The organism is Flavobacterium zhoui, from assembly GCF_042787235.1.
GTDB classification, from domain to species: Bacteria; Bacteroidota; Bacteroidia; order Flavobacteriales; family Flavobacteriaceae; genus Flavobacterium; species Flavobacterium zhoui.
On sequence record NZ_JBHZPY010000009.1, the window covers coordinates 115,344 to 161,087 of the forward strand.

The window sequence follows — 45,744 nt, forward strand, 5'->3', positions numbered from 1 at the left end:
CGTTGATTTTTCACACTGAATCCTGAATTGTGTAAAAACATTTGGAATCGATTGAATTTCAAATGGAATGTCTTCGGGATGAAATAAGAACTGATTGTAAATAGCTTTGAAAGATACCGAATGCGCAACTTTACCTTTTATGTTTTCTAAAACTTCCATTTCCTCTTTTGTCCATTCTTTTTGAAAGTAAATAGAATTGATTTCATTTTTTGCAACAATTTCCGATATAACATCTTCTGGTTTTTGATGATAAACCAAAAGCGAAATATTCAACTTTTCCAGATTTTGTTTCAATTTGCTTACTGATTCAATGAGGAACTTAGCCCGGAATTTTTCTGTTTTTTTAAAGCCGAAATTCATTTTTTCAAAATGCCGTGGATCAAAACAATAAACCGCTAAAACGCTATCATTTTGTCGTATCGCATTTGTTAAAGATTCATTATCATGAACTCTCAAATCATTTCTGAACCAAACTAACCCTTTTTGTTTCTTTTGCATTTTTCGCTACAATATTTGACTTCCTCCCAAACCTTTTCCCATTTTTTCCGCCAACTAAAAGGCCGCTTGCAAACAAGACATATTTTTGAAGGCAGATTTTCCTTTTTCACTATTTGTATTTTTCATATTCATTGACCACAATTGTCGCTTTTAAATCAAACATCAAATTGTATAATCCAAAAAAGGTTCTGTTCATATAAATGAAATGTTTAGACCCGCGATTGCCGTTCATTTTGCGCAGGTTGGTGTCTTTTGAAAATCGTTCTCCTAATTTTGCAATGCTTTTAAAAAAACTTTCATCAGAGAAATCGAACGTTTCCTCTTGAAACGGTTTTGTAAATAACGAAAGTAAATCATGGAACATTTCAGTGAAATAAGTGACTTCTTCTGGGGAATCATCTTTTCTAAGAATCTCTAATTCAAATAATTTTCCATTGAATATTTTGGGACTATTAATGACTTCTTTGTCAATCAGCTCAAAATAAGGAGTGTAAAAGTCATTTGGAATCTGCTTCATGCACCCAAAATCCAATGCTACCAATTGATTTTCTTTGTTTACCAAAAAGTTACCAGGATGGGGATCCGCATGGACTTTTTTCAGAATGTGAATCTGATACATATAAAAATCCCATAACGCCTGACCAATTTGATTCGCAGTTTCTTGATTGGTATTCGTTTTAGTAAATTCTGAAAGGTGAATTCCTGTCATCCAATCCATCGTGATAATCTTCTCAGATGAATAATCAGAATAATATTCTGGAAAAACTAAATTTTCTATTTTTTTGCAGGCCTTAACTACTTCTTGGCTTTGTTCTAGTTCCAATAGATAATTGGTTTCCTCAATCAGTTTGTCCTCGACTTCTTTGAAATATTTATCGGAATCTTTTCCTTGCAGATTAAACATTCTGATCGCAATAGGTTTCACCATCGACAAATCAGAAGAAATACTATTGGCAACGCCGGGATACTGAATTTTTACAGCTAGTTTTTTACCGTTTTTCACAGCCATATGAACCTGACCAATACTTGCCGCATTGACAGAATTGGCATTGAATTCATCAAAAATTTCGTAAGGCGTTTTCCCAAAATTAGTTTTAAATGTTTTTAGAACTAATGGTGCAGATAGAGGGGGTACTGAAAACTGTGACAATGAGAATTTCTCCACATAAGCCTGTGGTAAAAAGCTTTTGTCCATACTGAGCATTTGGGCTACTTTTAAAGCGCTTCCTTTGAGACTTTTCAATCCATCATAGATGTCTTCTGCATTATTTTCATTGAGTTTATCGCGGGTCAAATCAGAATTAACTATTTTTTCGCCATAATATTTGAGGTAGTTAACGCCAACTTTCGCCCCGGTTTGTACTAGTTTTGTTGCTCTTTCAATTTTTGATGTTGGAATATAATCTATCGTTTTCATTATTTGTTGTATATTTTTTCTTTGAAAATAAATTTTCCAAAATCGATTAAACTTTCTAAGGGTGCTATATTCATTAATTCAAACGTTGCTTTAACTGATTTTTCGATATATATATCCGTTTTTTCAAAAGAAGGAGAGGAATCGTCTAACCAAAATTTTAATGTCAGTAAAAGTTGTACCCATGAAGTTTCCTGTATTGCTTTCTCCTGAAAATTTTGAAGCTTCTCTTGTTGAACTCGGTAATCATCAGAAATGATGTCATTAATGTATTTTTTGAAACTGCTTCTCAGACCAGATAACTGTGCTAATTTTTTTAATTGATTGTTGTTTTCATTCAAAACCATAACTACGTAACTTTTGTTAGCGGTTAAAATCTCGAAAAAAGTAAAGTAAAAGCTAAGCATCTTACTTTTCATATCGTAGTTTTCGTAGTCAGGGTTCTTATTCAGTAATTCAACTGTTTTGTCTAAAAATATTTTAAAAATTTCTTTTTCTATACTTTCGATAGTTCCAAAAAAAGAATAAAACTCCGTTTCACTGAAGTTGTTTAATTTTGTGAAATGATAAACAGATTTTGGTTTTTCACTATTCTCAAGTACATAATCCATGTACATAGAAACTATTTTCTCTTTTGTCAATATTGATTTTTTAGCAGCCATTTTTTTCGAATTTGTAATTAGAGTATAAAGGTACAAAATGTTTAACTAAATAATTATAATGTTAAACAAAATTTAATATATATTTTAGATTCCTCATAAATGATTAGCTTTACAGTATGATAAAAAGAAATGTATTAATAAGCGGCGGATCCGGATTTATAGGTAGACATTTAACTAGTTTGCTTATCGAAAAGGGATATAGTGTTTCCATTTTAAGCAGAAGTAAAAAACAGAATACTGCAGAAATTTCTTATTACAAATGGGATGTCGCCACCCAATATATTGAAGAGGATGCTGTTCTAAAAGCAGATTTTATAATACATCTGGCGGGGGAGAATATTGCGGATAAAAGATGGACAAAAAAAAGAAAGGATGAAATTCGGAATAGTCGTGAACAATCAACACAGCTTCTCTATTCCGTTCTGAAGAAAAATAATAAGATACTTGAAGCCTTTGTTTCTGCATCAGCAATAGGGATTTATGGAGCAATAAACGGAAAGAAGATTTGTACAGAGGAAACACCTCATGCTAATGATTTTCTTGGGTTTACCTGTTACAAATGGGAAGAATCTATCGATTTTATTGAATATTTGCGCATACGTACTGTTAAAATCCGCACTGGCTTAGTATTGGGTAAAGAGGATGGTTTTCTAAAAAAATTGTTACCTGTTTTTAAGTGGAGATTGGGAGCTGCTTTAGGCTCAGGCAAGCAATATATGCCGTGGATTCACATTGATGACTTATGTGATATGTATTATCAAGCCATTATTAATCCACATATGGTAGGTCCTTATAATGCGGCGGTCAATGACAATACCAACAATTTAATTTTCTCTACGACCTTAGCAAAAGTTCTTGGATATTCTCTTTGGTTGCCCAATGTTCCTGCTTTTTTAATAAAATTGGCAACGGGAGAAATGTCGAAAATTGTTTTGACAGGAAGAAGAGTTTCATCTGAAAAAATCGAAAGCACAGGCTTTACATTTAAATTCAAAAATTTGGAAGAAGCGCTTAAAGATTGTTTAACAAAATAAAATTATTGTAAAACACAAGTGATTTGTGTGTTGACGTTTTTCGCTATTTTACTGCGTACTATAAAAGGAATTTCAATACCGAAATCATCTGTGTTTAAAGGAAAAGTGGAAACAAGTTGAATTCCTTCACCTACTTTTTTGATGGTTCCGTAGATTATAATTTTTTTTGATTTACCATGAATGGTCATCTTTCCATTTATCATATATTCTTTAGAGTCTGAATCAATATTTTTCAGGTCAAATTTTTCAATTATACCTTTGAATATTGCTTTAGGATAACGGTCACTTTCTAAATAATTTTTATTGAAATGTTCTTGCATCAAACTTCTTTCAAACAGAAATTTTTTGATATAAACCATACAAGTTATTGCACCTGTTTTTGTAACCAAAATACAGGCAGTTTTTTGATTTATGGCCTTTACTTCTTCAAAAAAGGGTACAGATGCTTCAAAAATTATAATCCCTCTGTCAGTGCCCATTTTTTCTTGTGCAGAAGCGGTATAGGTGATAATAATCAGGAAAAGGAGCGTAATTTTTTTCATGATCGTTTATGAATTAAACTACTTAAAGTTACAAAAAAAATGAATTAAAAACTAATCAAATGAGCAGAGAATGTTAGCTTGAAGCCTCATTTTTATTAAAATAAATCGCTTTATATTCCTTTATTTGGTTCCTTACTATTTACTCTTTTTTAACTCCAGCTGAACATTATATTTTTTTATATTTGTCAGGCTTTCTTCGGAGCTGTAATCAAAGACTTCCTCGTGATAATCTCTCTCCTTTTTTAAAGCTATTTGCTTCAGAGAATTATAGAATCGTCTTACTTCATTAAGATTGGAAAGAATTAAACCGGGAACAGCTACACTTTTGCCTTCTTTGTTTTTGGCAACCATTGTGAAATAAGAGGAATTGCAATGTTTTATTTTTCCGGTTTGAATGTTTTCGGCTTCTACTCGAATACCAATAATCATAGAACTGTTGCCTACATAATTCACGCATGCTTTCATAGTTACCAGCTCACCCACTTCAATAGGTTTTAAGAAATTTACCGTGTCTACAGAAGCTGTTACACAGTAATTTCCTGAAAATTTTGAAGCACAGGCAAATGCGATTTGGTCCAATAAGGATAAAATATAGCCCCCGTGAATTTTACCGCTAAAATTGGTGTGTGACGGCAGCATCAATTCTGAAATGCTAATATTTGAGGAAGCCACTGTTTTAAAAGTAGTATTCATACTAGCTTATTTACTTATGTAAGGAGAATTCTCTTTTTTAACATCAATGATGAAGTATTTTGTATCTCCCCACCAAGGAAAAGTTTTATAGCGCTCAACATAGGATAATTTTACATATTGACCTTCCAGTTCCTTCAAATCAGAAACTACTTTTTTGTCTTTATCCATTACCGAAAAAGAAAAGATTTGAGCACCTGAGAGTCCCTGGCTCAATTCACCTTCCCAAGTTTTGAATGCAACTCCTTTATGGCTAAATTTAATTAATTGCCCGGATCGAACTCCTTCGCTATAGGTTGCATAGTATAAAAAAGTAAAATAACATACGATCGAAAATAAAATAACACCTGCAATAATTCCTAATATTTTTCTCATATCCTATTTAGTTTAATAATTGGTTTTCGTCTTTTTCAGCTCTGTTCAATATGCTTTCCGGTAGCGCTTTTTTCGCTTTGGCTCCCATTTTTTTCAATTTCTCCACGCTTACGATTAAGTTTCCTTTTCCTTCAACGAGTTTATTCATGGCTCCGCTGTATTCTGTTTTACTTTCGTCGATCTTCTTTCCAATTTTGATTAAATCACCTACAAAACCTTCAAATTTATCATACAGTGCTCCAGCCTGACGAGCAATTTCGAGCGCGTTTTCCTGTTGTTTTTGGTTGGTCCACATACTGTCAATTGTTCGCAAAGTAGCTAATAAGGTAGCAGGCGTAACAATAACGATATTTTTCTCGAATGCTTTGTTGTATAAAGTAGTGTCTTCGTTTAATGCCATTGCAAAAGCGGGTTCGATAGGGATAAAAAGCAGTACGAAATCAGGGCTTTCTATTTGATAAAGATCCTGGTAATTTTTGTTGCCAAGTTGTTCTACGTGACGTTTGATAGAGTTTACATGTTCTTTTAGAAAACTAATTTTCACATCATCATCTTCCTCATTGATGTATTTTTCATAAGCAGTCAAAGAAACTTTAGAATCGACAATCATCTTTTTGCCGTCAGGCAAATTGATTACGACGTCAGGGAAAACACGATTTCCATCCTCAGTAGTAAAGGCTTGTTGCACTTCGTACTCGCGTCCTTTTTCTAAACCTGATTTTTCTAAAACACGTTCCAAAACTAATTCGCCCCAATTTCCCTGCATCTTACTGTCTCCTTTTAAAGCTTTAGTCAGGTTAATGGTTTCCTTGCTCATTTGGATATTCATTTCGCGTAATCCTAAAATTTGTTGGCGCAAAGCGGCATGATAATCAATACTTTCTTTATGCGTGTCTTCGACTTTCTTTTCGAACAAGTGAATTTTATCTTGCAAAGGGGTCAAGATGTTTTTCATATTTTCCTTGTTCTGCTCCGTGAATTTATTGGACTTTTCTTCTAATATTTTGTTAGCGAGATTTTCAAATTCTTTAGTGAATTTTTCCTGTAGTTTTTCAACTTCCTCTTTTTGTTCCTTGTTGCGTTCCCAAAGATTCTCAAAATCAACTTCTTTTTTCGAAAGCTGAATGGCCAGACTGTCTTTTTCGTTACGAATGGTTTCTTTCTCGGCAATAGTATTTTCTAGTTGTTTCTCGAAAGCTGTTTTGTCAATAGAGATTTGTTCTTTCTGCTGATTGAATTGGGAATTTAAAGCGATTAATTTCTCCTCGAGACTTACTTTTTCCGACTGGAATCGGGCAGAGAAAATAAGTTTGCCAATGAAAACACCAATGGCGAGCGCGATTATAAAAATCAATAGAAACGGAAACATATTTGACATAGAAGTATTTTTGTTTAAAAAGTAAAAGTAAGGAATAATATCAATTATAGGATTTAAAAAAGAGGAAAGCGATTTTCATATTCTTAAACAGCCAATTCACAACGAAAAATCGACCTTTCGATTTTGTTGCAACGATTTTTCGTTGTGAATTGCTTTCAAAATTGTATTTTAGCTTATAATTCCCAACTTAAATTGATAAATTATGAACCAAGAAAATGTTGTGAATTGCTTTCAAAATTGTATTTTAGCTTATAATTCCCAACAATGAAATATCAGTTAATTTGGTAGCGCATGTTGTGAATTGCTTTCAAAATTGTATTTTAGCTTATAATTCCCAACCGGGGCGTATAATGATAATTCAAAGTTGATGTTGTGAATTGCTTTCAAAATTGTATTTTAGCTTATAATTCCCAACCCTCATTTGCGTAGCAATTAGGGTTTTGTTGTTGTGAATTGCTTTCAAAATTGTATTTTAGCTTATAATTCCCAACTATAAGAGGCGCTAGGAAAACTGGGAAATAGTTGTGAATTGCTTTCAAAATTGTATTTTAGCTTATAATTCCCAACCGGACTTAATAGATTTATCTGCATCTTAAGTTGTGAATTGCTTTCAAAATTGTATTTTAGCTTATAATTCCCAACAAAAAACCAATATTTAAAGAAGAAGATAGAGTTGTGAATTGCTTTCAAAATTGTATTTTAGCTTATAATTCCCAACTCAGAATGTCTACAGTTGAAAGTCCTGCCAGTTGTGAATTGCTTTCAAAATTGTATTTTAGCTTATAATTCCCAACGTAGGGGAAAAAGTAACTGTTTCAGTATCTGTTGTGAATTGCTTTCAAAATTGTATTTTAGCTTATAATTCCCAACTTCGATCCATTGTTGCGATTCCATCAATTCGTTGTGAATTGCTTTCAAAATTGTATTTTAGCTTATAATTCCCAACATAGGAACTATCTTAAATGCCCTAGTCCATGTTGTGAATTGCTTTCAAAATTGTATTTTAGCTTATAATTCCCAACTGAGGCTTTGGAAATCGAGATCGGTCGTCTGTTGTGAATTGCTTTCAAAATTGTATTTTAGCTTATAATTCCCAACACGTGACTGATTTATTAGAAGATAACTCTAGTTGTGAATTGCTTTCAAAATTGTATTTTAGCTTATAATTCCCAACCTACCGCAATATAATCGTTTGATATGTTGGTAGTTATAAGCTTATTTTGAAATTAAAAAAAGGTGGTTTTTATGTGTTGTAATAGAAGATGTTAGCTTTTTTCTAATCCTGTATGACTAAAATAATTCTAATTGTTGTGAAGGTTTGTCTGTTTCTATCAATTTTTTTCCATAAAAAAGTTCCATCATCCCAAATTGTTTGTCGGTTATTTGCATAACGCCAATTTTACCGTGTTCGGGTAAGTTGTTTTTTATTCTTTTGGTGTGTACTTCGGCATTTTCCCTGCTGGCACAAAAGCGCATATAGATCGAAAATTGAAACATAGAAAAGCCATCGTCTAATAATTTCTTACGAAATGTACTGGCTATTTTGCGCTCTTTGCGTGTTTCGGTGGGCAGATCAAAAAATACTAATATCCACAAACTTCTATATTGGTTTAAACGGGTGTAATGTTCGTCATACATAAACAGGGTATAAAATTTTCCTTGTCGTTCCCTCAAAACATTCGTGTAAAGAATGTGTTGTTCTACTCATGGCTACCATCAACGGACTATTTTTTCCGTCAATAAAAACATCTATACTGGCAATATTCAATAATTGCTTCTTAATGTCAATGGTCAATTCTTCAAAACTATCTTCAGTTTCCATGATGTGACATACAATCAAATCAACATACGGGCGATAGGGTTCCATAATATCATCGGCAAGACAATAGGCATTGTATTTATTGCGATGAAAAATGCCTAAAGTGGGCAGCATTCCAGAACTAACTATAGCTCGTGCCGTAATAGCTCGTAGGATGGCATAGCCATAATTCAATAAATTATTGGGTGGAATTCCTTTTTGTCCTCGGGTAAAATTTTCTATTTGGATGAGATTTTGCCAATAATATACTGCCGCTCTTGATTCGTGATTGAGTGCATCACCGGAAGTTACTTCCTTTGCCCAGAGCTCCATTTTACGCATTGGGATTCCTTTTTCTTTCAATATTCCCGCTTGATTCATAATTTTGGAACTAATGGTTTGTTGCCACAAATTCTTTTTGAGTGGGGCAGATGCATTAATTTGGTTTTTGAACCGTTCAGATTGTTCTGTATGACCGTTCAAAGGCATCAACAAACCAATAGGTAAATGGTATTGGTCACAATTGATTAATGCTACATTGTTATAAATTAGTTTTTCTAACAAACCATTGGTAATCGTGATTTGTTGGTTTTCCAATACGATAACCCCAATATCTTCTATAGCCACAGTTTTGGTCTCTTGTTCCTTATCAGGATAAGAGATTACAATTTGCTCGTTTTTGGTGCTCAAATAAGCAGGATTACCGAAGAAAAGGGTGCGTTTTATCATTTTTTTGATTTACAAATTTAGGATCAATTTCTTTAAAAAATGCTTAGAAAAATTTTTTGGCTAAAGCCTTTCAAATTCAATTTTTTTGTTGATTGGGCTAAAGCTCAATCCTATTGATTTTGGAATTATTATATATTGAATGTGCTATAGTCTAATTCTATTGAATGCTGCAACTTTTGAATTTGCCTTCAGTTTTTTGAATTGCCTCCAGCTTTAGATGGAGGGAAAAAAATGATAATAATGTAAATGGCTTTAGCCAAATTCTATTCTTTTTGAAATTTATATTTAGCAATAAATTCGTTGTATTCTTCTCGAAATGTTTGTTTACTATGATGTTCTTCTTGGTTTCTAATGTAATTTCTAACTTTATCAAGCATAGATTCCGAAACAGAAACAGCAAAATATTCATCTTGCCATTCAAATTTTTCTAAACACAATTTGTTTTTGTTAATCCAAAACGAAGATTCCCCTTTTATGAGTTGCATTATTTTTTGAATACTTTGATCAGCTCCTAAAGAAATCAAACAATGACAATGATCTGAATATCCATTAACATAATCAACAAAAATCCCTTTCTCTTGGGCATTTTCTTTAATATGATGCCAAACTTTTTGTCTTAATTCTTTGCTGTCCAAAAAAGGAATTCTGTTTTTTGTACTCCAAACAAAATGGATGTAGGTTTTGATATAAGGCATAATTTATTTTTTAAATTGCTTATAATTTTTTAATTTTTCTGTTTTGTTAATTGTCTCTAGTTTTTGAATTGCCTCCAGCCTTAGCTGGAGGGGATTCATATATTTTGATTTGAATAGGCTTTAGCCAAAATATTTTTGGCTAAAGCCTATTTATTTATTCGTAATTTTTTAGAATGGGCTAAAGCCCAATCCTATTGAATTTTGAGTCGGGATATGAGATTACAATTTGCTCATTTTTCGTACTCAAGTAACAAGATTATCAAAGAAAAGGGTTCGTTTTATCATCGGATAATTCTTTTAATTTTTCCTAGTCTATCAACTTCAAGTTTTAAGCATAAAGATTTTATCATCATTCCATCAACAGATTTTTCCATTTTGTTTAAAGCTGAAAATTCCATTTTGTCTACAATTGATGTAGCTATATTGTTTGAAACAAAAAAAGCTTGAATTCCAGTAAAACTGACCATTTTAAATACTCTTTCTACTTGTTCTTTTGATAATTTATCAAAATTAATGTGAGTTAAATTTTCTTTCTCTTCTTCGGTGGGTAAATAAACTAAATCATTTGGAGAAAGAGTAAATAAAAGACGATTTCCGTTCTCATCTATTTCTAGAGCAGAACTTAACCCTTGTTTTTGTCTTTCAATTACTTCATTGAAAGGAATGGTTTTATAGTTTCGTTTTCCCTTTTCATCTTGATAAATTGCAAAGAATAAGTTTGTTCCTTTTGCAGCTTCAACATATTTATCCGCTTTGTTCCCTGTTTGTCCTAGACTAAATTTGCCTCCTTCCTCAAAAACTCTGACTTTTTTAATAGGTTGATGGTTTTTACCATTATTTAGTGCTGTAATGTTTTTATTTAATTCATCTAAACCATTTTCAGAAAAAGCAACTTCGTTAGCTGGGATTTTTTTTCCATTTTCATCAATCGCATTTTGATACATTTCTTTTTGAAGATGATTTAATAGTATTTTTTGAATTCCAGTATCAGTTATTTTTTCAATTCTTTTTTTATCAAAAGTGATATCAAGTGCTTTTCTTGTTGCTGTGGCTTCTATCTTTTCATAAATCTGTACTTTATCAATAGCTTTTCCATCAATCATTACAGGATAAGCTTTGAGGTGTTTTTTTAGCCCCTCACTATTGTTTGGATATTGCTTGATTTTTTCTTTCAGTTGTTTTTTAACGGCTGTATCAACAATCAATTCTATTTGCTCAATTGCATTTGCAATAGTAATATGACTTTGTTTAATTCGCTTTAAAAATACTTTTCCACTCACAGTTTCTGCGTGCATTGGTTTTCTAATCGCCCAATTGTCTCCTTTTGTTTGTTTAACGGTAACTTTTTTCATTATACTATCTTCTTCTTTCCAAACCTGATATTTGTTTACCGTTTTATTGATAACTCGAGTGTTTTGCTTGAAACTGATTATGGTTTGATTTAATTCATCTTCTGCATTTTTTGTAAAATTATCCCAAGGTTTGTGAAATTCCCATTTGTAATTCCCATTTGCATCAGGTTTGGTTTTAAAACAAAGTTTATTTTTTAATTCGTGTTTGACTGATTTGTCATCATCATCTTTAGCATTTAGATTATTCAAATAGTTGATGTGTGTTCTATTTACACAAGCAATTACCAAAGCGTCTAAAGTGTGATGGCGATGGTCAATTCTTTTTTTAGTGAATCCTTTTGCAATTGCATCTGGCACAGTGGTTTGAAAAACTTGTTTTCCTCTATTTCCAAATTCATCCCTTTTGAGTTCTAATTTGCCAAAATCACTTGAATTAGTTATTGCATTTAAACGTTCAAAACGAGGCGTAACAATTTGATTCCAAACATCATTCAAGCCCCAATCTTGTTTCATTTTTGAAGTTATTGAGCCATTTAAGGAAACAATATGTTTTGAGGTTACTTCTTGCTCATCATCTTCACGAACTATTTTACTCAAAAGATTTTTTACAATCTTACTGATGTATTTAGTATCATTTAATTGTCTTTCTATAAATTTTTCTGGGATTTCCTCACTTAATAATCTTTTTTGCTTGTTTTTATTTTTGCTGTAATAGCTAGTTATGTGTTGATTATAAGCTTCTTTAGTGAAAATTTTAACTATTTTGCCACCAGTTAAGGTTACAATTCTGTCTTCATTTTTTAGAATGAATTCTAGAGCGGTCATATTGCTTTTAAGTTCATTGACTTCAGATTCACAAATGACTTTATTTGATAACGAATCATCAAATAATCTTGATTGTGGAATAATGTGCTCGATTTGGTATTTTGTTGTAAAAAGGTCGCTTAATGGGATTAACTTTCCTGTATATGGGGAAATATAGCCTTGTTCTAGCCAAAGTTTGTATTTGTTAATTTCAGAAGTTGTTGGTTTGGCATTTTTCCTGATTTTATCAACTTCTTCTAGCTTTTCTTTTCTGTTTTCACTACTATAAATACCTTCTTCATATATTTTTAATATCTCTTGCTGACTTGGCGAAAAGGGACGGACATCATCAATTCCGTCATTTTTTAATTCCGTTAAAATGGCTTTGATTCGTAAGTTTGTGTTTTCGTTTTGAGAAATCTGTTTGGTCATTCTTTCACGAGTTGCTTTGTCGTTCTTCATCTCACGACCTAACTCAATATGAATTTCATTAAAGAAATTTTCTTTCCCATCTCCATAATGTTGCCAAATGTCTTTAACAACACGTAAAGTTTCTGTAATAACTTGCTCCACAATAGGGTTTCGGAGCGAATGTTGTTTAAAGCCGTGTTTTAAAAAGTGCTCAATATCTGTGGGGGTTTTCCATTTTGAAATATCACTAGCTTCGCTGTGTCGATCGTAAATAATGTAAGATGCTAACCATAAAGGCAAGCCTTTGAAATCTGAAAGTACATTTAAATGAATTGCTTTTTCTCGAACACGAGTTCTAATGTTTTCATCAAATTCTCCTGTTTGTATTTTGTCAATTCTACTCAATGTATTGGAATCAATATTATTTTCATTCCAAAAACTTCCAAAACGCATTAACGTTAATAATTTCTTTATAGCTTTTTCAGAATAAGAACCATAATCGTTTTTATAAGGTTTTAATTTTGAAAAATTTGCTGTAAATTCGTCAGGTAAATTATGTCGTTTGGCAAAAGTTGTAATTGCTTTTGTGATTTCAATTTTATCGGTAACCGAATATAAAATGTGCCATAAATCTTGAGTGTTTTTAGCATCAAAAAAAGATTTATCCATATCAATTTTTGCAATTGCATTCAAAAATTGATTTCTTGTTTCGTTACAAGGATAAATTTTGTCTTGTACAAAATTCCATCTGAATTTATCTTCTTTTAATTTGAATTTTGGGTAAGCTAAAAATTGTTTTTGACTGATTTCAGCTTTATCATTTAGCCAATTAAATAATTCTACTAAATCCTCTTCCGTTTTTAAATAATCATTGGTTACATCAACTTCATTTGCGATTTCTTTTTTATAAATTTTAAGGTTTTTTACAAATTGTAACAATCTAAATTCCTGAAAAATAGGATTTGATTTTGCTATACATTTCAAAGGTTTTATAACTTGCTTCCCATTACCATCTTTTACTAAAACACCTTTTTTGTCTTTAATTGGTCTGTGTTCTAAACTACAATCACTAATCAAAGAAGTCTTGCTTTTTAATGGTCGTTGATAAAAAATAATATCATCTAAAAATAAATAGTCAAAACCCCTGTCTTTGATGTTGTTTTTATGAGAATCATTATGTCTGTATAATTCATCAATACATTTTTTATAAAGATTTCTATCCGTTAAAATAGCTGAATGAAATTCTATCTGAGTTTTAAGAATTTTTGATATTTCATCTTTATAAAACTTTCTTTCAATGGTTCGAACTAATTCCCCTTTTATTTTTTGGTGTGGATTTTTCAAAAGTTCATCGTAAATATAAGAACCTACCGATTTTCCACTTTGATTTATTGTTTGTTCCGTTCTAATTTTTCTTAATCCCCAATCATCTTCCTTTGGAGATCTAAAACTTCTTTTTTCTTCGTTGTCTTTATTGAGTTTTACAGTTCCGTCATCATTTAACTCGGTAGTCACGATAAAATCTTTTTGTTTGCCAACCCAGTCAAATAATGCGATTTTGCTTTCACGTTTATAAATCCAGCCGTTTTCAAGAATTACATTATACCATATACCAGATTTTCCTTTTTCTCTTTCAATTACATTAGCAACTATAAGGGTATGAAACTCCTCTAATTTATTTTTGTTCTGTTCTTCTTCCTCTCCACGCAATTGATAATACCCTCTTTTTTGATTGAAATTGAGCAAGATCCAGGCAAGTTCTTCTTTGCTTATTTTTTCTGTTAATGCTTTCTTTCTCAAATAATAGATAGTCCAATCATAAGGAACTTGTTTTATATCATGATTGGTTAATTGAAATTCCGAAAGCATTTCTTGGTGACTTTCCAAAAATAAAAATTGGTTTTTGCCACTTTCATTTTTATAAAAAGATAACTTTTCTTCTCTTTTGGGTTTAAATTGTCCAAATTTCGAGTCAAAATCTATTGAATCAGAATAATGTTGAGGTAGAAAATCAAGGATATTTAATATTCTATGAAGTCGTTCTCTTCGTAATAAAAAGCGTTGCACTAATCTTCTTGTTCCGCGATACTCTGTTCTTTTGGCAGTTTGTGATTCAGTGACTCCACTGTCAAATTTCCCTAGTATTTCTTGACTCATAGGGATTATTCGACTTCCTATTCCTTCAATATTCCCCAATTTATTGTCGAAGTCATTATTGGTTAATGCCCACCCAATACTATTTGTCCCCAAATCCAATCCTAATATTTTTTTCATTTGTGTATTGCTTTTTAGTAGCTTGAAACTTACGAATAAAATAATTAACTCCTTTACGGGAAACCTCAATCGAACATCAGAACTTTTGTTGTATACTTGCAATACAATTTTGAAGCAATTCACAATAAGGATTATTCCGTTGTGAAAACATTCAAAGCGGCATCCTTACGGTTGTCGCTTTTTTCATTTTTAGTATTTTGATTTATTAGGGTATTGCGACCAACCAGTAATTCCACAAAAAAAGCCAATAAGAATTTACATTCTTATTGGCTTTTCACAAACAAAAAAATGGTTATTCATCCAGTTTTATATTCCCTCGGTCTTCCTTATTATCGGGATGTTCGTTTGGATAACGATTTGCCGTGATATCTGAATTATGGTCTTCATTTTCAATAGTTTTCATGACTTCCTTTTCAGTAGAAACACCACGGCTCAAACTTTCGTTTTCGTTCCAGCTTCTCCCTTCCGTTTCTGGGATAGATGCAATAGATCCATCTACATTACGGGCTCTTTGAACAATTTTTTGATCTCCATTAGCATCGGTTTCCACTTCTGCTTTAAGTATTGATGCTGCTGGATTATAATCTTCGGGCAAGTTTTCACCGCTGAAACCTTCGTTCGTATTTTGCTTGTTATTTGTCTTTTTTGAACCTAAATCGTTGCTTTCCATAATCTTTATTTTTTAAGTTAATACTCTTAACTTCTATAATGTTACGTCTTTTAAATTTAGAATTTGAATCATTTAACATAGCTTTTGGTTTGTAAAGACAAATGTGTCAATGCTCAATTTTATATCCTGCTAAAACAAAACTATCTTTGCCATCTTTAAAACAAAATATAATGACTCATTCGCATTTCATCATTCACAAGCCTTATGGTTATTTAAGTCAGTTTATTTATGAGCTGAAACGCAAAAAGAAACTGTTGGGTGAATTGCATGATTTTCCCAAAGGAACAATGGCGATAGGTCGTCTTGACGAAGATTCAGAAGGATTGTTGTTGTTGACAACGGATGGAATGATGAGCGAAATCATTCGAAGCAAAAAAGTTGACAAAGAATATTACGTTCAAGTCGATGGCATTATCCATCAGGAAGCCATTGAGCAATTGCAAAAAGGGGTAGAAATTGGTTTTAATGGAACCAAGTATATCACAAAACCCTGTAAAGCTTCTTTGATCCGAGAAATTCCGGCTTTTGGAACCAGAGGAAAAAAAATACGGGATGAACGCCACGGTCCAACATCCTGGGCTTCGATTACTGTCAATGAAGGGAAATTTCGCCAAGTACGTAAAATGACGGCCGCTGTAGGTTTTCCTACTTTGCGCTTAGTTCGTGTTCGAATAGGAAACGTACATCTCAATGATTTACAGGCTGGGGAAGTTAAGGAAGTATCTGATTTTACAATTGATTTGAATAAGGAATAACAATAAAAAATAACAATAATTACAATGTTAAACATCGTTTTAGTAGAACCAGAAATACCAAATAACACCGGAAACATAGGCCGATTATGTGTAGGCACCGAAAGCCGTTTGCACTTGATTCATCCTTTTGGATTTGTTATCAATGATAAAAATTTGAAACGTTCCGGATTGGATTATTGGATACATCTAGATGTAACGGAATATCAAAATATAGCGGTATGGACAAGCCAAATTCAAGATAAGTCAAGAGTTTTTCTAATGAGTTCGCACGCTGAAAAATCGTATTTGGAGACTGATTTTCAGGATGGGGACTGGTTAGTTTTTGGTAAAGAAAGTAAAGGGCTAAGCGCGGAAGTTCTAGGCTTGTTTGAAAATCATCTGACAATTCCCATGTCGCCATTAATTAGAAGTTTTAACATTGCAAATTCGGTCGCTTTTGTCATTGGCGAAGCAAAAAGACAAATTAGCGCTAAACGCTAAGTTGAAAAGTTACGATGGCGTAAAGAATGCTATTTTGAAGTAAATTTTATATATTTGAGTAAGACATCACATGATTTATTTCTGTTTTTCTTCCTTTAAATTTACTTTTATGATAGATAAAGTCATTCTTAGAAATACCATTTTCAAACATTTGGATGGGTTGGTTATTGCGCCAATTGCTTTTTCTTTATATAAAAGTGGCGTGCTTGCTTATATTCTTGATAAAAAAGAAGTCACGCTGGAGGACCTTACATCAAATTTTAAAGCAAACGAAGGCTATCTCAACGTGGGTTTGCGAAATTTATGCTCGCAGGGATTTCTGGATTATCATATCAATAACGCTATAGATGTCATTAAATTCAGCATTAATGACAAAAGTGAAATCGCTTTTTCGATGTTTCATTTGTACGAAGATGTGATTGATTTACTGCATTTTTCGATGCAATTTCACCCTCGATTATTTGAGGATGCCCCATTTGAAAGATTGCGCGTTATTTTCGAAAAATACAAAAGCAATTATAGGATTTCTTTTTCAAATGATCCGCTGACGAACACTATACAGCATCAGGTTTTAACGCATATTGAAGGATGTTTAGTTGGGCCAACATTAGTTCGCTTGGGTATGAGTGGCATGTTTCATAAATATTTTATGGAAATTTCCTTCCGTCCCGAAGAATTTCATAAGTCCCCCGCAAATTTTAAAATCATACTCGATTTCTTTGTTCATTTAGGTTGGTTTACCCAAAAAAAAGGAAATTATCAGTTTACCGAAACTGGTTTGTTTTTTGCCAAAAGAGCTACTGCTTATGGAGTGACAGTTTCCTATTTACCTACCTTCAGTAAAATGGATGATTTGCTTTTTGGTAATCCAAATGTATTGAGAAATGTTGCCGATGGAGATGAGGAAATTCATGTGGATCGAGAAATGAATGTTTGGGGAAGCGGAGGCGCACACGATACTTATTTTAAAGTCGTGGATGAAATTATTATCAAGTTATTCAATTTGCCTATAGAAGACCAACCCAAAGGAATTCTGGATATGGGTTGTGGTAATGGAGCATTTATCGAGCATATTTATACTGTGATCGAACGACAAACCCTTCGCGGAAAAATGCTCGATGATTATCCTTTATTCCTTGTTGGTGCCGATTATAACCAGGCAGCCTTGAAAGTTACCCGTGCGAATTTAATCAAAGCCGATATTTGGGCCAAAGTAATTTGGGGAGATATTGGTCAACCAGATTTGTTAGCCAATGATTTATTGGAAAATTATAATATTGATTTGAAAGATTTACTGAATGTGAGAACCTTCTTGGATCACAACCGAATTTGGGAAATGCCTAAACACCTTACTAAAGGCAGAGTAAGTCATTCAACAGGCGCATTTGCGCATAGAGGAAAGCGAATCAGTAATAATCTGGTTGAAGATAATCTATTGGAACACTTTAATAAATGGTCGCCTTACGTCCGGAAATTTGGGCTGTTAATGATTGAATTGCATACCATTGCTCCAAATTTGACTGTAGCTAATTTAGGGAAAACCGCAGCTACGGCTTATGATGCCACGCATGGTTTTTCAGATCAATACATCGTCGAAATTCCTGTTTTGCACAAAATAGCTGCTGAAGCGGCATTGTATCCTGATGCTAATTTCTTCAGAAGATTTCCGGATTCTGCTATTGCAACAGTCAGTATAAATTTATTGAAAGGGAATGGATAGTATGATTTTTCACGGAATAGTAAAAAAGTTGGAACTAAACAATCATAAATTTACCTTTTTCAGCATCAAAAATGATATGTTCATCTTTGAATAAGGTATTAAAACTTCCTTTTGAAATAAAATTACAAGGCTCGTCTTGAAGCACTGTTTCAGGAGTCATAATAATCATTTCGTCACTCAATTGTATCGCCATATCAATATCATGAGTAGAAAATAAAATGCATTTTCCAGTTTCATGAGTAAGTTTTTTTAAAAGTTTGAATAAGGCTACTTTATGTAGCAAATCCAAATGGGTGGTAGGTTCATCCAAAATTATTAACGGAGTGTCCTGTGCTAAAGCGCGTGCAATCAATACTTTTTGTAATTGTCCGTCACTAATCTCATAATGTTTTTTGGCGGCTAAATGACTGATTTGTGTCAATGCCATGGCTTCATTAACTTTAACAATATCAATATCAGATAAAGTTCCCATCCAATTAGTGTAGGGTTGTCTTCCTAAAGCAATGAGTTCGAAAACAGTTAAATTACTGGGAGGCAATTTTTCGGTTAAAACGATACTTAAGTTTTGTGCCAAGTCCAAAGGTTCGTAATCAGTGATTTTCTTTTCATTCAAGAAAACAGTGCCCAAAAGCGGTTTCTGGATTCCTGTTATGGTTTTTAAAAGTGTTGATTTCCCTATGCCATTGGCTCCAATTAAAGCAATCAGTTTTCCTTTTTTTAAAGAAATAGAAATATCCGAAGCCACTACGGTTTTCTCTTTTTTATGAGAATAGCCAATGCTGATTTGAGACGCTAGTAAGATGATTTTGTTTTCCATTAGGCAATCATTTTTCGTTTACTAACCAACAACCAAATTACTACAGGAGCACCAATTATTGAAGTTACCGCATTGATTGGCAAAGTGATTTCCAATCCTGGTAATTCAGAAATTACATCACAAATAAGCATGATCGAAGCTCCTAAAAGTAACGTACTCCAATACAAAACCGAATGGTTACTGGTTTGAAATACTAGTTTTGCTATATGTGGAACCGCTAGTCCTATAAAGGCAATTGGACCTGCATACGCAGTGATACTTCCTGCTAAAATGCTTGTTGCAAAAATAATAATTAATCGTGTTTTTTTGAAATTCAAACCTAAACTGCGAGCATAATTTTCACCTAATAGCAATGCGTTAAGTGGCTTGATGCTAAACAGACTTAACAATAAGCCAATCCCCACACAAACGGTTAGAACTACTATAGAAGACCAAGACAAATTGCCTAAGTTTCCCATGGACCAAAACGTGAATTTTTGCAATTGTTCAGCGGAACTAAAATACGTAAGAACACCTACTATTGCGCTGGTAAAACTGCCAAACATCAATCCCACAATTAAGATGGCCATTGTATCACGTAACTTTTGGGAAACCATCAAAACGGCGAGTAATACAACTGAACTTCCAATAGTTGATGCTAAAACCACTCCATACGAGGATAATAAAATTGTACTTAAAAAAGGAGGAAGTAAGCTCGCTCCTAAGATTACAAAAGCAACACCTAAACTGGCACCGGAGCTCAATCCTAAAACATAAGGTCCTGCCAATGGATTCCGAAACAAAGTTTGCATTAGCAAACCACTTATGGATAACCCCATTCCAACAAGAATTGCAGTAATAGCTTTGGGTAAACGATAATTGATGATGATGTATTCCCAAGTAGATTTACTCGCTTGGCCACCAGTTAAACTAGTATAAATTTCTTTAAAAGGTATCGTAATAGAACCAAAACTAATGTTTATAAAAAACAAAAAAACAAGCCCTAAAGTAAGCAAGAAAAATAGAATCGTATTTCGTTTTTGATTTGCCAATTTAATTTAGTTTTTGTGCAAATGTAAAAGTATAATTTGGAAGCAATTCAGGATGGAAGATTTTAATGTAATCTTTCAAGACTAAATCGGGTCGGCTTGGTGCTAATTCATAATAAATGGTTCCTCCTGTTGCACCTAATTTACTTTCAAAAGTATACACATTTTTAGATTTTGCAGCGTCAAACTGACTGTAATGCGGATTACTATTTTCGAATTCAGCACTACTTTTAAAAGAACCTGTTGCAATCCAATAGTGCGCTGTTTTTGCTTTCTCTAATATTTTTTCGAAAGGCAAACTAAGACTTCCTGTTCCTTCAACATTTGCCCACAAATAATTTGCTTTGGCATCTTTCATAAATTGGGCTACCCAGCTGTTTCCTCTTGCTACATACCATGTGTCTTGGTACATAGATCCGTAAAGAACTGTTGCTGTTGGTTTTTTGGTTGCTACCAATTGTATCGCATCATTGTAATTTTTAACGATCTCATCAAAAAGCGTTTTGGCTTCTTTTTCTTTTCCAAATAAAGCACCGTAAAGCTTAATCCATTCTGCTTTGCCAAGTGGAGTTTGTTCCATCCAGTCCGCTTGTATGAGTACATTAAGACCGCTTTTTTGTAAATTATCAATCATTGGATTGTTGTTGTCGACTCCAAAAGTTACAATTAAATTAGGTGCCAAATCAATGAGTTGCTCCATGTTTAATTTTTCGTTTTGTCCTATGTTTTTAACAGCGCCGGCAGCAATTAGTTTTCTGGTTTTTTCAGAAGAAACATAATCGGTATGAGGGAAACCCACCAGTGATTTTTCAACCCCCAGCATTTCCAAAAAAGGGATATTGGTCGTTGAGGTAACGACGATTGATTCTAAAGGAACTGAAATTGTGGTGTATTTTTGTAGACTATCAGGAATGCTGCCGGCTTTTTCTTTTAATATATAAGTGAAGTTTTTATTGGCTTCAGGCCAAGGATTTGAAACCGTCACTACTGAATATCCTTCATACTTATTGATAGAAAGTCCCGAGGCATATTCGATTGCATTTTTTGAATTTGTGCTTTCTTTTACCTTTAAGGTTTCGCTTTTTTTACATCCAACTAAAGTTAAAAAAGAGAAAACAAAAAGGATTAATTTAAAGGTGAATTTCATGGTTTAATTTTTCGATAGCGACAAAGGTATACCAAATTTATAAAATTTCTTGTTTATTTTTAGCAGTAAAAAATTCAACAAATACTATCTTTACGAAATGAATAGCATTAAAGTCAAAAACTGTTCTACTTGCGGAACTCCTTTTAATTGTGGTGACACACCAGAAGGAAGTAAATGCTGGTGCAACAATTTTCCACCCATTTTTACTCCGTCAGAAGTGGCGGATTGTCTCTGTTCCAGTTGTTTTACAACGGCTTGCTCTACTAAAATTGACGAATATGTTGCAACTCTATCTTCTGAAATTGCAACGGATAATAAAGCCAAAGATTTACCCAAAACGACTGATCTCATAGAAGGAATCGACTATTATTTAGAAAATGGGAATTATGTTTTCAAGGCTTGGTTTCATCTTAAAAGAGGACATTGTTGTGCTAATGGATGTCGACATTGTCCGTATGGATTTAAAAAAATATAAAAATGATATATTTAATAACTGGCGGCGAACGCTCGGGTAAAAGTAGTTATGCCGAAAATTTAGCAAAAGGATTGTCGGATAAACCAATGTATGTGGCTACAGCCCGAAAATGGGATGATGATTTCCAAAAGAGAATCGATCGCCATCAAAAAGATCGGGACGAACGATGGATTAATATCGAAAAAGAAAAACACTTGAGCGAAATTGATTTTTCGGAAAAAGTAGCTATCGTCGATTGCGTTACACTTTGGTTAACGAATTTTTTTGTGGATACTAAAAATGATGTTTCGTTGTGTTTAGAACAAGCTAAAGCCGAATTTGATGCTATTGCCAATCAAGAAAATGCAACTATTATTATTGTAACCAATGAAATAGGGATGGGCGTTCATGCCGAAAGTCATATTGGGAGAAAATTTACCGAACTTCAAGGTTGGATGAATCAATATATAGCTGCAACTGCCGATACCGTTGTGCTTATGGTTTCTGGAATTCCTGTAACGATAAAAGAAAAAAAATGAAATAGCTATGATTTTACAATATTGAGTTCAAAGAAAATATTGCCTCATAGCGTATTACATATTCAATTAAAAATCAATAAATAACTACATATGAATTTTGTAACTTCTTGGAGTGGTGGAAAAGACAGTTGTTATGCAATGATGCAGGCAATTCAGCAAGGATTTATTCCAAAAGTGCTACTCAATATGATGAATGAAAACGGGAAAGTGTCTCGTTCTCATGGATTACCATTGTCTATATTGAATCAGCAAGCCCAAAAAATGGGATTGCCTCTGGAAGGAATTCCCGCAACTTGGGGCGATTATGAAGCCAAGTTTATTGCAGTTTTGAAAATGCTAAAAGCTAAATATGATTTGGAAGCCGCCGTTTTTGGTGATATTGATTTACAACCGCACAAAGATTGGGAAGATAAAGTATGTGCCGCAGCATCGCTAAAAGCAATTTTACCTTTGTGGCAACAAGACCGAATCGTTTTGGTAAATCAAATGCTTGAAAACGGAATTGTAACGATGATTGTTTCTTGTAATACCATGATGGGAGAACATTATCTGGGGAAAATTTTGACCAAAGAATTAGCACAAGAATTACACAAAAAAGGAATAGATCCTTGTGGTGAAAATGGGGAGTTTCATACTTTGGTAATTGACTGTCCGTTATTTTCTGGAGCGATTGAACTGCCTGAATTTACCGGAATTACCTATGAGAATTATTGTTTCATCGTTTGGGAAGAATAACTTTTCAAAAAAAAAGCAATGTCAATATCAATGTCAAAAATCAATATCAAATCAATGTTTTTCAAATTGATTTTTGCAATTGTCATTGAATTTTGCCATTGAACTTTTAAATAAAAAAACATGACTTATTTAGATGAAATTTTAAAATCCCGTCGCGACACCCGTCATTTTACGGAGGATCAAGTACCGGATGCTGTTCTTGAAAAAGCACTGCAAGCGGGTCATTGGGCGCCTTCTGTGGGTTTGACTGATGCTACAAAATACTATGTTATCAGGTCGGCTAAAATAAAGAAAGCCATTAAAGATTTGTTTTTAGATTATGATGAAAAAGCAGTTGCGCTAACGGATGACGAACAACAAAAACAAGCCTATAAAGCCCTAAAGTTAGAAGCAATAGAAGAAGCACCACTGGGTTTAGTGATTTGCTATGATCGTTCCGTTTTGAATAATTTTACGATTGGAACCGTTGGGAGTAATGAAGCAGTAAAGTTCAGTTCCGTTTGTGCGGCGCAAAATATTTGGCTATCCTTAACGGAGCAAGGCTATTCCATGGGATGGGTTTCCATATTGAATTACTATCAGTTCAAGCAATTATTAGGTTTGCCTGAAAATATAGAGCCGTTGGGGTATTTTTGTGTGGGAAAACCGGCTACCAATTATGATAATCAACCCATGTTGCAACAACTGAATTGGAAACAAAAACAAGAAATTCCATTAGTTGAGGAAATCAGTGTTTTACATGAAAGTAAAATAGAGAAAGTGTTTTTTGACACTAAAAAAGAAATGGTTGCTGCTGCTTTTGCAAATGCGTTACAACATAAAATCGACCAAAAAACCAAGCCAACGGGTTCATTAGGAGTTTTAGAAGTACTCGCCAAACAAATAGGGATGGTGTTTCAAACTTTAGAACCTAAGATCACAAAACCCAATCTGGTTGTTTTTGCCGCAGATCACGGAATTGCAAATCATGGCGTAAGTGCTTATCCGCAAGATGTAACCAGACAAATGGTAAATAATTTTTTGATAGGTGGCGCAGCAATCAACGTATTTTGTAAACAAAATAAGATTCAATTAGCTATTGTAGATGCTGGGGTGAATTATGATTTCCCTATGAATACGGATTTGATTTCGGCTAAAATAGGGAAGGGAACGCACTCTTTTTTACAAGGACCTGCTATGAGCAAAACAGAAATTGAATTGTGTTTTTTAAAAGGAAGCGAAATTGTTGCCACTATTGCTAAAACGGGGAGTAATTGCATTGGTTTTGGCGAAATGGGCATTGGCAACACAGCTACAGCTTCGGTTTTGATGAGCATTATTTTAGAATTACCAATTCAGAATTGCGTAGGAATAGGCACTGGTGTAAATGATGAAAAGTTGCTTCAAAAAATTAGTATTCTTAAAAAATGCATTGATAATTACTATGGTTCAGATGATTTAGATAGCAAGTTAGCTTATTTTGGAGGTTTTGAAATCATGCAAATGGTAGGAGGGATGCTTCAGGCAAAAGAAGCCAATATGCTGATTCTTGTTGATGGCTTTATCTGTAGTGTTGCTTTTTTAATTGCCATTAAAAAAAATCCATCCATTATTAAAAATGCTATTTTTTGCCATTCTTCTGCTGAGCAAGGGCACCAAAAAATATTAGATTATCTAGGAGTTCGTTCTTTGTTACAACTTGATTTGCGATTGGGCGAAGGAACGGGCTGCGCGATTGCTTTTCCTATAATTGAATCGGCTGTAGCATTCTTGAATGATATGGCCAGTTTTGAATCAGCGGGGGTTAGTGGTCGATAAACGGTAGAGACGCACTGCAATGCGTCTCTACAAGAAATAAAATCAAAAAATAATTCCAAAAATGAAAAAAGAACTCCATATATTTTTTACTGCATTAATGTTTTACACTAGAATTCCGTGTCCTCAAAACATCGATCATAATCCGGATTATTTAAATAAAGCGTCCCGTTATTTTCCAGTAATTGGTTGGATTGTAGGGAGTGTGGCTTTTGGAGTATATTGTGTTTTTAATTATTTAGTTGCACCTGAAATTGCGGTAATCTTCTCTATGATTGCTTCTGTTTTAGTTACCGGAGCTTTTCATGAAGATGGTTTTGCTGATGTTTGCGATGGCTTTGGAGGCGGTTGGACCAAAGAAAAAATACTGATGATTATGAAAGACAGTGCCATTGGAGCGTATGGAGCAATAGGTGTGGTGCTGTTGTTATTCCTTAAATTTCAAGGGTTGACTCAATTAATTGTAGTTTCGGAGAATCCTAAATTTATAATTTATAATTCACAATTTACAATTCTATTACTTCTTGTAGCGGCGCATTCTATCAGTCGATTAGCAGCGATTTCAATTGTTTTCACCCATCAATATTCTCGGGAGGACGCTACAAGCAAAAGCAAACCTATCGCACAAAGCTATTCTTGGAAAGAAGTGGTAGGAGCTTTCTTTTTTGGATTACTTCCATTAGTTATTTGGTCCTATTTTCAGTGGCAAATGCTGTTGGTTATAATCCCTGTTTTTCTGACCCGATTCTTTTTGGTGCGTTATTTTCAGAAATGGATTCACGGGTATACCGGGGATTGTTTGGGAGCGACCCAACAAGTTTGTGAAGTGGTTTTTTATATATCAGTTATTGCATTATGGAAGTTTATTTAGTACGTCACACGGAAACGGTTTGCGAAAAAGGAATTTGTTATGGACAATCCAATGTGGAAATTATGGAGCCTTATGAAACTGTTTTTCAGTCTGTTTTGAATCAATTACCTCAAGATGCAAATCTGTATTCCAGTCCTTTACTTCGCTGTGTTCTTTTGGCAAATTACATCAAAGACAATTCAGAAATTACTGCTGTAAATGAAGATTCTCGCTTGATGGAAATGAATTTTGGTGATTGGGAAATGAAAAATTGGGATGTAATTCCACCTGATGATTTTACACCTTGGATGACTGATTTTGTTAATGTTCGCGTACCCAATGGAGAATCATTTACGGATTTACACAATCGAGTAATTGATTTTATGCAAAATGAACTTCAAACAACCAATTCAAAACCAGTAATTATTGTGGCGCATGCAGGAGTGATACGTAGTTTTTTATGTAAAATTTCGGATTTGCCACTAAAAGACGCATTTCAGAATAAAGTAGATTTTGGAGCTGTAATTAAAATTGAATTATAAAATCCGTAATTATTTAGGTTATTAGCCTAATATAATTTTATCTTTGCCGCCGTATTGAGGTTGAGGTTTGTTTTTTCAAACCACATTAAAAGGGAATCAGGTGATAGATTTAAAGTTTTAGATTTCAGATTTTAGGGTTTAAATCCTAAATCAAGAATTCTAAATCTTAAATCAAAAATCCTGAGCTGTACCCGCAACTGTAAGCTATCAAGCTTGTTGTTATCTACAAAACCATTGTTCTAAAATAAGGAATTAATGATTTGGGAATTAGGATTTAATAAATCCTTAATGAATAAATCTAAAATCCTAAATTAAGAATGAGAAGGTAAACAACAAGACGCAAGCCAGGAGACCTGCCTATTACATCGAGTATCAAACTTTCGGGAAAAAAGGTTTGGGTATGGGTCATTCTATGCTTTTCTCCCCAATTTATTAAATTTTACATTTTTAAAATGAACAAAAAATTCATTCGCTTTAGTGCGATTGCATTGTTATTTGCAATGAACACGTATGCACAAGAACAAGAACCAAAACAACTTGATGAGGTTGTTGTTTCCGATTCGAAATTTGCTTTGTCAAAAGAAAAATCAGGGAAAGTTATCGTCAAAATTACTGCTGAGGATTTGAAGAAAAAATCAGGACAATCAGTAGCTTCAGTTTTAAGCACGGTAGCAGGTGTTGAAATCAATGGAAATCAGAGTCGTAATGGTAAGGATTTAGGACTTTACATTCGTGGAGGAAGAAATCATCAGGTTTTAATTTTGATTGATGGTGTTCCGGTAACAGATGCTTCCGGGATTAGCTTATCGTATGATTTGAGATTGCTTCCAGTAGAGCAAATTGAAAGTATTGAGATTATGAAAGGCGCTTCAAGTACTTTATACGGTTCTGGAGCTGCGACAGGTGTTATTAATATTACACTAAAAAAAGCAGGTAAAAAAGCGATTGCTGGAAATGCCTATATGAATATTGGTACACAAACAGTTGCTAAAAAAGTAAATTATAGTGTGCAAGATTACAATCAGGGTTTTGCTGTAAACGGTGGTTTTGAAAAAGTAAATTATTTTGCTTCTTTGAATAGTACTGAAACTACAGGGATTTCTGAAGCAAAACCATACAATTCAAATACTAAATTTGAAAATGATGCTTTTTCAAGAGTTAATTCTTTAGTAAAAATTGGCTTTACGCCAACTAAAAAATTATCATTTGATTTCTTTGCTAATTATGACCGAATGAAAAACGATTTTGATGCAGGTTCGTTTGCAGATGATCTAAAGAATTTCAGTCTTTCGGAGCAATTTAGAGTTGGTTTTTCTCCAAAATTTAAATACAATAAAGGAGAATTGGTAATCAATACTGGTGCAAATGTAATCAACCGTGACATCTTTAGTTATGGCTCTTTATTCCAAGCAAAGTCTAGAAGCGTTAATGTGGATGCCTTTAATAAATATGAAATTTCTTCTCAATTATTTATAGTAACAGGAACACAATTTCAGTTTCACGAAATGTCAAACATGAGCCAGTATGACGCCATAACAAATGAAGTGGCTAAATTCAATATGATTGATCCTTATGCAACAGTTGTTTATAATTCTAATTTTGGATTTAACTTAAATCTTGGAGGGCGTTATAATATCCATAGTAAATACGGAAATAATTTTGTGTACAATATTAATCCTTCTTACACTTTTTCTAAAAATTTAAAAGTCTTAGCTTCCTATAGTACTGCTTTTATTACTCCAAGTTTGTACCAATTGTACTCTCCGTATGGTGATTTGAATTTGTCTCCAGAGAAAGATGCAACTGCCGAAGTTGGTTTTGAAGTAAGCGCATTGAATAAGAAATTAGTTTTGAATGCAGTAGCTTTTCAAAGGGAAGAGGAAGATGCAATAGGATTTGATTTGATGACTTACAAATACTTTAATGTAAATGGGAAAAACAAAGCCAAAGGTGTTGAAACAATGATTTCTTATGCTTTGAATGATCAAGTAAAATTCAATGCAAATTATACTTTTACAGAATTAGAAAGACAATCACGTATTCTAAATCCAAAACACAAAGTAAATGCTGCTGTGGATCTTCAAGCAACAGCGCGTCTAGATTTTAATCTGGCGTATCAGTTTGTGTCAGACCGGTATTTAGAATACACAACGTATCCTGCACCAACTTACGATCCCGTGTTAAATTCAGAAATTTTGAAAGATTATCAAATAGTTAATGCCAATGTTCGTTATGATTTAATCAAAAACAGATTGAATATTTTTGGCGCAGTGGACAATATTTTTGATAAAGATTTTGTTGAAAGTAGAGGGTACAGTACTAGAGGAAGAAATTTTAAACTTGGTTTGAATTTATTATTCTAAAAATAAACATTTAGTGTTAGTTCTTAATTCCCGTTCCATAAGTAGGAACGGGTTTTTTGTTAGAACAAATTCAACCTTTCGATGGGAAAATTTGTATATACGAAAGGCTTTCATCACTGAAAGCCTTTTTTTGTAGATTTAGTATTTTTACTATTTCATTTCTGAAATGAATTCTGAAATTGACTGCGCTATTTTATTTTGTTCGTTGTCATCAACCAAGTATTTTTTGTCATTTTCATTAGTTAAATATCCTAGTTCTACAATTACTGCTGGAACTTCTGATTTTTTAAGAATGTAAAAAGGACCCGTTTTTACATTGGATATTTTTAAATTTTTATTCGTTGTAAATTTATTTATGAGTTCTGCTGCAATCTTACTTGACTTTTCAAAAAACTCAGTTTCTTTTGCCACATAAAACTCCAAGCCTGATGTTTTATTATTTAAACTGGTATTTACATGTAGGGACAACACTAAATCTGGTTTGAGTTTGTTTATAAAAGCAGTTCTATCGTTCAAGGATAAAAAACTATCTTCATTTCTAGTGAGGTGAATTACCACGTTACTATTTAAAGATTTTATTTTTTTAGTGACTTGCTCCACAATTTTCTTTTCAGTGATTGCATCTGAAGTCGCACCAAAATCGGTTCCACCGTGACCTGCATCAATAACAATATTTATTTTTTTTGGTTCTGAATGCTTAGGCTTTATAAATGCAAAAGAAACAATTACGGTCAAAGCCAAAACTAATTTACTTGTATTTTTCATACCGTTGTGATGTAAAATATTGATTATTAAGTATTAATTTATAAAATGGTGTTTTAGTATAATGCTCTTAAAGTTATTTTAATGCTTTCAAAAGCCCTTCCGGAGCTTTGTCAATATACATTTGATTCTGCAACCCATTTATTGATTTTGTATCATTAAAATATTTAAAATCTTTTTCAGGACTCAGTTTTAACATTTTTGCTGTCCCGGTAATTTTACCAATTGCGGTGCTTAGTAAAGGCTCTGTTGCATTACCCAGAATATCTAAATTACCCAGGTTTTCTTTCAACTCGTAAGTAGGTACTAACCCGCTAAAATAATCTCCAAAACCAGCTGCATTTACAATTTTTAGAACAATTGGCTGCATCGCATAGCGATGGTTCGGGTTTCTGTTGGCTTTGCCAAAAGTAGGCGAGTCATATAATGTAACGGAACCTACATTTTTTCCTGTAGTTACATCGCCAATTTGAACAACGTCCATATAAGGTTTCAATCCATTAATCACCAATTCACTTGCTGAAGCAGTACTTTTGGTGGTTAAAATGTAAATTTTAGTCAAATTCAAGCTGTTGATTGGCGTAGTGCCAATTTTATCTGTAAAGTTATTTTTTAAGGCATCCGGATTATTTGTTTCAAAATAACTGTTGATTTTGTTATTCCATTGTTGCTTAGCAAATATCTGCCCGGTATATTGCCCCGTAATCATACTGGCTAAACGCGTAGCCGTAAGAACAGAACCTCCCGAATTATAACGTAAATCAAGTACTAAATCAGTTATGCCTTGCGTTTTTAGCGTGCCAAAAGCTTCATTCAATTTGTTGTCATAATCGGCATAAAAACCGTTGTAGATTAAATACCCTATTTTGTGAGTGCCCGATGTGATCACGGTATTTAATAGAATTGGATTTTCTGACAGTATTGTTTTCGTTAAAGCAACCGTTTTTCCGTTTGGGGTAATGGCTCCATTATTATAATCAGCTAGATTTAGCGTATAGTTTTCTGCTGCGAGCAAAGTTTGATAGTTACTTACGGTTAATTGAGTTCCATTTACTCCGTTAAAAATGGCTCCACGTTTGATGTCCTTTGTTGATGCATCAGAACCAGGGATAACATAGCGTACCCAACCAAATATTTCAGTAGTACTTCCTGATTTATATCTTAAACCGTAGTCGACTCCGTCATTTTTTGTCGTCCCTTGAAGTGCGCCCTCAAGTTCTAAGTAATCACTTACAATCCAACTGAATCTATCAATGGTTTTATCAACGCGTAGTGCATCAAATAAACTTTCAGGAGTAGAATAGCCTGACAAAAAAGTATTTAATTCTGCCTGAGAAGCAAAACGGTCGTCTGATAAATTAGGCACGTCAGCTTGCCATAAATAGTATTGGTTTAGGCCTTTCCAAATAAAATCTTTGATTGCAAGATCCATTGGCGCAGCAACATCGTCCATATCCTGGCAACCTTGGAAACTAAAAAGGGCTACAATTAATAAAAGCGTAAATTGGAATGTTTTTTTCATGTTAGTAGGTTCAATATCTATTATGAACGTAAAAATAGTAACTTTAGTTTTTATTTTCTATTATTTGTAACAAAAAGAAACATGTATCGTCTTGATTGTATAACCGATTTAATAACTACTCTTTATGAACCAAAATGAGTTTGTGCAGCTAACCACTCCATTCAAAGACAAAGTCTTTCGGCTGGCAAAGCGATTACTGACAAGCACGGAGGAAGCCGAAGATGCTACTCAGGAAGTTTTGGTAAAGCTTTGGAGTAAAAAGGGGAGTTTGAATGGGTTTAATAGTGTGGAAGCTTTTGCGATGACTCTGACAAAAAATTATTGTTTGGATCAGTTAAAATCAAAAAGAGCAGGAAATCTGAAAATTGTTCATACTAATTTTACCGATAGAGAACCAAGTGTAGATAAAAAAGTAGAAGACAGTGATAGTTTAAATTGGGTCGAGAGGATAATTAATCAGTTACCCGAACAACAGCGACTGCTAATTCAGATGCGGGATATTGAACAATATGAATTTGCTGAAATCGCTAAAATAACTGAAATGAATGAAACGGCTATTCGTGTAGCGCTTTCGAGAGCAAGAAAAACGATAAGAGAAAGCATGACAAAAACGCATAATTATGGAATTAGATAAAATAGAATTACTAATAGAAAAATACTTTCAAGGGGAAACCAGTATTGATGAAGAAAATGAATTACGTACTTATTTTTCTTCACTACATGTTGCGCAGCATTTAGAACAGTACAAGCCTTTGTTTAGTTATTTGTCTCTTGCGGCAGACCAAAAGTTTGCGCCAGAAATCGCACTTCATCCTAAGCAGAACTTTCAGAACGAATTTAAAAAACGAAATGTAGCATGGTTGTCTATTGCTGCTTCAGTTGTCGTTTTGATGGGAATAGGAACGTATGTGTATTACAATTACGGGGATGAAAAGGGAAAACAAGATTTAGGAACGTATGATGATCCTGAAGTTGCCTTTAGACAAACTCAAAAAGCATTAGCATTATTGTCAAATCATGTAAATGTTGGCATAGAAAGTGTTAAGTACATTGAAGAATACCAAGAATCAAAAGAATTAATTTTTAAACAATAAAATAATCAATCAAAAAATGAAAAAGTTTATATTAACATTAGTAGTAGTATTAGTTTCAAGTCCATTTTTCGCTCAAGCGGCCTTCGATAAATTCGATGGTCAGGATGATGTTACGTCAATTATAGTCAACAAAAAAATGTTTGACTTAATGAGCAAAGTAAAAGTAGATGCTTCTGATAAGGAAACACAACAATACTTGAACCTGATAAAAAAGTTAGACAATTTGAAAGTTTTTACCACTAAAAGTACCAGAGTAGAAAATGAAATGAAAGCTTCGGCTGAAAAGTACATTAAATCAGCAGGTCTGGAAGAGTTGATGCGTGTGAATGACAGCGGAAAAAACATCAAAATTCTGGTAAAATCAGGAGCGAAAGATTCTCAGATAAGAGAGTTGCTTATGTTTATTGAAGGCGCTAGAAACGATGACACAGTTTTAATGTCATTAACGGGTGATTTCGATTTGAGTGAGATTTCTATTCTTACTGATAAAATGAGAATTCCTGGTGGAGACGATTTGAAGAAAGCAACAAAAGGTAAAAAGTAAAATGAAAGCCGTTTATAGTATTGCACTGCTCTTTAGTTTGTTTTTGATCAGTTGTAACTCAGAGCCTACATTGCAGAAATACTTTGTTGAGAATACAGAAAACAAGAATTTTATTGCTTTAGATGTCTCGCCAAGTATATTGAATGTGGATAAAGCTAAATTGTCTGTAAAACAAAATGAAGCTTTACAATCCTTTGAGAAGATGAATGTTTTAGCTTTCAAGCTTAATGCAACAAATAAAGTACAATTTGAAACGGAACGAGCTAAGGTTAATTTGATTCTAAAGGATAAAAAGTACCAGCAGCTGATGAAGTTTGGTTCGGGTAAAGAAGGGGCTTCTGTAAGTTATGTAGGCTCAGATGAACACATCGAAGAGTTTGTGCTTTTCGCCAATAAAAAAGAAACTGGTTTTGCAGTAGTCCGAATTCTGGGGAAAGATATGAATCCCAATAATATCATGACGATGCTTTCAGTTTTGAAAGAATCTAAAGTCGATTTAGAGCAGTTAAAACCTTTGCAGGAAATGTTTAAAAAATAGAAGCAGTTACTCTTAATTATAAGCGCCTTGGTAGTTTACCAAGGCGTTTTTTTTTGATCTCCTTTTTATAGGGAATTATTCTATAAATTTTTTAAAGCTGATTCCGTTAATTCTTTTTTAAGTTTGGTTATTGAAGAGATACTTACATCTTCTAATTCATATCGACTTCCGTCAATTTCAATAACTTTTGATTTTTCTTTAAATATAATTGTGCATATTTTTTTTAGTTTGTTTTCCATCTACAATGATTAGAAACATATTCTTTAAATCGCGATAACTAATTCTCTCTAATTCGGTATTTTTAATTTTAGGGGACATAGCTAAAATCGTTTTAACAACATTGTAAGCTTTTACCTCTTCTGCAGTAGTCATTATTCCACTATTTGATTCAGATATTTCTTTTTGTATTATTTTATCAAGTGCTGTTTTTATTGAAATTGAATTAATTAAATTTTTTATTTGTGCTGATGTTTTTTCACTGGATCTTTGTCCTCCCATGTTCTTAAAGATGAGTTTTACTAAGTCATCAGTCTCAATTAAAGTTTTAAATAAAGAATTGTCAAAATTGTCTAAAAAATAAACATCTTCAGCCTCTTGAATTATATCATTAATTTCAATAGTTTGTCTGTTGAATAAGGCTAAAATTTCTAATTCGGCCATGCTGTAGTTAGTTATATCGAAACTAAAAAATGGTTTTATATTCAATCCTTTTTTTTCTCTTGAATTGATAGTGTAAAAATTATAAACGACTCCATTTGATAGTATTCCAACTTTAGCGGTTGGTGTGTATAAGCAATATTCATTTAGTTGTCTAAAGTGATTATCATTAAGCTTAGCATTAACGCTTTTACATTCTATCAGCATTATTGGGTCTTTCTTTCCTAATGTTATGGCAACATCAACTCTTCGACCTTTTTTTTCGCCCATATCGGCAACGTATTCATGTGAATAGTCATCCATTTTAGAGTAATTAAGAATATTAAAAAAAGGATGAATTAAGTTGTCTCGAGTTTGTGTTTCATCCTTGCTTAAATTTATTGCTTTATTGAAATCCCAATTGTCAAATGATTTTTTAAGTTGATTAGTGATTTGTTTCAGTTTTTTACTATCCATAATATTATCGAAAAAGGGGGTTTGAATTAATTTTTGTTGCTTTTCAAATGTAGGAATTTATTTCAATAGTTTTAAAATAAAAAAAGTTGCTCGAATGAGGAAAACCTCAATTTTTTTCGCTCACAGATAGGTATTTTTGCAAAATAATATAACAAATAAAGCAAATATCACTAGAAGTTGGTATTGTGAAAACAATACAATCCTTGTTACTTTGTATAAAAATAAATTTCTATTATTAGAATATTTGTAACTTTAATCTCGAAAAAAAATGACTGAAATTAAATTTAGAACAGCAGATATGGAGCTAATAAGAAGAGCACATAAAAACAGACTGTTTTTATACATAGGGACTTTTTTTATTACAGCTGCAGGTTTATCAATTGGGGTTTTAATTTTATTGCTATTTTTAGGAAGGCTAGATTGGACTTATTGAGATGCATCACCTGATAATATAATTATAGCGTGTTGTTCTTCCGGCAAAGTAAAGCTCCTTCCAGAATAGTCGGTATTGAAAAAAAAATGCTTCAAAAATAATTTCAAGTAAACTTGATTATTTTTGAAGCATTTTTTTTATGATAGGCTTTGACGGGACAATTTTCGAATCATTTTTTCTGATTTGATAAAACGGATTGGAACAGACTATTGAATTACCAATTTTAGATCGTAAATTATATTCATCTCTGCACGAATAAGTTATATGTGGCAAAGAAGAGTAAATTGAAAAGCTTCGCGATGTGCCTCATCTGTCAAACAGTCCTTACAATTGCTTTTTACGTGCTGAACGGGAACTTGAATAGTACACAAGTCCTGGCTTTTAACCGTGGTTTCATCCATCTTATTCATGCAATCTCATCTTGGTAGAGAATAAAACAGCAATAAAAACGTTTTTAAGAACAAAACTATATTATGGGCTTATTTGATTTTATGATAGTGGAGATAGCTATGGATTTAGGGACTGCAAATACTTTAATAATTTATGACGGAAAAATAGTAGTAGATAGTCCTTCTATGGTGGCCAGGGACATTAGAAATGGGAAAATTATTGCTGTAGGTAAAGAGGCCAGCTTAATGCAGGGTAAGACACATGAGAATATTAAAACAATCCGGCCACTTAAAGACGGAGTTATTGCTGATTTTGATGCCTCAGAGAAAATGATCAGCTGGTTTATAAAAAATATACCTGAAATAAAGAAAAGTTTCTTTACTCCCGCGCTACGAATGGTTGTATGTATTCCTAGTGGTATCACCGAGGTAGAAATGAGAGCTGTAAAGGAGTCTTGCGAACGGGTAAACGGGAAAGAAGTGTATTTAATTCATGAGCCAATGGCAGCTGCTATTGGAATTGGTTTAGATGTTATGGAGCCCAAGGGCAATCTCATCGTTGATATTGGAGGAGGGACGACGGAAATTGCGGTTATTGCTCTCGGAGGAATAGTTTGTGACAAATCTATAAAAATTGCTGGCGATGTTTTTACTAATGATATATTGTTTTATATGAGAACGCAGCATAATTTGTATGTTGGAGACGCTTCTGCTGAGAGAATAAAAATTGATGTTGGTGCCGCAATGGAAGAACTTGAGGATGCTCCTGATGACATAATGGTTCGTGGACGGGATCTGCTTACTGGGAAACCTAAGGAAGTCAAGATTGCCTTTAGAGAAATTGCAAGAGCTTTGGATAAATCAATACAGAGAATTGAAGACGCGATTATGGTAACGCTTGCATTGACACCACCGGAACTGGCTGCGGACATTTATAATACGGGTTTGTATCTAGCGGGAGGAGGTGCATTGCTTCGCGGTCTTGATAAAAGGATTTCGCTGAAGACGGATTTACCAGTCTTTATTGCGGAAGATCCTTTAAGAGCGGTAGTTAGAGGTACTGGTACTGTCTTAAAAAATATACCTAAATATAAAAGAGTACTGATAAAATAAGTTTGCTATTGCAGAAGTACAAGTGAGCTTTTACACCTGATCCAGCAAAAGTTTGTTGAATACACTTAAAAAGACAAAAAAAATCCCATTTCGCTACAGAAATGGGATTTTTGTATTGTGACCACGGTGGGATTTGAACCCACACGCCCTTGCGAGCACCAGCCCCTCAAGCTGGCAAGTCTACCGTTTCTCCACGTGGCCTAAAAAAAGAAAAGGTCAAGTAATAAATTACTCAACCTTTTTGTGACCCGACTGGGGCTCGAACCCAGGACCCCATCATTAAAAGTGATGTGCTCTACCAACTGAGCTATCGAGTCAATGCTTCAAGGAAATTATGTGTTGATCACAGATTTGTGACCCGACTGGGGCTCGAACCCAGGACCCCATCATTAAAAGTGATGTGCTCTACCAACTGAGCTATCGAGTCATATTCTTTCCTTGAATGCGGGTGCAAATATAAGGACTTATTTTGGAGTTTTGCAAGCAATTTTATTATAAATTTGTCTTTTTTTAACAATAAATCTTAACGCCTTAATTTATAAGGTTTTATTCCATGAGAAAAATTATATTATTAGGCTATATGGGTTGCGGGAAGTCCACTATTGCCAAAACACTATCAAGAATCATAAGAATACCGTTCGTAGATTTGGATAAATATATCGAAGAAAAAACAAATTTGTCCATAAATAGCATTTTTGAAAAGCATGGCGAAATTTATTTTCGAAAAGTAGAGCACGAAGCTTTTCTTGAATTATTAAATTCTTCGGAGAGCATGATTATTGGTCTTGGAGGAGGAACGCCTTGTTATGCCAACAATCATGAGTTATTAAAAGGAGAAAATGTATTGTCTGTATATTTGAGAGCTTCGATAGACACTTTATTTAGCAGACTGTCTGCCAATAAAAGCAAAAGACCCCTTATCGCCAATAAAAATGATGAGGAAATGAAGGAGTTTATTGCAATGCACCTTTTTGAAAGAAGTTTTTATTACAATCAGGCGCAGTATAAAGTGAATGTAGATAATAAAACGATCGATCAGGTCGTTCTTGACATTGTTAGTATTTTAGCTTAAATACGCATAGCTAGTGCCATCTTCATCAAAAACGACTTGGACATGCTCCAGTAAGGATGTAGAAAGCGATATTCCTTTAAAATCCGCTTTTACCGGATACTTCTTGTGGTTTCTGTCTACTAGGACTGCGGTTTTGAATTTTTTCAAGGGAACGTCTATAAAATGTCTCACTGCGTAGATTAATGTGGTGCCGGAGTTTAACACATCATCAACAAGAACCAACCCTTTATTAGAATAGTTTTCTTTTGACAAAGAGGTTTGAATGAGTAATTTCGGATTTTGTTTGTTGATTTGAACTTCGCAAAGCGAGACTTTAAGCGAAGAAATGGTTTCTAGGGCCTGGGCAATTTTTTTGGCAAAAATAAAACCGTTGGTCGCAATTCCTGCAATGACAATTTCTTCTTCATCTACAAATGTTTCGTAGATTTGGTAAGCAATTCTTTTTATTTTATGCTCAATTTCCTGATTCGTTAAGATGATATTTTTGTTCATTGTTTTAGTTTAAAGTTTTAAAAATGTATTTGCTAATCTGCATCTTCGTCATTCACGATTTCATTCCCAAATTCGTCGATGTCTCTTCGATCTTTTTTGGTAGGTCTTCCAGTACCATTTTTTCGGTAATGTTCCTTAGAGAGTTTTAAAAGTTCTAAATGCTGATAAACTTCGGCAGGAGTGTCATTTCTTCGATAGATATCAACGAGTTTAGCCCCGACACGATTTTCTGGAACGTCTAGTACGGTAATTATTTGTGTAATTTGGTCTTTTCTGAAGGTGATTTTATCTGTAGGAAAAACTTCCTTTGAAGGCTTGGCAACCAGCCCATTTACGGTTATGTGATTCTTTTTGCAAGCTTCAGTAACCATATTTCTGGTCTTATAATATCGTACACACCATAAATATTTATCTATTCTCATAAATTTTCTAAAATCGGAGTTAAATAGTTTACAAAAATCAATCAATATTGTATCTTGCGCACTTAAAAAATTAGCTATAATGAACAAATTTAAGTATTATTTTATTTTATCAATTACAACAATCTCTTTATTTTCGTGTTCAAAGAATGATACTCCTACAATTGAGCCTCTTAGAGATTATGCAGTACAATATGCTAGCGATAATACTGACATAGAAGAATATTTAAAAACAAATTATATAACAGTTGTTAGTCATCCTGGATTTATAGATGATCAGGATATTTCAATTGTAAAGATTCCTGCAGGTGGAACTCAAAAATCGATCTGGGATCAAACTACCTACGAGCTAAAGAGCAGAAACGTAAGTCTACACGATATTACTTATAAGATGTATTATTTGGTATTAAGAACTGGAACCGGAGTTGCGCCCTGTAATGTAGATGGTGTATTGACATCATATAAGGGGGAGTATCTGGAACGCATAACGGCATCAGGCGTTACTACATTAACAGCAACTCCATTTGAGGAAGTTAAGAATCCACAACAGATGATAAGTTTAGCCAGTGTTATAACAGGATGGAATGAAATTTTCCCACAATTCAAAACAGGTACTTATGCATCAAATGGTGATGGAACTGTGACTTATAATGATTTTGGAGCAGGGGTAATGTTTATTCCTTCAGGATTAGCCTATTATTCCAGTGGTAAGGGAACAATTCCATCTTATGCTCCGCTTGTATTTGGTTTTAAATTATATGAAATCCAACGATTGGATCAAGATAGCGATGGGATTCCGTCTTATCAAGAAGACATCAATGGAGACGGTTATATGAGAGTTCTAGCAACTGGTGTTGTCAATCCTGATGATTCAGATGGTGATGGTATTCCTAATTTCTTAGATGTAGATGATGATGGTGATGGCTACGGTACAAAAATTGAAATCAAAAATCCTACGACTGGATTGTCTTATCCATTTGCTAGTGTACCAAGTTGTGATGGAAATACAACAGCTGCTGCAAGAATCAAAAAGCATTTAGATAAAAACTGTCATTAATAAAAATAAGTTGTAAATAAGGAATCCAGTTCTATTGAACTGGATTTTTTTTTGTAGTATGAAATTGAATTTGAAGGATATTAAATTATTATATCACAAAAACTGTACACTCGTCTTTGAGAGAAACGAAGCTTCAAACTAAAAAAAAATATATAAAAAAATCCCATTCGTCGCAACGAATGGGATTCATATTTATAAAGAGAAAGATTATTTTCTTTTAATAACTCTTTCTACAGCGTCAACAATCGCTTGATTGTTTAGTTTGTATTTCTCCATTAATTGTTCAGGTGTACCAGATTCTCCAAAGCTGTCATTTACTGCCACAAACTCTTGTGGAGCTGGGTGATGCAATGCTAATACTCTAGAAACGCTTTCGCCAAGACCACCAAGAATGTTATGCTCTTCAGCAGTAACAATGCATTTTGTTTTAGCCAATGATTTCAAAATCGCTACCTCGTCAAGAGGTTTGATCGTATGAATGTTGATTACTTCAGCCGAAATACCTTTTGCTTCTAAAGCTTCTGCAGCGATTAAAGCTTCCCAAACCAAATGTCCTGTAGCAACAATAGTTACATCAGTACCTTCGCTTAAAAGTATCGCTTTTCCAATTACGAAAGGCTCATCAGCTGGCATAAAATTAGGAACAACCGGACGACCAAAACGCAAGTAAGCAGGACCATGATGATCCGCTAATGCTAATGTAGCCGCTTTGGTTTGATTGTAATCACAAGTGTTGATTACGGTCATTCCAGGTAGCATTTTCATTAATCCTATGTCTTCAAGGATTTGGTGTGTTGCACCGTCTTCACCAAGAGTTAATCCGGCATGTGAAGCACAAATTTTCACGTTTTTCTCAGAGTAAGCAACGGATTGACGGATTTGATCGTAAACTCTTCCCGTAGAAAAGTTAGCGAAAGTTCCTGTGAAAGGAATTTTTCCTCCAATAGTTAAACCCGCTGCAATTCCAATCATGTTTGCTTCAGCAATACCAATTTGGAAAAAACGCTCTGGATGATTTTTCTTGAAATCGTCAAATTTCAATGAACCAATTAAATCCGCACAAAGTGCCACAACATTTTCATTTTTTTGACCTAATTCAGTCATTCCCGCTCCAAAACCCGAACGAGTATCTTTACTTCCTGTATTTGTATATTTTTTCATTTTTCAATTTAAAGATTGAAATGATTTAAGAATTTAAAAATTAGGTGTTTCACCACTACTAATTTATAATTCAAAATTCATAATTATTTTTAGTAGTCTGAATTGCCTCCAGTATTATAATTTTGACCTAAAGCATTGTCAAGTTGCGCATCATTTGGTGCTTTACCGTGCCAAGCATGAGTATTCATCATAAAATCTACTCCGTTACCCATTTCAGTATGCAACAATACACAAACCGGTTTTCCTTTTCCAGTTCTTGATTTGGCATCTGTCATACCTGCAATAATAGCTTCCAGGTCGTTTCCTTTTTCAATTTCCAAAACATCCCAATCAAATGCTTCAAATTTCGCACGAATGCTTCCCATTGCTAAAACTTCATCAGTAGTACCGTCAATTTGTTTTCCGTTTAAATCGATTGTCGCAATAAGATTGTCTACTTTTTTTGCAGAAGCATACATGATTGCTTCCCAGTTTTGACCTTCTTGTAATTCACCATCACCATGAAGCGTGTAAATAATATGGTTGTCACCATTTAATTTTTTAGCTTGAGCAGCTCCAATTCCTACTGATAATCCTTGTCCAAGCGAACCAGACGCAATTCTTACTCCAGGTAAACTGTCATGAGTAGTTGGGTGTCCTTGTAATCTTGAATTAATCAAACGGAAAGTTGCTAATTCCGAAACCGGAAAATAACCGCTTCTCGCTAAAACGCTATAAAATACAGGTGAAATATGACCATTGGAAAGGAAGAAAAGGTCTTCTCCTACGCCATCCATATCAAAACCTTCTTTGCGTTCCATTAGATTTTGGTACAAGGTTACTAGAAATTCCGTACACCCCAGAGATCCTCCAGGATGACCTGAATTGACAGCATGTACCATTCGAAGAATATCTCTTCTTACTTGGATTGTTAAATCGTTTAATTGTTGTGTGTTCGGTTTCATTTGTGAGTTAAAATTAGACTGCGCAAAGATAACCAGATATTTTGATTTATCGATATTTGAATTTTTAGATTTATCAATAGTTATCAAGTATTGTAATTTTATAAAGCAATAATAAATTTTTCAGGAATGCTCTAGTATTTACTACCTTACAAACATGTTTGAACAATTATTTAAAAGCATTCAAGATAAAGTGATACTGACTCAGGAGGAATTGGAGTTGTGTAAAACTTTTTTCATCCCTAAAAAGTTGCGTAAAAAACAAGTGTTGCTTCAAGAAGGAGATATTTGTATCTATAATACATTTATTGAAAAAGGATTATTACGGTCTTTTACAATGGACGAAAAGGGAAATGAACACATTGTGCAATTTGCTATTGAAGGTTGGTGGATTACTGATTTATCTAGTTATCTTACTAATAGCACATCTATTTATACGATTGAAGCACTTGAAGATTCTGAATTACTGTTGCTAACAACATCGGCTAGAGAAGCTTTAATGGATAAAATTCCAATGTTTGAAAGGTACCAACGGTTATTGTTACAAAATGCCTATATTGCTAATCAAGCCCGTATAAATTCGGCTTTAACGGAAACTGCCGAAGAAAAATACATCAATTTAGGAAACACATACCCCGGAATTGTGAAACGTGTTCCTCAACACATGATAGCTTCTTATCTGGGACTTACACCCGAAACATTGAGTCGCATTCGCAAACAGATTAGTCTTCGAAAATAATTTTACTTGATTTAGATCAATAGAATTTCTTGTTTTACATCAACAGCAACTTTTGTACTACCAACTTAAATTTGCACTATAAATAAAAGTCAATGCCAAGTATAAGAACCTTTGCAATTATTGGAGTTTCAGAAACCAAGAGCCTATTTTTAGCTAAGCAAATTGCCAAAACTAATCAAGTTTTGCTATTTGATCTAAATGCTGCTACACTGTTGGAAGTTCAAACCCAAATACTTTTAGAGAATCCAGAGGCAAATGTGGAAATGATGATTTGTCCAACCAATGCAAGTTGGGAGGCAGATGTTATTATACTTTCAAATTATGCTGCAACAGATACGAATCTCGCTGAAAAAGTCAGAAAAGTGGCTACAGGTAAAGTTGTACTTGTTTTGGTAAACGAAATGAATCCCGTTATTTTCGAGAACCCTGCTGACAAGTTTCAACTCTTGTTTCCTTTTTCTAAAGTCATTCAGAGTATTGAATCAACAGATGATTTGAAGGAGTCCCTTTTTTTAAAAGGAAATGATGCCGATGCCTTGAAAACTATTTTGACTCTTTTTGCAGGTATTGGTTTTAAAACCAATATTTTAATTTAAAACACAATTAATTTAAAACTATAACTAAATGAGCGAATCAATTTTATTACAATCGTATAAACTGGGAAATCTGACTTTGAATAACCGCATGGTTATGGCACCAATGACGCGAAGTCGTTCTAATAATGAAGGAAATGTTGCCACAGCACTTACAGCACAATATTATGCACAAAGAGCTACAGCTGGTTTGATAATTACCGAAGGTACTTTTGTGAGTACAAAAGCAGTTGGTTTTATAAATGTACCCGGAATTTATAATGAAGCACAAACGGAGGGTTGGAAACTCGTTACGAAAGCAGTACACGAAAAAGGAGGAACAATATTTGCACAAGTGTGGCATACAGGACGACTGTCGCATCCTGATTTGCATAATGGTGATTTGCCACATGCGCCTTCAGCACTGAATCCTCATGCTAAAGCCTACACAAACGACGGTTTTGTAGATACGGTGACACCAAAAGAAATGACGATTGAAGATATTAAACAAACGGTTTTAGATTTTAAAAATGGAGCTAAAAATGCCGTTACAGCTGGTTTTGATGGGATTGAATTACATGCTGCCAATGGCTATTTATTGCAACAGTTTTTTAATGGCTGTTCCAATCACCGTACAGATGAATATGGCGGTTCAATAGAAAATAAGTCCCGAATTTTGTTCGATATTTTAGATGCTTTAGAAGGAGTTATTGACTACTCTAAAGTAGGGGTTCGGTTGAATCCAACAATGCATAATACACAAGGAATGATGCTGGATGAGCAGACGATTCCTACTCATGAATATATTGTAAACCGATTGAATGATTATGGTTTGGCTTACGTACACCTAACAGAACCTTTTACACCGGTAGATGAGGTGCCTTTTGCAGTAACTGAGGTTGCCAGACATTTTAGACCATTCTATAAAGGCACATTAATCATTAATAAAAGTTTTACAAAAGAAACGGGAACAAAGATTATTGAAGACGGTTACGCAGATCTTGTTGCTTACGGAGTTCCATTTTTGGCCAATCCGGATTTAGTGGCTCGTTTTAAATCGGATGCACCATTGAACGCACCAGATCAAAGCACGTTTTACACTTCTACCGAAAAGGGGTATATTGATTATCCGGAAATGGCAAGGTAATTAGGAACCAACCATTAAAAACTATGAAAATTTATATTTAGTCTGCTCTTATTGTTCCAGTTTTTTATATGGGTAAGCGTAAATTTAAAAAAAGTAGGAAGAGGAACGAGTGATAAACAGCAATAGTTGTATTAATTTTTATATATAAAGTACTATAATAAAGCCTGCGCAAGCAGGCTTTTTAGCAAATAGAGAAGCTGTAATAAATACGTCTCTCCAGTTAAATTTTGTTTTAAGTATTTGTAATTGAATCCGCTTTAAAAGCTTGTCTGTTGATCGCAGACATAGCGATTCCAGTTAATACAGCATCCGTTTTTTTCTCTTCATTAAGGTTCATAGCCAGCAATTCTGCCGCTTTATTTTCACCTATAGTTTTAGCAAAAGCATGTAAAGTTCCATAGGTTGCAATTTCATAGTGCTTTACCTTTTGATCCGCTGCAATAATCCCTGCATCACGTACCATACCAATATCAGTCTCTTTAATTAGATTATTAGTCTCTTTCAATATACCTTGCATGGCATCACATTTTTTTGCTGTTGGCGCAATACCGGTTACTTCAAATATTTTTTCCAGACGTGATACGTGTTCGTGCGTCTCAGTTAATTGATTTTTTAGGGAGTTAACTAATTCTGGGGATGATGCATTTTTCACCATTTTTGGCAATGTTTTAGTCAATACTTTTTCTGCCCAATAAATGTCTTTTAATCCAACTTCAAATAAATCTCTCAATCCATGTGATGCATTTGATTTTGCTTGTACAGCTCCTTTAAAAGGTTCGTTTTTACTAATTTCGGGTCTCATGATTGTTTTTTTAAAGATTAATTTTGTAAGTAATACTAAATTCGATACTTTATCTTACAAACTCATCACTTACTTTTCTAATACTATAAAATTAAACAAACTATGTTTTAATCAATTGTTAATTAACTAATTGTAAATACGAATAGTATGATTTTTTAAAAAATAACTGGTTTGTTAACTTCCAATTTTGTTTCTCAAACTGCTCCAGCCGCCACCATTATACACTTGCGAGTAGCCATTTGATTTCAAAATATTTTTAGCCGAGGCACTTCTCATTCCCGAGGCACAACACGTAATAATAGTCTGATTTTTATCTTTTAGTTTAGCCAAGTTGCTACTTAAGGTGTCTGCCGGAATATTTATGGAACTGCTGATGTGTCCGCCCGCGTACTCTCCCTTGCTTCGTACGTCCAGAATAATAGCTCCTTGTTTTACTAAAGCGGTGAAGTCAATTTTTGGTCCAAAACCAAATAATTTTTTTAATGTGTTGATCATTTTGTTAACTGTTTATTGATTGAATATAATTTACATCTAACCAGGAACCGCCATTGTAACATTCGATTCCATGTTCCGTCAGAAAAAGCTGTGCCTGCCCGCTGCGGTTTCCGGATGCGCAACAAAGTACCAGTGGTGCCTTAAGATTTTGTAGTTCCTCTAGTCGTTTCGGAATTTCATTCAGTGGTATATTAATGGAATCTACTACATGACCGCCCATAAATTCTTCATGGGAGCGCACATCTACGATGGTGCCTTGTTTTTCTTTAATGATTGTTTCTATTTTCATTGTCATATCTTTTTTTAATTATTTATTTAAAATTCACTAGTTATAAAATTATGTAATTTAAATTTTATAACGCAAAAGTAGTTTAATGAGAGGCAGGTGTCAGTAACTTTTGTTACACTAGACAACTTTTTTTTGCCATCGAAAGCTATTTTTTTTTTGGGAATGATCTGGTGTTAGTCGATGAAAAAATAACCCAAAATACTGCCAATTAACTTTTTATTAATCAACTGTTTCGATATAATCCTGTACATTGCTATAAGTTAATTGGTTTTTTAATCCTAAAGACTGTCATTCAACTTTGCGTATTTTTAAAGATTTTTTCCTGATTTTGTACAAAGGAATTTCTTCTATAATACGCTTTATGAACTTTTAAAATAAAAGTATTAACCCGTTGGGTGTAATTATTTAAAGCAAAATAAATTGATTAGATATTGGTCAAGATACTGAAATTCAGTATCTTGAAGTCGCTAAACAACCAATATCTATGTCAAATATAGTAA

At 33.6% G+C, this 45,744-nt stretch carries 48 protein-coding genes, 3 tRNA genes, 1 CRISPR repeat array and 1 riboswitch (1 of these 53 cut by a window edge); of the genes, 21 read left to right on the forward strand and 30 right to left on the reverse strand.

Features of this window, described 5'->3' with window-relative positions; translation table 11 throughout:
* The 4 genes in view from ACFX5F_RS11340 to ACFX5F_RS11355 are tightly spaced (each overlapping or abutting the next) and all read right to left on the reverse strand, a layout consistent with a single transcriptional unit that may run on beyond the window.
* On the reverse strand, positions 1-498 hold the 5' end (the start) of the coding sequence (locus ACFX5F_RS11340) for a DASH family cryptochrome (protein WP_379852146.1). 807 nt of this gene lie to the left of the window's left edge; 498 of the gene's 1,305 nt are visible here — the first part of the coding sequence; its start codon is at positions 496-498; the stop codon falls past the left edge of the window.
* Positions 474-608, reverse strand: a complete 135-nt coding sequence (locus ACFX5F_RS11345; RefSeq protein ID WP_379852147.1) for a DUF2256 domain-containing protein — start codon at positions 606-608, stop codon at positions 474-476. Before ACFX5F_RS11345 ends, ACFX5F_RS11340 begins: the two co-directional genes overlap by 25 nt.
* Positions 608-1,915: an ABC1 kinase family protein gene (locus ACFX5F_RS11350; RefSeq protein WP_379852148.1), complete on the reverse strand. Its 1,308-nt coding sequence runs from the start codon at positions 1,913-1,915 to the stop codon at positions 608-610. The genes ACFX5F_RS11345 and ACFX5F_RS11350 overlap by 1 nt, the downstream gene beginning before the upstream one ends.
* Complete coding sequence (locus ACFX5F_RS11355; RefSeq protein ID WP_379852149.1) at positions 1,915-2,574, reverse strand: TetR family transcriptional regulator C-terminal domain-containing protein; 660 nt, start codon at positions 2,572-2,574, stop codon at positions 1,915-1,917. The genes ACFX5F_RS11350 and ACFX5F_RS11355 overlap by 1 nt, the downstream gene beginning before the upstream one ends.
* A gap of 116 nt (positions 2,575-2,690) precedes the next feature.
* Here ACFX5F_RS11355 and ACFX5F_RS11360 point away from each other — a divergent pair, with 116 nt between their 5' ends.
* Positions 2,691-3,608: a TIGR01777 family oxidoreductase gene (locus tag ACFX5F_RS11360; RefSeq protein ID WP_379852150.1), complete on the forward strand. Its 918-nt coding sequence runs from the start codon at positions 2,691-2,693 to the stop codon at positions 3,606-3,608.
* A gap of 2 nt (positions 3,609-3,610) precedes the next feature.
* Here ACFX5F_RS11360 and ACFX5F_RS11365 read toward each other — a convergent pair whose 3' ends face one another.
* The 9 genes from ACFX5F_RS11365 to ACFX5F_RS11405 form a co-directional block, all read right to left on the reverse strand.
* The gene (locus tag ACFX5F_RS11365) at positions 3,611-4,150 is read right to left on the reverse strand and encodes a YceI family protein (protein WP_073210954.1); all 540 of its coding nucleotides are present in this window, start codon (positions 4,148-4,150) and stop codon (positions 3,611-3,613) included.
* Between the two features lie 135 nt (positions 4,151-4,285).
* Entirely contained in the window at positions 4,286-4,843 is a 558-nt protein-coding gene (locus tag ACFX5F_RS11370) for an acyl-CoA thioesterase (RefSeq protein ID WP_379852151.1), read from the reverse strand.
* Positions 4,844-4,849: 6 nt separating this feature from the next.
* A complete protein-coding gene (locus tag ACFX5F_RS11375; protein WP_379852152.1) occupies positions 4,850-5,215 on the reverse strand; it encodes a DUF8785 domain-containing protein in 366 nt (121 codons plus the stop codon).
* Positions 5,216-5,222: 7 nt separating this feature from the next.
* Positions 5,223-6,593: a DNA recombination protein RmuC gene (locus ACFX5F_RS11380; RefSeq protein ID WP_379852153.1), complete on the reverse strand. Its 1,371-nt coding sequence runs from the start codon at positions 6,591-6,593 to the stop codon at positions 5,223-5,225.
* Between the two features lie 141 nt (positions 6,594-6,734).
* A CRISPR array of direct repeats spans positions 6,735-7,767; the repeat unit is 46 nt; unit sequence GTTGTGAATTGCTTTCAAAATTGTATTTTAGCTTATAATTCCCAAC.
* 116 nt (positions 7,768-7,883) lie between these two features.
* Positions 7,884-8,231 (reverse strand): CRISPR-associated endonuclease Cas2, encoded by a 348-nt coding sequence (cas2, locus tag ACFX5F_RS11385; protein ID WP_379852154.1) that lies wholly within the window; start codon positions 8,229-8,231, stop codon positions 7,884-7,886.
* Positions 8,224-9,120 (reverse strand): type II CRISPR-associated endonuclease Cas1, encoded by an 897-nt coding sequence (gene cas1, locus ACFX5F_RS11390; protein ID WP_379852155.1) that lies wholly within the window; start codon positions 9,118-9,120, stop codon positions 8,224-8,226. Before cas1 ends, cas2 begins: the two co-directional genes overlap by 8 nt.
* 263 nt (positions 9,121-9,383) lie before the next feature.
* A complete protein-coding gene (gene tnpA / locus ACFX5F_RS11395) occupies positions 9,384-9,815 on the reverse strand; it encodes an IS200/IS605 family transposase (RefSeq protein ID WP_379852156.1) in 432 nt (143 codons plus the stop codon).
* 281 nt (positions 9,816-10,096) lie between these two features.
* Entirely contained in the window at positions 10,097-14,656 is a 4,560-nt protein-coding gene (gene cas9 / locus ACFX5F_RS11400) for a type II CRISPR RNA-guided endonuclease Cas9 (RefSeq protein WP_379852157.1), read from the reverse strand.
* Between the two features lie 292 nt (positions 14,657-14,948).
* Positions 14,949-15,326: a hypothetical protein gene (locus ACFX5F_RS11405; RefSeq protein WP_379852158.1), complete on the reverse strand. Its 378-nt coding sequence runs from the start codon at positions 15,324-15,326 to the stop codon at positions 14,949-14,951.
* Between the two features lie 170 nt (positions 15,327-15,496).
* Here ACFX5F_RS11405 and ACFX5F_RS11410 point away from each other — a divergent pair, with 170 nt between their 5' ends.
* The 3 genes from ACFX5F_RS11410 (at position 15,497) to ACFX5F_RS11420 (ending at position 18,281) form a co-directional block, all read left to right on the forward strand.
* The gene (locus tag ACFX5F_RS11410; protein WP_379852159.1) at positions 15,497-16,081 is read left to right on the forward strand and encodes a pseudouridine synthase; all 585 of its coding nucleotides are present in this window, start codon (positions 15,497-15,499) and stop codon (positions 16,079-16,081) included.
* A 24-nt stretch (positions 16,082-16,105) separates the two neighbouring features.
* Positions 16,106-16,561: a tRNA (cytidine(34)-2'-O)-methyltransferase gene (locus tag ACFX5F_RS11415; protein WP_379852160.1), complete on the forward strand. Its 456-nt coding sequence runs from the start codon at positions 16,106-16,108 to the stop codon at positions 16,559-16,561.
* A 109-nt stretch (positions 16,562-16,670) separates the two neighbouring features.
* Entirely contained in the window at positions 16,671-18,281 is a 1,611-nt protein-coding gene (locus ACFX5F_RS11420) for a class I SAM-dependent methyltransferase (protein ID WP_379852161.1), read from the forward strand.
* A gap of 34 nt (positions 18,282-18,315) precedes the next feature.
* On the opposite strand, the gene ACFX5F_RS11425 is transcribed toward ACFX5F_RS11420, so the two are convergent.
* The 4 genes from ACFX5F_RS11425 to ACFX5F_RS11440 form a co-directional block, all read right to left on the reverse strand.
* Positions 18,316-19,098, reverse strand: coding sequence for an ABC transporter ATP-binding protein (locus ACFX5F_RS11425; RefSeq protein WP_379852162.1), 783 nt, complete (start codon positions 19,096-19,098; stop codon positions 18,316-18,318).
* Positions 19,098-20,129, reverse strand: coding sequence for an iron chelate uptake ABC transporter family permease subunit (locus tag ACFX5F_RS11430; protein ID WP_379852163.1), 1,032 nt, complete (start codon positions 20,127-20,129; stop codon positions 19,098-19,100). Before ACFX5F_RS11430 ends, ACFX5F_RS11425 begins: the two co-directional genes overlap by 1 nt.
* A gap of 1 nt (position 20,130) precedes the next feature.
* Entirely contained in the window at positions 20,131-21,273 is a 1,143-nt protein-coding gene (locus ACFX5F_RS11435) for an ABC transporter substrate-binding protein (RefSeq protein ID WP_379852164.1), read from the reverse strand.
* 90 nt (positions 21,274-21,363) lie between these two features.
* The gene (locus ACFX5F_RS11440) at positions 21,364-21,624 is read right to left on the reverse strand and encodes a hypothetical protein (protein WP_379852192.1); all 261 of its coding nucleotides are present in this window, start codon (positions 21,622-21,624) and stop codon (positions 21,364-21,366) included.
* A gap of 7 nt (positions 21,625-21,631) precedes the next feature.
* Here ACFX5F_RS11440 and ACFX5F_RS11445 point away from each other — a divergent pair, with 7 nt between their 5' ends.
* From ACFX5F_RS11445 to ACFX5F_RS11475, 7 genes are all read left to right on the forward strand, one after another.
* The gene (locus tag ACFX5F_RS11445; RefSeq protein WP_379852191.1) at positions 21,632-21,748 is read left to right on the forward strand and encodes a DUF5522 domain-containing protein; all 117 of its coding nucleotides are present in this window, start codon (positions 21,632-21,634) and stop codon (positions 21,746-21,748) included.
* A 2-nt stretch (positions 21,749-21,750) separates the two neighbouring features.
* A complete protein-coding gene (cobU, locus tag ACFX5F_RS11450) occupies positions 21,751-22,266 on the forward strand; it encodes a bifunctional adenosylcobinamide kinase/adenosylcobinamide-phosphate guanylyltransferase (protein WP_379852165.1) in 516 nt (171 codons plus the stop codon).
* A gap of 90 nt (positions 22,267-22,356) precedes the next feature.
* Positions 22,357-23,001 (forward strand): Dph6-related ATP pyrophosphatase, encoded by a 645-nt coding sequence (locus ACFX5F_RS11455; RefSeq protein ID WP_379852166.1) that lies wholly within the window; start codon positions 22,357-22,359, stop codon positions 22,999-23,001.
* Between the two features lie 120 nt (positions 23,002-23,121).
* Positions 23,122-24,798 carry a nicotinate-nucleotide--dimethylbenzimidazole phosphoribosyltransferase gene (cobT, locus tag ACFX5F_RS11460; RefSeq protein WP_379852167.1) on the forward strand — a complete coding sequence of 559 codons (1,677 nt, stop codon included), beginning with the start codon at positions 23,122-23,124 and terminating at the stop codon, positions 24,796-24,798.
* 61 nt (positions 24,799-24,859) lie between these two features.
* Entirely contained in the window at positions 24,860-25,666 is an 807-nt protein-coding gene (locus ACFX5F_RS11465) for an adenosylcobinamide-GDP ribazoletransferase (protein WP_379852168.1), read from the forward strand.
* Positions 25,651-26,187 (forward strand): alpha-ribazole phosphatase, encoded by a 537-nt coding sequence (gene cobC, locus ACFX5F_RS11470; protein WP_379852169.1) that lies wholly within the window; start codon positions 25,651-25,653, stop codon positions 26,185-26,187. Before ACFX5F_RS11465 ends, cobC begins: the two co-directional genes overlap by 16 nt.
* Before the next feature lie 40 nt (positions 26,188-26,227).
* Positions 26,228-26,561, forward strand: a riboswitch (cobalamin riboswitch).
* Positions 26,562-26,639: 78 nt separating this feature from the next.
* Positions 26,640-28,550 (forward strand): TonB-dependent receptor plug domain-containing protein, encoded by a 1,911-nt coding sequence (locus tag ACFX5F_RS11475; protein WP_379852170.1) that lies wholly within the window; start codon positions 26,640-26,642, stop codon positions 28,548-28,550.
* Between the two features lie 150 nt (positions 28,551-28,700).
* Here ACFX5F_RS11475 and ACFX5F_RS11480 read toward each other — a convergent pair whose 3' ends face one another.
* Together ACFX5F_RS11480 and ACFX5F_RS11485 are read right to left on the reverse strand one after the other, a co-directional pair.
* Positions 28,701-29,315: an N-acetylmuramoyl-L-alanine amidase gene (locus ACFX5F_RS11480; RefSeq protein ID WP_379852171.1), complete on the reverse strand. Its 615-nt coding sequence runs from the start codon at positions 29,313-29,315 to the stop codon at positions 28,701-28,703.
* A gap of 73 nt (positions 29,316-29,388) precedes the next feature.
* Positions 29,389-30,834, reverse strand: coding sequence for a GFO_1087 family putative carboxy terminal peptidase (locus ACFX5F_RS11485; RefSeq protein ID WP_379852172.1), 1,446 nt, complete (start codon positions 30,832-30,834; stop codon positions 29,389-29,391).
* A gap of 124 nt (positions 30,835-30,958) precedes the next feature.
* Here ACFX5F_RS11485 and ACFX5F_RS11490 point away from each other — a divergent pair, with 124 nt between their 5' ends.
* Genes ACFX5F_RS11490 through ACFX5F_RS11505 form a run of 4 tightly spaced genes read left to right on the forward strand, consistent with a single transcriptional unit; the run spans position 30,959 to position 33,010 of the window.
* Positions 30,959-31,468 (forward strand): RNA polymerase sigma factor, encoded by a 510-nt coding sequence (locus ACFX5F_RS11490; protein WP_379852173.1) that lies wholly within the window; start codon positions 30,959-30,961, stop codon positions 31,466-31,468.
* Entirely contained in the window at positions 31,455-31,928 is a 474-nt protein-coding gene (locus ACFX5F_RS11495) for a PG0215 family putative anti-sigma factor (RefSeq protein ID WP_379852174.1), read from the forward strand. Before ACFX5F_RS11490 ends, ACFX5F_RS11495 begins: the two co-directional genes overlap by 14 nt.
* 16 nt (positions 31,929-31,944) lie before the next feature.
* Positions 31,945-32,472 carry a DUF4252 domain-containing protein gene (locus tag ACFX5F_RS11500; RefSeq protein WP_379852175.1) on the forward strand — a complete coding sequence of 176 codons (528 nt, stop codon included), beginning with the start codon at positions 31,945-31,947 and terminating at the stop codon, positions 32,470-32,472.
* Between the two features lies 1 nt (position 32,473).
* Positions 32,474-33,010 (forward strand): GFO_1091 family lipoprotein, encoded by a 537-nt coding sequence (locus ACFX5F_RS11505; protein ID WP_379852176.1) that lies wholly within the window; start codon positions 32,474-32,476, stop codon positions 33,008-33,010.
* Positions 33,011-33,208: 198 nt separating this feature from the next.
* Here ACFX5F_RS11505 and ACFX5F_RS11510 read toward each other — a convergent pair whose 3' ends face one another.
* The gene (locus ACFX5F_RS11510) at positions 33,209-34,123 is read right to left on the reverse strand and encodes a type I restriction enzyme HsdR N-terminal domain-containing protein (protein ID WP_379852177.1); all 915 of its coding nucleotides are present in this window, start codon (positions 34,121-34,123) and stop codon (positions 33,209-33,211) included.
* A gap of 906 nt (positions 34,124-35,029) precedes the next feature.
* On the opposite strand from ACFX5F_RS11510, the gene ACFX5F_RS11515 reads away from it, so the two are divergent.
* Positions 35,030-36,058, forward strand: coding sequence for a rod shape-determining protein (locus ACFX5F_RS11515; protein WP_073210992.1), 1,029 nt, complete (start codon positions 35,030-35,032; stop codon positions 36,056-36,058).
* A gap of 118 nt (positions 36,059-36,176) precedes the next feature.
* On the opposite strand, the gene ACFX5F_RS11520 is transcribed toward ACFX5F_RS11515, so the two are convergent.
* From ACFX5F_RS11520 to ACFX5F_RS11530, 3 genes are all read right to left on the reverse strand, one after another.
* Positions 36,177-36,259 (reverse strand) — tRNA-Leu (locus ACFX5F_RS11520).
* 43 nt (positions 36,260-36,302) lie between these two features.
* A tRNA-Lys gene (locus tag ACFX5F_RS11525) sits at positions 36,303-36,375 on the reverse strand.
* Between the two features lie 37 nt (positions 36,376-36,412).
* A tRNA-Lys gene (locus tag ACFX5F_RS11530) sits at positions 36,413-36,485 on the reverse strand.
* Between the two features lie 126 nt (positions 36,486-36,611).
* Here ACFX5F_RS11530 and ACFX5F_RS11535 point away from each other — a divergent pair.
* The gene (locus ACFX5F_RS11535; protein WP_379852178.1) at positions 36,612-37,130 is read left to right on the forward strand and encodes a shikimate kinase; all 519 of its coding nucleotides are present in this window, start codon (positions 36,612-36,614) and stop codon (positions 37,128-37,130) included.
* Here the strand turns inward: ACFX5F_RS11535 and ACFX5F_RS11540 are convergent.
* Positions 37,122-37,622 (reverse strand): phosphoribosyltransferase domain-containing protein, encoded by a 501-nt coding sequence (locus ACFX5F_RS11540; protein ID WP_379852179.1) that lies wholly within the window; start codon positions 37,620-37,622, stop codon positions 37,122-37,124. The two genes, ACFX5F_RS11535 and ACFX5F_RS11540, sit on opposite strands and share 9 nt — an antisense overlap.
* Positions 37,623-37,654: 32 nt before the next feature.
* Entirely contained in the window at positions 37,655-38,044 is a 390-nt protein-coding gene (locus ACFX5F_RS11545) for an RNA-binding S4 domain-containing protein (protein WP_379852180.1), read from the reverse strand.
* Positions 38,045-38,123: 79 nt separating this feature from the next.
* Between ACFX5F_RS11545 and bamM the strand changes: the two genes are divergently transcribed.
* A complete protein-coding gene (gene bamM / locus ACFX5F_RS11550; protein ID WP_379852181.1) occupies positions 38,124-39,098 on the forward strand; it encodes a BamM family beta-barrel-assembly machinery protein in 975 nt (324 codons plus the stop codon).
* A gap of 207 nt (positions 39,099-39,305) precedes the next feature.
* On the opposite strand, the gene ACFX5F_RS11555 is transcribed toward bamM, so the two are convergent.
* Together ACFX5F_RS11555 and ACFX5F_RS11560 are read right to left on the reverse strand one after the other, a co-directional pair.
* A complete protein-coding gene (locus tag ACFX5F_RS11555; protein WP_379852182.1) occupies positions 39,306-40,259 on the reverse strand; it encodes a transketolase family protein in 954 nt (317 codons plus the stop codon).
* A gap of 89 nt (positions 40,260-40,348) precedes the next feature.
* The gene (locus tag ACFX5F_RS11560; protein WP_379852183.1) at positions 40,349-41,203 is read right to left on the reverse strand and encodes a transketolase; all 855 of its coding nucleotides are present in this window, start codon (positions 41,201-41,203) and stop codon (positions 40,349-40,351) included.
* Between the two features lie 154 nt (positions 41,204-41,357).
* On the opposite strand from ACFX5F_RS11560, the gene ACFX5F_RS11565 reads away from it, so the two are divergent.
* From ACFX5F_RS11565 to ACFX5F_RS11575, 3 genes are all read left to right on the forward strand, one after another.
* Positions 41,358-41,939 carry a Crp/Fnr family transcriptional regulator gene (locus ACFX5F_RS11565; protein ID WP_379852184.1) on the forward strand — a complete coding sequence of 194 codons (582 nt, stop codon included), beginning with the start codon at positions 41,358-41,360 and terminating at the stop codon, positions 41,937-41,939.
* 92 nt (positions 41,940-42,031) lie between these two features.
* Positions 42,032-42,535, forward strand: a complete 504-nt coding sequence (locus tag ACFX5F_RS11570; RefSeq protein WP_379852185.1) for an NAD(P)-binding domain-containing protein — start codon at positions 42,032-42,034, stop codon at positions 42,533-42,535.
* Positions 42,536-42,563: 28 nt separating this feature from the next.
* On the forward strand, positions 42,564-43,658 hold the full coding sequence (locus tag ACFX5F_RS11575; protein WP_379852186.1) for an alkene reductase: 1,095 nt from the start codon (positions 42,564-42,566) through the stop codon (positions 43,656-43,658).
* 232 nt (positions 43,659-43,890) lie between these two features.
* On the opposite strand, the gene ACFX5F_RS11580 is transcribed toward ACFX5F_RS11575, so the two are convergent.
* From ACFX5F_RS11580 to ACFX5F_RS11590, 3 genes are all read right to left on the reverse strand, one after another.
* Positions 43,891-44,460, reverse strand: coding sequence for a YciE/YciF ferroxidase family protein (locus ACFX5F_RS11580; protein ID WP_379852187.1), 570 nt, complete (start codon positions 44,458-44,460; stop codon positions 43,891-43,893).
* A gap of 174 nt (positions 44,461-44,634) precedes the next feature.
* A complete protein-coding gene (locus ACFX5F_RS11585) occupies positions 44,635-44,955 on the reverse strand; it encodes a rhodanese-like domain-containing protein (RefSeq protein ID WP_379852188.1) in 321 nt (106 codons plus the stop codon).
* 4 nt (positions 44,956-44,959) lie between these two features.
* Complete coding sequence (locus ACFX5F_RS11590; protein WP_379852189.1) at positions 44,960-45,250, reverse strand: rhodanese-like domain-containing protein; 291 nt, start codon at positions 45,248-45,250, stop codon at positions 44,960-44,962.
* Positions 45,251-45,744: the final 494 nt, after the last annotated feature.

Excerpts from the sequence above, each read along its gene's own strand:
- ACFX5F_RS11515 (WP_073210992.1), top strand. The coding sequence starts at position 35,030 with ATGGGCTTATTTGATTTTATGATAGTGGAGATAGCTATGGATTTAGGG.
- ACFX5F_RS11495 (WP_379852174.1), top strand. The coding sequence starts at position 31,455 with ATGGAATTAGATAAAATAGAATTACTAATAGAAAAATACTTTCAAGGG.
- ACFX5F_RS11435 (WP_379852164.1), bottom strand. The coding sequence starts at position 21,273 with ATGAAATTCACCTTTAAATTAATCCTTTTTGTTTTCTCTTTTTTAACT.
- cobC (WP_379852169.1), top strand. The coding sequence starts at position 25,651 with ATGGAAGTTTATTTAGTACGTCACACGGAAACGGTTTGCGAAAAAGGA.
- ACFX5F_RS11425 (WP_379852162.1), bottom strand. The coding sequence starts at position 19,098 with ATGGAAAACAAAATCATCTTACTAGCGTCTCAAATCAGCATTGGCTAT.
- ACFX5F_RS11565 (WP_379852184.1), top strand. The coding sequence starts at position 41,358 with ATGTTTGAACAATTATTTAAAAGCATTCAAGATAAAGTGATACTGACT.
- ACFX5F_RS11545 (WP_379852180.1), bottom strand. The coding sequence starts at position 38,044 with ATGAGAATAGATAAATATTTATGGTGTGTACGATATTATAAGACCAGA.
- ACFX5F_RS11370 (WP_379852151.1), bottom strand. The coding sequence starts at position 4,843 with ATGAATACTACTTTTAAAACAGTGGCTTCCTCAAATATTAGCATTTCA.
- ACFX5F_RS11415 (WP_379852160.1), top strand. The coding sequence starts at position 16,106 with ATGTTAAACATCGTTTTAGTAGAACCAGAAATACCAAATAACACCGGA.
- cas2 (WP_379852154.1), bottom strand. The coding sequence starts at position 8,231 with ATGTATGACGAACATTACACCCGTTTAAACCAATATAGAAGTTTGTGG.
- ACFX5F_RS11455 (WP_379852166.1), top strand. The coding sequence starts at position 22,357 with ATGAATTTTGTAACTTCTTGGAGTGGTGGAAAAGACAGTTGTTATGCA.
- ACFX5F_RS11505 (WP_379852176.1), top strand. The coding sequence starts at position 32,474 with ATGAAAGCCGTTTATAGTATTGCACTGCTCTTTAGTTTGTTTTTGATC.
- ACFX5F_RS11490 (WP_379852173.1), top strand. The coding sequence starts at position 30,959 with ATGAACCAAAATGAGTTTGTGCAGCTAACCACTCCATTCAAAGACAAA.
- ACFX5F_RS11510 (WP_379852177.1), bottom strand. The coding sequence starts at position 34,123 with ATGGATAGTAAAAAACTGAAACAAATCACTAATCAACTTAAAAAATCA.
- ACFX5F_RS11585 (WP_379852188.1), bottom strand. The coding sequence starts at position 44,955 with ATGATCAACACATTAAAAAAATTATTTGGTTTTGGACCAAAAATTGAC.
- ACFX5F_RS11540 (WP_379852179.1), bottom strand. The coding sequence starts at position 37,622 with ATGAACAAAAATATCATCTTAACGAATCAGGAAATTGAGCATAAAATA.
- ACFX5F_RS11555 (WP_379852182.1), bottom strand. The coding sequence starts at position 40,259 with ATGAAAAAATATACAAATACAGGAAGTAAAGATACTCGTTCGGGTTTT.
- tnpA (WP_379852156.1), bottom strand. The coding sequence starts at position 9,815 with ATGCCTTATATCAAAACCTACATCCATTTTGTTTGGAGTACAAAAAAC.
- ACFX5F_RS11560 (WP_379852183.1), bottom strand. The coding sequence starts at position 41,203 with ATGAAACCGAACACACAACAATTAAACGATTTAACAATCCAAGTAAGA.
- ACFX5F_RS11535 (WP_379852178.1), top strand. The coding sequence starts at position 36,612 with ATGAGAAAAATTATATTATTAGGCTATATGGGTTGCGGGAAGTCCACT.
- cobU (WP_379852165.1), top strand. The coding sequence starts at position 21,751 with ATGATATATTTAATAACTGGCGGCGAACGCTCGGGTAAAAGTAGTTAT.
- ACFX5F_RS11590 (WP_379852189.1), bottom strand. The coding sequence starts at position 45,250 with ATGACAATGAAAATAGAAACAATCATTAAAGAAAAACAAGGCACCATC.
- cobT (WP_379852167.1), top strand. The coding sequence starts at position 23,122 with ATGACTTATTTAGATGAAATTTTAAAATCCCGTCGCGACACCCGTCAT.
- ACFX5F_RS11480 (WP_379852171.1), bottom strand. The coding sequence starts at position 29,315 with ATGAAAAATACAAGTAAATTAGTTTTGGCTTTGACCGTAATTGTTTCT.
- ACFX5F_RS11485 (WP_379852172.1), bottom strand. The coding sequence starts at position 30,834 with ATGAAAAAAACATTCCAATTTACGCTTTTATTAATTGTAGCCCTTTTT.
- ACFX5F_RS11375 (WP_379852152.1), bottom strand. The coding sequence starts at position 5,215 with ATGAGAAAAATATTAGGAATTATTGCAGGTGTTATTTTATTTTCGATC.
- ACFX5F_RS11355 (WP_379852149.1), bottom strand. The coding sequence starts at position 2,574 with ATGGCTGCTAAAAAATCAATATTGACAAAAGAGAAAATAGTTTCTATG.
- cas9 (WP_379852157.1), bottom strand. The coding sequence starts at position 14,656 with ATGAAAAAAATATTAGGATTGGATTTGGGGACAAATAGTATTGGGTGG.
- ACFX5F_RS11440 (WP_379852192.1), bottom strand. The coding sequence starts at position 21,624 with ATGAGATCAGTCGTTTTGGGTAAATCTTTGGCTTTATTATCCGTTGCA.
- bamM (WP_379852181.1), top strand. The coding sequence starts at position 38,124 with ATGAACAAATTTAAGTATTATTTTATTTTATCAATTACAACAATCTCT.
- ACFX5F_RS11500 (WP_379852175.1), top strand. The coding sequence starts at position 31,945 with ATGAAAAAGTTTATATTAACATTAGTAGTAGTATTAGTTTCAAGTCCA.
- ACFX5F_RS11410 (WP_379852159.1), top strand. The coding sequence starts at position 15,497 with ATGACTCATTCGCATTTCATCATTCACAAGCCTTATGGTTATTTAAGT.
- ACFX5F_RS11575 (WP_379852186.1), top strand. The coding sequence starts at position 42,564 with ATGAGCGAATCAATTTTATTACAATCGTATAAACTGGGAAATCTGACT.
- ACFX5F_RS11365 (WP_073210954.1), bottom strand. The coding sequence starts at position 4,150 with ATGAAAAAAATTACGCTCCTTTTCCTGATTATTATCACCTATACCGCT.
- ACFX5F_RS11350 (WP_379852148.1), bottom strand. The coding sequence starts at position 1,915 with ATGAAAACGATAGATTATATTCCAACATCAAAAATTGAAAGAGCAACA.
- ACFX5F_RS11405 (WP_379852158.1), bottom strand. The coding sequence starts at position 15,326 with ATGGAAAGCAACGATTTAGGTTCAAAAAAGACAAATAACAAGCAAAAT.
- ACFX5F_RS11475 (WP_379852170.1), top strand. The coding sequence starts at position 26,640 with ATGAACAAAAAATTCATTCGCTTTAGTGCGATTGCATTGTTATTTGCA.
- ACFX5F_RS11420 (WP_379852161.1), top strand. The coding sequence starts at position 16,671 with ATGATAGATAAAGTCATTCTTAGAAATACCATTTTCAAACATTTGGAT.
- ACFX5F_RS11570 (WP_379852185.1), top strand. The coding sequence starts at position 42,032 with ATGCCAAGTATAAGAACCTTTGCAATTATTGGAGTTTCAGAAACCAAG.
- ACFX5F_RS11580 (WP_379852187.1), bottom strand. The coding sequence starts at position 44,460 with ATGAGACCCGAAATTAGTAAAAACGAACCTTTTAAAGGAGCTGTACAA.
- ACFX5F_RS11380 (WP_379852153.1), bottom strand. The coding sequence starts at position 6,593 with ATGTCAAATATGTTTCCGTTTCTATTGATTTTTATAATCGCGCTCGCC.
- cas1 (WP_379852155.1), bottom strand. The coding sequence starts at position 9,120 with ATGATAAAACGCACCCTTTTCTTCGGTAATCCTGCTTATTTGAGCACC.
- ACFX5F_RS11465 (WP_379852168.1), top strand. The coding sequence starts at position 24,860 with ATGAAAAAAGAACTCCATATATTTTTTACTGCATTAATGTTTTACACT.
- ACFX5F_RS11360 (WP_379852150.1), top strand. The coding sequence starts at position 2,691 with ATGATAAAAAGAAATGTATTAATAAGCGGCGGATCCGGATTTATAGGT.